Annotated in this window: 53 protein-coding genes, 2 pseudogenes and 1 riboswitch (1 of these 56 running past the window's edge); of the genes and pseudogenes, 38 read left to right on the forward strand and 17 right to left on the reverse strand. The window is 44.3% G+C overall.

The window, feature by feature from the left end; genetic code table 11:
* Nucleotides 1-154 precede the first annotated feature (154 nt).
* On the forward strand, nt 155-1675 hold the full coding sequence (locus AB4517_RS04850; protein WP_102359520.1) for an ISNCY family transposase: 1521 nt from the start codon (nt 155-157) through the stop codon (nt 1673-1675).
* 339 nt (nt 1676-2014) lie between these two features.
* Here AB4517_RS04850 and AB4517_RS04855 read toward each other — a convergent pair whose 3' ends face one another.
* Complete coding sequence (locus AB4517_RS04855; protein ID WP_017062447.1) at nt 2015-2182, reverse strand: hypothetical protein; 168 nt, start codon at nt 2180-2182, stop codon at nt 2015-2017.
* Between the two features lie 217 nt (nt 2183-2399).
* Here AB4517_RS04855 and AB4517_RS04860 point away from each other — a divergent pair, with 217 nt between their 5' ends.
* The gene (locus AB4517_RS04860) at nt 2400-3449 is read left to right on the forward strand and encodes a cysteine synthase A (protein ID WP_372147990.1); all 1050 of its coding nucleotides are present in this window, start codon (nt 2400-2402) and stop codon (nt 3447-3449) included.
* A gap of 96 nt (nt 3450-3545) precedes the next feature.
* Here AB4517_RS04860 and AB4517_RS04865 read toward each other — a convergent pair whose 3' ends face one another.
* Nucleotides 3546-4112 (reverse strand): helix-turn-helix domain-containing protein, encoded by a 567-nt coding sequence (locus tag AB4517_RS04865; RefSeq protein ID WP_050620555.1) that lies wholly within the window; start codon nt 4110-4112, stop codon nt 3546-3548.
* 98 nt (nt 4113-4210) lie between these two features.
* On the opposite strand from AB4517_RS04865, the gene AB4517_RS04870 reads away from it, so the two are divergent.
* On the forward strand, nt 4211-5404 hold the full coding sequence (locus tag AB4517_RS04870; RefSeq protein ID WP_372104430.1) for a benzoate/H(+) symporter BenE family transporter: 1194 nt from the start codon (nt 4211-4213) through the stop codon (nt 5402-5404).
* A 113-nt stretch (nt 5405-5517) separates the two neighbouring features.
* Here the strand turns inward: AB4517_RS04870 and AB4517_RS04875 are convergent, their stop codons facing one another.
* Nucleotides 5518-6501, reverse strand: a complete 984-nt coding sequence (locus AB4517_RS04875) for a hypothetical protein (protein WP_371724974.1) — start codon at nt 6499-6501, stop codon at nt 5518-5520.
* A 415-nt stretch (nt 6502-6916) separates the two neighbouring features.
* Between AB4517_RS04875 and AB4517_RS04880 the strand changes: the two genes are divergently transcribed.
* Complete coding sequence (locus AB4517_RS04880; RefSeq protein WP_017064374.1) at nt 6917-7303, forward strand: hypothetical protein; 387 nt, start codon at nt 6917-6919, stop codon at nt 7301-7303.
* Nucleotides 7304-7449: 146 nt separating this feature from the next.
* On the opposite strand, the gene AB4517_RS04885 is transcribed toward AB4517_RS04880, so the two are convergent.
* Nucleotides 7450-8382: a LysR family transcriptional regulator gene (locus AB4517_RS04885; protein ID WP_137002266.1), complete on the reverse strand. Its 933-nt coding sequence runs from the start codon at nt 8380-8382 to the stop codon at nt 7450-7452.
* Between the two features lie 268 nt (nt 8383-8650).
* Here AB4517_RS04885 and AB4517_RS04890 point away from each other — a divergent pair, with 268 nt between their 5' ends.
* Together AB4517_RS04890 and AB4517_RS04895 are read left to right on the forward strand one after the other, a co-directional pair.
* A complete protein-coding gene (locus AB4517_RS04890) occupies nt 8651-9418 on the forward strand; it encodes a glycine betaine ABC transporter substrate-binding protein (RefSeq protein WP_372147991.1) in 768 nt (255 codons plus the stop codon).
* Nucleotides 9419-9574: 156 nt separating this feature from the next.
* A complete protein-coding gene (locus tag AB4517_RS04895) occupies nt 9575-10600 on the forward strand; it encodes a zinc-binding alcohol dehydrogenase family protein (RefSeq protein WP_017068430.1) in 1026 nt (341 codons plus the stop codon).
* 122 nt (nt 10601-10722) lie between these two features.
* Here AB4517_RS04895 and AB4517_RS04900 read toward each other — a convergent pair whose 3' ends face one another.
* Together AB4517_RS04900 and AB4517_RS04905 are read right to left on the reverse strand one after the other, a co-directional pair.
* Nucleotides 10723-11334 carry a CIA30 family protein gene (locus AB4517_RS04900; RefSeq protein WP_065584785.1) on the reverse strand — a complete coding sequence of 204 codons (612 nt, stop codon included), beginning with the start codon at nt 11332-11334 and terminating at the stop codon, nt 10723-10725.
* Between the two features lie 34 nt (nt 11335-11368).
* Entirely contained in the window at nt 11369-11635 is a 267-nt protein-coding gene (locus AB4517_RS04905; RefSeq protein WP_371724978.1) for a DUF3081 domain-containing protein, read from the reverse strand.
* A gap of 345 nt (nt 11636-11980) precedes the next feature.
* Between AB4517_RS04905 and AB4517_RS04910 the strand changes: the two genes are divergently transcribed.
* The gene (locus AB4517_RS04910; protein WP_032545880.1) at nt 11981-12961 is read left to right on the forward strand and encodes a bile acid:sodium symporter family protein; all 981 of its coding nucleotides are present in this window, start codon (nt 11981-11983) and stop codon (nt 12959-12961) included.
* Nucleotides 12962-13032: 71 nt separating this feature from the next.
* Here AB4517_RS04910 and AB4517_RS04915 read toward each other — a convergent pair whose 3' ends face one another.
* On the reverse strand, nt 13033-13653 hold the full coding sequence (locus AB4517_RS04915; RefSeq protein ID WP_017062436.1) for a heme-binding beta-barrel domain-containing protein: 621 nt from the start codon (nt 13651-13653) through the stop codon (nt 13033-13035).
* Nucleotides 13654-13952: 299 nt separating this feature from the next.
* On the opposite strand from AB4517_RS04915, the gene AB4517_RS04920 reads away from it, so the two are divergent.
* Both AB4517_RS04920 and AB4517_RS04925 read left to right on the forward strand, forming a co-directional pair.
* Nucleotides 13953-14846 carry a DMT family transporter gene (locus AB4517_RS04920; protein ID WP_372147977.1) on the forward strand — a complete coding sequence of 298 codons (894 nt, stop codon included), beginning with the start codon at nt 13953-13955 and terminating at the stop codon, nt 14844-14846.
* Between the two features lie 205 nt (nt 14847-15051).
* The gene (locus AB4517_RS04925; RefSeq protein ID WP_017072063.1) at nt 15052-15471 is read left to right on the forward strand and encodes a VOC family protein; all 420 of its coding nucleotides are present in this window, start codon (nt 15052-15054) and stop codon (nt 15469-15471) included.
* Between the two features lie 158 nt (nt 15472-15629).
* On the opposite strand, the gene AB4517_RS04930 is transcribed toward AB4517_RS04925, so the two are convergent.
* Both AB4517_RS04930 and AB4517_RS04935 read right to left on the reverse strand, forming a co-directional pair.
* The gene (locus AB4517_RS04930) at nt 15630-16529 is read right to left on the reverse strand and encodes a DMT family transporter (protein ID WP_017068434.1); all 900 of its coding nucleotides are present in this window, start codon (nt 16527-16529) and stop codon (nt 15630-15632) included.
* 42 nt (nt 16530-16571) lie between these two features.
* Nucleotides 16572-17564 (reverse strand): LysR family transcriptional regulator, encoded by a 993-nt coding sequence (locus tag AB4517_RS04935; protein WP_372147978.1) that lies wholly within the window; start codon nt 17562-17564, stop codon nt 16572-16574.
* 100 nt (nt 17565-17664) lie between these two features.
* On the opposite strand from AB4517_RS04935, the gene AB4517_RS04940 reads away from it, so the two are divergent.
* The 5 genes from AB4517_RS04940 (at nt 17665) to AB4517_RS04960 (ending at nt 23051) form a co-directional block, all read left to right on the forward strand.
* On the forward strand, nt 17665-19017 hold the full coding sequence (locus AB4517_RS04940) for an MATE family efflux transporter (protein WP_017062432.1): 1353 nt from the start codon (nt 17665-17667) through the stop codon (nt 19015-19017).
* A gap of 200 nt (nt 19018-19217) precedes the next feature.
* Entirely contained in the window at nt 19218-19463 is a 246-nt protein-coding gene (locus tag AB4517_RS04945) for a hypothetical protein (RefSeq protein WP_010430578.1), read from the forward strand.
* A gap of 319 nt (nt 19464-19782) precedes the next feature.
* Complete coding sequence (locus tag AB4517_RS04950; RefSeq protein ID WP_029236531.1) at nt 19783-20787, forward strand: response regulator; 1005 nt, start codon at nt 19783-19785, stop codon at nt 20785-20787.
* Between the two features lies 1 nt (nt 20788).
* Nucleotides 20789-21229, forward strand: a complete 441-nt coding sequence (locus tag AB4517_RS04955) for a PAS domain-containing protein (RefSeq protein WP_017062430.1) — start codon at nt 20789-20791, stop codon at nt 21227-21229.
* Between the two features lie 778 nt (nt 21230-22007).
* Nucleotides 22008-23051, forward strand: coding sequence for a GMP reductase (locus tag AB4517_RS04960; protein ID WP_017062429.1), 1044 nt, complete (start codon nt 22008-22010; stop codon nt 23049-23051).
* A gap of 848 nt (nt 23052-23899) precedes the next feature.
* Here AB4517_RS04960 and AB4517_RS04965 read toward each other — a convergent pair.
* Complete coding sequence (locus AB4517_RS04965) at nt 23900-24580, reverse strand: glutathione S-transferase family protein (RefSeq protein WP_017061920.1); 681 nt, start codon at nt 24578-24580, stop codon at nt 23900-23902.
* 497 nt (nt 24581-25077) lie between these two features.
* Here AB4517_RS04965 and AB4517_RS04970 point away from each other — a divergent pair, with 497 nt between their 5' ends.
* The 11 genes from AB4517_RS04970 to thiM all read left to right on the forward strand — a co-directional run bounded on the left by AB4517_RS04970 (nt 25078) and on the right by thiM (nt 35225).
* Nucleotides 25078-26175, forward strand: a complete 1098-nt coding sequence (locus tag AB4517_RS04970; RefSeq protein WP_372147979.1) for an ElyC/SanA/YdcF family protein — start codon at nt 25078-25080, stop codon at nt 26173-26175.
* Between the two features lie 107 nt (nt 26176-26282).
* Nucleotides 26283-26534 (forward strand): DUF2999 family protein, encoded by a 252-nt coding sequence (locus AB4517_RS04975; protein WP_004731647.1) that lies wholly within the window; start codon nt 26283-26285, stop codon nt 26532-26534.
* Nucleotides 26535-26952: 418 nt separating this feature from the next.
* Nucleotides 26953-27981 (forward strand): DUF4382 domain-containing protein, encoded by a 1029-nt coding sequence (locus tag AB4517_RS04980; RefSeq protein ID WP_136974469.1) that lies wholly within the window; start codon nt 26953-26955, stop codon nt 27979-27981.
* A 174-nt stretch (nt 27982-28155) separates the two neighbouring features.
* Nucleotides 28156-28884 (forward strand): helix-turn-helix domain-containing protein, encoded by a 729-nt coding sequence (locus AB4517_RS04985; protein ID WP_372147980.1) that lies wholly within the window; start codon nt 28156-28158, stop codon nt 28882-28884.
* Between the two features lie 85 nt (nt 28885-28969).
* Nucleotides 28970-29887 (forward strand): DMT family transporter, encoded by a 918-nt coding sequence (locus AB4517_RS04990; protein WP_372056903.1) that lies wholly within the window; start codon nt 28970-28972, stop codon nt 29885-29887.
* 98 nt (nt 29888-29985) lie between these two features.
* A riboswitch (TPP riboswitch) is annotated at nt 29986-30097 on the forward strand.
* Between the two features lie 97 nt (nt 30098-30194).
* Entirely contained in the window at nt 30195-31088 is an 894-nt protein-coding gene (gene thiD, locus AB4517_RS04995) for a bifunctional hydroxymethylpyrimidine kinase/phosphomethylpyrimidine kinase (protein ID WP_372147981.1), read from the forward strand.
* Nucleotides 31078-31836 carry an ABC transporter ATP-binding protein gene (locus AB4517_RS05000; protein WP_372056899.1) on the forward strand — a complete coding sequence of 253 codons (759 nt, stop codon included), beginning with the start codon at nt 31078-31080 and terminating at the stop codon, nt 31834-31836. The genes thiD and AB4517_RS05000 overlap by 11 nt, the downstream gene beginning before the upstream one ends.
* Complete coding sequence (locus AB4517_RS05005; protein ID WP_372147982.1) at nt 31829-32644, forward strand: ABC transporter permease; 816 nt, start codon at nt 31829-31831, stop codon at nt 32642-32644. Before AB4517_RS05000 ends, AB4517_RS05005 begins: the two co-directional genes overlap by 8 nt.
* Before the next feature lie 120 nt (nt 32645-32764).
* The gene (locus AB4517_RS05010) at nt 32765-33721 is read left to right on the forward strand and encodes an ABC transporter substrate-binding protein (protein ID WP_372147983.1); all 957 of its coding nucleotides are present in this window, start codon (nt 32765-32767) and stop codon (nt 33719-33721) included.
* Nucleotides 33722-33729: 8 nt separating this feature from the next.
* Complete coding sequence (gene tenA / locus AB4517_RS05015; protein ID WP_372056895.1) at nt 33730-34410, forward strand: thiaminase II; 681 nt, start codon at nt 33730-33732, stop codon at nt 34408-34410.
* 29 nt (nt 34411-34439) lie between these two features.
* Nucleotides 34440-35225, forward strand: a complete 786-nt coding sequence (gene thiM / locus AB4517_RS05020; protein ID WP_136982617.1) for a hydroxyethylthiazole kinase — start codon at nt 34440-34442, stop codon at nt 35223-35225.
* Nucleotides 35226-35354: 129 nt separating this feature from the next.
* Here thiM and AB4517_RS05025 read toward each other — a convergent pair whose 3' ends face one another.
* Nucleotides 35355-37298 (reverse strand): methyl-accepting chemotaxis protein, encoded by a 1944-nt coding sequence (locus AB4517_RS05025; RefSeq protein ID WP_102428987.1) that lies wholly within the window; start codon nt 37296-37298, stop codon nt 35355-35357.
* A gap of 261 nt (nt 37299-37559) precedes the next feature.
* On the opposite strand from AB4517_RS05025, the gene thiE reads away from it, so the two are divergent.
* Complete coding sequence (gene thiE / locus AB4517_RS05030; RefSeq protein WP_372147984.1) at nt 37560-38177, forward strand: thiamine phosphate synthase; 618 nt, start codon at nt 37560-37562, stop codon at nt 38175-38177.
* 129 nt (nt 38178-38306) lie between these two features.
* On the opposite strand, the gene AB4517_RS05035 is transcribed toward thiE, so the two are convergent.
* The gene (locus tag AB4517_RS05035) at nt 38307-38651 is read right to left on the reverse strand and encodes a hypothetical protein (protein WP_017064409.1); all 345 of its coding nucleotides are present in this window, start codon (nt 38649-38651) and stop codon (nt 38307-38309) included.
* A gap of 419 nt (nt 38652-39070) precedes the next feature.
* Complete coding sequence (locus tag AB4517_RS05040) at nt 39071-39973, reverse strand: LysR family transcriptional regulator (protein WP_372147985.1); 903 nt, start codon at nt 39971-39973, stop codon at nt 39071-39073.
* 137 nt (nt 39974-40110) lie between these two features.
* Between AB4517_RS05040 and AB4517_RS05045 the strand changes: the two genes are divergently transcribed.
* From AB4517_RS05045 to AB4517_RS05065, 5 genes and pseudogenes are all read left to right on the forward strand, one after another.
* Entirely contained in the window at nt 40111-40539 is a 429-nt protein-coding gene (locus AB4517_RS05045) for a PACE efflux transporter (protein WP_017066716.1), read from the forward strand.
* A 274-nt stretch (nt 40540-40813) separates the two neighbouring features.
* Nucleotides 40814-41494 (forward strand): annotated as a pseudogene (locus tag AB4517_RS05050) (PAS domain S-box protein); the annotation flags it as partial.
* Nucleotides 41489-42055 (forward strand): annotated as a pseudogene (locus AB4517_RS05055) (hypothetical protein); the annotation flags it as partial. The pseudogenes AB4517_RS05050 and AB4517_RS05055, both read left to right, overlap by 6 nt.
* Nucleotides 42056-42077: 22 nt before the next feature.
* On the forward strand, nt 42078-43178 hold the full coding sequence (locus AB4517_RS05060; RefSeq protein ID WP_017061901.1) for an AI-2E family transporter: 1101 nt from the start codon (nt 42078-42080) through the stop codon (nt 43176-43178).
* Nucleotides 43179-43838, forward strand: coding sequence for a potassium channel family protein (locus AB4517_RS05065; protein ID WP_017061900.1), 660 nt, complete (start codon nt 43179-43181; stop codon nt 43836-43838).
* Nucleotides 43839-43950: 112 nt separating this feature from the next.
* Here the strand turns inward: AB4517_RS05065 and AB4517_RS05070 are convergent, their stop codons facing one another.
* Both AB4517_RS05070 and AB4517_RS05075 read right to left on the reverse strand, forming a co-directional pair.
* A complete protein-coding gene (locus tag AB4517_RS05070; protein WP_372147986.1) occupies nt 43951-44490 on the reverse strand; it encodes a DUF3332 domain-containing protein in 540 nt (179 codons plus the stop codon).
* Between the two features lie 225 nt (nt 44491-44715).
* Nucleotides 44716-44877, reverse strand: coding sequence for a hypothetical protein (locus AB4517_RS05075; protein WP_170962358.1), 162 nt, complete (start codon nt 44875-44877; stop codon nt 44716-44718).
* Nucleotides 44878-45142: 265 nt separating this feature from the next.
* On the opposite strand from AB4517_RS05075, the gene AB4517_RS05080 reads away from it, so the two are divergent.
* Nucleotides 45143-45736, forward strand: a complete 594-nt coding sequence (locus tag AB4517_RS05080) for a hypothetical protein (RefSeq protein ID WP_050648160.1) — start codon at nt 45143-45145, stop codon at nt 45734-45736.
* Between the two features lie 230 nt (nt 45737-45966).
* Here AB4517_RS05080 and AB4517_RS05085 read toward each other — a convergent pair whose 3' ends face one another.
* A complete protein-coding gene (locus AB4517_RS05085; protein ID WP_004731601.1) occupies nt 45967-46176 on the reverse strand; it encodes a hypothetical protein in 210 nt (69 codons plus the stop codon).
* 928 nt (nt 46177-47104) lie between these two features.
* Here AB4517_RS05085 and AB4517_RS05090 point away from each other — a divergent pair.
* The 6 genes from AB4517_RS05090 (at nt 47105) to AB4517_RS05115 (ending at nt 57119) form a co-directional block, all read left to right on the forward strand.
* Nucleotides 47105-48037: a siderophore ABC transporter substrate-binding protein gene (locus tag AB4517_RS05090; protein ID WP_017061897.1), complete on the forward strand. Its 933-nt coding sequence runs from the start codon at nt 47105-47107 to the stop codon at nt 48035-48037.
* A gap of 100 nt (nt 48038-48137) precedes the next feature.
* Nucleotides 48138-49091: an ABC transporter permease gene (locus AB4517_RS05095; RefSeq protein WP_017061896.1), complete on the forward strand. Its 954-nt coding sequence runs from the start codon at nt 48138-48140 to the stop codon at nt 49089-49091.
* Entirely contained in the window at nt 49084-50034 is a 951-nt protein-coding gene (locus tag AB4517_RS05100; RefSeq protein WP_017068462.1) for an iron chelate uptake ABC transporter family permease subunit, read from the forward strand. The genes AB4517_RS05095 and AB4517_RS05100 overlap by 8 nt, the downstream gene beginning before the upstream one ends.
* 12 nt (nt 50035-50046) lie before the next feature.
* Nucleotides 50047-50811 (forward strand): ABC transporter ATP-binding protein, encoded by a 765-nt coding sequence (locus AB4517_RS05105; RefSeq protein WP_017066723.1) that lies wholly within the window; start codon nt 50047-50049, stop codon nt 50809-50811.
* A 310-nt stretch (nt 50812-51121) separates the two neighbouring features.
* Nucleotides 51122-52147 (forward strand): HD-GYP domain-containing protein, encoded by a 1026-nt coding sequence (locus tag AB4517_RS05110; RefSeq protein WP_372147987.1) that lies wholly within the window; start codon nt 51122-51124, stop codon nt 52145-52147.
* On the forward strand, nt 52140-57119 hold the full coding sequence (locus AB4517_RS05115) for an ATP-binding protein (protein ID WP_372147988.1): 4980 nt from the start codon (nt 52140-52142) through the stop codon (nt 57117-57119). Before AB4517_RS05110 ends, AB4517_RS05115 begins: the two co-directional genes overlap by 8 nt.
* A gap of 94 nt (nt 57120-57213) precedes the next feature.
* Here AB4517_RS05115 and AB4517_RS05120 read toward each other — a convergent pair whose 3' ends face one another.
* Nucleotides 57214-57671, reverse strand: partial view of a LysR family transcriptional regulator gene (locus AB4517_RS05120; RefSeq protein WP_017061891.1) — the 3' portion only. The gene runs 433 nt beyond the window's last position; only the last 458 of its 891 coding nucleotides appear in the window; its start codon lies beyond the right edge, outside the window; it ends in the stop codon at nt 57214-57216.

The following is a 57671-nucleotide window of genomic DNA, read 5'->3' on the forward strand; positions in this document are numbered from 1 at the left end:
GATTGAATTTTTACCCGTGTGTGATCACCAAGCGATTCTGTCGTACCTTAATTACCAAGCGACTTTGTCATTACAATAACTACCGAGGGATTTTGACGGGACTAAATTGGCTTACCTTTTAAAGTAATTAGTTAAACTTTAAAAGGGGCTAAGGATGTTCTATATGGATTCTAAATCCCAGTTTACTGTCGATATCATTTGCAAAATTATCGAGGGTAAAATCAGTATCAATAGTGCCACTACCTTGCTCAACAAGTCTCGGCGAACTGTTGAACGTTATCTAAGCCGATATCGGAAAGAAGGTATTCGCTTCATCATTCACGGTAACCAGGGGCGTTCTCCAGTCAATAAGATCCCTGATTCGCTCAAGAAAGAAGTCCAAAACCTCATTCAAACCAAGTACTTCGATTTCAATTTACAGCATCTCTCTGAAGTCCTCAAAAAGAACGAAGGGATCGCTATCAAGCGTGAAACATTACGCTCTTGGGCACACGATATCCATCATGTTAAACGAGCTAAGCGACGCAGAACTCGCGTCAGGAAGTATCGGGAGCGTATGGAATTACCTGGATTAATGCTTCAAATGGATGGGAGTCCTCATCGCTGGTTTGGTGATGAGAAATCTTGCTTGATCGCTATGATTGATGACGCTACCAGTGATATTCATGCTCAATTTTTCCCCTCTGAGACCACCGAAGGCTGTATGAGGGTGATGAGAGCTTATATTGAGAAGCGAGGGATATTTAAAACGCTCTACGTCGATAGAGCAGGTATCTTCGGTGGTCCCAAGCGAAGCAACTTCTCCCAAATGCAACGAGCTTGTGAGGAGCTTGGAATTGAAATTATCTTTGCTAACTCACCACAAGGAAAGGGACGCATTGAACGCTCATTTGATACCTTCCAAGATAGACTGGTACCCGAATTACGATTACACAACATTACCGATATGGAAGGCGCGAATCGCTATTTACAAGAAGAGTTTATTCCCAATTATTGGGATAAACATGTTCGAGTTCGGCCTAAAAGTACACGGTCTGCCTTTAAGCGCTTACCGCCCGGTTTAGATCTCAACAGCATCTGCGTACAGAAAGAATATCGAACGATACGGCGTGATCATACGTTTGGCTTTGGTAACAAAAGGTATGTTATCGATTCACCCATCCGCTATTCCATTGAAAACCAGAAAGTAGAGATTAGATGCCAGTTCGATGGCACATTCTCCGCCTATTTTGGCCACCGTCGGCTAGATATTACCGAGCTGGTAGAGCCTCGTAAATGCAGCGAATATGGCAAAGAGGTTCAGCGGAAAATAGAAGCCTTAGAGCTAGTAGAGCAGTTGGGTAGTATATCTAAAGCAGCCCGTATCCTTGGTTGCTCCCGCCAATCTCTTTACACCTATCAGAAAATCATGGCTGAGGAAGGGCCTATGGGGCTGAAGCGGATCAATAAGCCCCTAAACCGCAGTAAGAATCGCATACCAGAGTATGCAGAAGACAAGATTATTGAGCTGACGTTACAGAACCCACACCTGACTTTGATGCAACTCACGATGGAGCTAAAACAACACGATATCACTGTGAGTATTGGTACGATTAAAAACATCTGGAAGGAAGAAAACCTCAGCACTAGAGAGCTTAGGATTAAAAAATCACAATCACTGAATATCGACGTGTAAGGCGAGAAGTCTCAATCGAGACTAAAATGTAAGAGCATGACAGAATCGGTTGGTACTTATCCCGTCAAGATCCCTCAGTAATGACAAGGTGCGATTATAATAGCTTGCCAACCAACGAAGAATTCGTGATTGCTCAACAGTCGGTAGAACTTCTGTAATCTGAACTGAAGTCTAAGCAAGAAAAAGACAATCAAAAGCGAGCCCAAGTGGCTCGCTTTTTGTGTCTAGTAAAGATGCGTCTGAATGTTTTAACAGGGGGATAGCCTACAAGGCGATCGTGAAACAGTTTTAGAACAGAGCTTAAATTGCGACTCATCGGGTGATCTGGAAGCGCTAAGGTTATTTAGTCCCTGAGCGGTAGTTTGGATCTGTCCAGCATCGAGGTAACTCTTCCCCTGACATAAACATCAGTTCGGACTTTTTAAACATCTCAGGGTCTTGCTGTTCTTCGCCTGCTTGAAACCGACCTTCGATACTGTCTTGAAATAAGTTGGTTAATTTGGTCATTTCAGTTACATCAACGAGGTCACCGGTTTTTTCTCTTTTAGAAACATTTTTTTGCCCTCAATCTAATCGGTCACCCCTAATTATAATTGCTATTTGGAAAATGAGAGTCTTTTCAATTCCGGCACTTCTTGACTAAGCAGACCCCAGAGCTACGCTTATGATCATCGACAACCCAATCGATGAACAAACTTATCCTCAACAAATAAATGGAGTCGCGATGTCATCTGCCCATATTGCAAACAATCTCAGTGAACTGATTGGCGATACCGATCTTGTTAGAATCAACAGTCTTTCAGAGATATCAGGTTGTGAGATTCTTATTAAGTGCGAACACCAGAACCCGGGTGGTTCGATTAAAGATAGAGCGGCACTTCAGTTGGTTATGGATGCAATGGAAGCCGGTAAGCTTAAGCCGGGAATGACAATCGTCGAAGGTACTGCTGGTAATACGGGAATAGGCCTTGCTCTAGTAGCTAAATCCCTCGGTTACAAAATGTTGGTGGTGATGCCAAAAGGGCAGGCACAAGAGAAAGAGCGTATGATCTCGCTTTATAACGCTGAACTGTTATTGGTCGACCCTTGTCCTTTTGCAAACCCTGAACATTTTTACCACACGGCTAAGCGGATTGGTGTCGAAAATGAGAGTTATTGGTGGGCAGATCAGTTTGAAAATCTCAGTAATTATCGAGCGCACTATTTAAATACTGGACCTGAGATCTGGCAGCAAACACAGGGGAATATTGATGCTCTAGTTTCAGTGGTGGGGACGGGTGGAACCATTGCCGGAAACTCACACTATCTATCTGAGCAGCAACCCAATCTCGAAACTTGGTTAGTTGACCCAAATGGGTCCGGCATTTATTCGTTTCTACGTAATGGACACTATCAATCAACGGGAAGTTCGTTCACGGAAGGCATAGGGATCATGCGAACGGTTGAAAATTTCAGGCAGGCAAAAATCAATCGTGCCATCACGCTTCCCGATCAGGATTTGGTGACGATATCCCGCCTTGTTGCGGAACATGACGGTATTCTTCTAGGAAGCAGTTCGTCGTTGAACGTAGCAGGTGCGCTATACGCTGCGGCTAGAATGGGGAAAGGGAAAACCATCGTTACATTTAGCTGTGACCTTGCTGAGCGCTCGTATTCGAAGCTGCACAACGAAACGTTTCTGAAAGAAAAAGAGATACAGCTTAATAAAGAAAACCTCTCTCAACTATGGGCTCGTTATCAAGCCGAAGATGGCAGTATGGTCGTCAACGTATAGTCGCTTTAAGTTAGTAACAGCCAGTGGTCTGCCAGCTCTTTCGTTAGCGCTGAACATCCGGTTAGAGCTAAACATCCGTTAGCACCAAATCCGGCACTATTGCTTGTTATTAGGGTAGTGAATCACATTATGAAATACGGCGTTTCCTTCACCGATATTTTTGTAGGCATGGGTCTGGTTGGCATTGAAGCGAACGGCTTGTCCTGCGCGTAACGTATGCCACTCATCATCAAACATCACGGCCATCTCTCCTGAAATGCATAAGATGTGCTCAGTGACGCCTGCGTTATGTGGGGCGGATTCATGCTGGTAATCGGGTGCTAGGGTGAGTTCGAATATTTCAAATCCTAGTGCTTCCTCAAAAGGAAACAACAAACTGACGAAAAAGCCAATGTTGTATTCTTCATGCCTTAGTTCGTTTGCATCTCTGAATAAACTCGTCAGTTCACTGTTTGGGCTAGCCGCGATAAAGCTCGAAAGTGACACCTCGAATCCAGAAGCTATCTGCCAGAGCTTAGCGACTGTCGGGCTGGATTCTCCACGTTCAATTTGTCCTAGCATTGCTTTGCTCACGCCAGTTTCTTTCGCTGTTTTGTCTAAGCTCCAGCCTTTTTCTTGGCGAAGGCGTTTCAAGTTAACGCCAACTTTAATTTCTGTTTGCATATTTTCTCTACAAGTTTTTTACAAATAAGTTGTGCGTTATAGCGCACGATGCTAGGTTTGGTTTATGGACGTTATAACGCACGCAGGAAAAAATTAACATGACTAAGCTAAAATTTTCTCACGTCAGTACTGGCTTTATCGCTGTTTTCATTGGTTATGCGAGCGCCGCGGCGATTATTTTCCAAGCGGCAATGAGTGCTGGAGCAACTGAAGAACAAGTGGCGTCATGGTTTTGGGCGTTGGGAATTGGCATGGGCGTAACCACAATACTGCTTTCGTTTCATTACAAGAAGCCTGTGGTTACAGCGTGGTCGACGCCTGGAGCGGCGTTGTTAATCACATCTCTTGAAGGGCTGACAATGAATCAGGCTGTGGCCGTGTTTTTGTTCAGTTCGATGTTGATCACGTTAGTTGGATTAGCGGGGATATTTGAGAAAGTCCTAAAACAGATCCCAACATCGATTGCCTCTGCGATGCTCGCGGGGATCCTATTGCAATTCGGTTTGGGTTTGTTCACGTCGTTAATGGAAGAGGCACAAGTCGTAGCGGTCATGCTCGCTGTATTTATTCTGGCGAAAGCGCGGTTAGGTAATTTACTGATCCCAAGTATTTTCATTATCGCACTGGTTATGTGTGTGGGGTTTGGCAAACTCGATGTCAGTCAGGTAACTATGGGATTAACGACCCCGATGTTCATTACGCCCGATTTTGAGTTCTTTTCGTTGTTCAGTGTAGGTATCCCATTGTTTATAGTGACGATGGCTTCACAGAACTTACCGGGATTTGCGGTTCTAAAAGCGAACGGATACCAGGTCGATTCATCGAAGATCATTACCACCACTGGGGTGACGGGTTTGATCTTCGCGCCGTTTGGTGGCTTTGCGTATAACCTTGCTGCGATTACGGGCGCTATTTGCATGGGCCCGAATGCGGATGGCAATCCAAAGACACGTTACATGGCGGGGATCTGTATGGGCGGGTTTTACTTGTTAGCTGGCGTGATGGGGATGTCATTTGTGTCGCTGTTTAGCGCCGTGCCCTCCGAGATTGTCATTGCGGTTGCTGGCTTAGCGGTGATGCCGACCTTGATGAATTGCCTTGCGGTATCAATGGCAGACAGTCATTACCGAGAACCCGCATTGCTTACTTTCTTATTCACTGCTTCTGGTACTAATTTACTGGGAATCGGCAGTGCATTTTGGGGTTTGTGTATCGGGTTGTTTTGTTGCTGGTTACACAATTACAAAGCTAAGTCACGTGGAGCAAGCAAGACTTCGCAAACTTCGTCGTAATGAAACGACTCAAGATTATGATCAGGTTCGCTGTGAATTAGAAACACCAGCAAGTTGTTTGAGTAGTAAGCCCAGTCATACTTGTGACTGGGCTTGCTTACAAAGGAATAAAGCTACTTAACTTCGTATCTCAGTAGCACTTCATTATCGAGAACGACATTTGTCGACCAGATAAAGCTTGCGCCAGCACCACTGAATTTTTCGATAAAGTTCATGTACGCTTTTTTATTGTTCACGCCAATATCGTCTTCTGAATATACTGATGCTTGAGGCCAAGATGTTGAATCGAACTCTTGGTTCATCCAGTTGGTTGGTGTTTCCCAATGAGCGGCGTAGGCATCTTGACCGTGGTCAGTTCCTTCCGTGGTGCAGCTTTCAGAAAGACGCTTCCCGTCCACTTCACTCAAACAAGTCAGGTCATAAATCGGTGAGGTATAAAAGGTTTGTGCTTGCCATTCTGGTCCTGTCACGGTTCCGTCACTAAAGCTCGCGATAAAGCCACCATCGCCAGCGTGGTATGCCTTTCCGCGGTTATCTTCGCTGCCAAGACCTAGGTTTTCTTCCCAATCAATCACTTTCACGGCAATCGTGTAAGGCTTCTTCACCTTAAATTTGACGATGTTTGAGTTAAACGGTGTGAAAGGAACGGTGTCTACCGCGATTAACTTGCCGTTGATATAAAGTTCGAAATAGTTATCGGCAAAAATATAGCCTGTTATTTCCTCACCGTCTTGATCCACTATCGCTACAGGTACAGAGCTTTGATCGACTTCGGCTAGGCTGCTTGGTGTGGTGTTTGAGCACTCTTCATAAAGATCAAAGGCTTTTGGCCCTGTCGCAAAGTTGTTCTTGGCTGGAACCGTCCAAACCTTTCCTTCTGAGTCCGTAATTTCCCCAACGCCCGCCACTCGGCTACGTCCGTTTGCACACTCAAAGAGATTCGATTCAACGGTGGTCGCCACACCCTGAGTAATACTCGCTGAGCCTTGGTAATCACTGATGTTGCTGACCGAAGGCGTATCTGATGATGGTGAGCAGCCTGTAGCGAGCAAAGCAACCGATGAAAGGGCAAGGGCTTGATATTTTTTGATGATCATTGATTGGGTATCCTAAATGTGTGATTTAAATAAGCGTGGTTCAAAATAAGCCAAGTGCAAGTAAGTTAATTGAAAACAAAGCTATTTCAAACAAATCCGAGCTAAGTAGCTAAGTAGTTAAGTAAGCCGTGAACTCATAGCTGATAGCTGGAACGACGAAACTAAGCAAGAGCCAAAGCAATTGTGAGGTACCACGCTTATTATTTGATGAGGCATATATTACCCGTACAAATGTAAACAAGCGTAAAGCTGAGTAAGCATGCGCAAAACAGCGCTTTTATAGGATGATCACATCAGCTTGCGCGGAGCTTGAAAAAATACTTAGAACGAAGCGGTTTCAGGTTGTGATTGAGATAGTATTTTGCTACAAAACGCGCATAATCTCGCTATACAACATTTAAAGAAGAATTTACCTATGACTACCTTTCAATACTACTTTCACCAACTGCCTTGCTTCGACTGTAAAAAAACGACAGTAAGTACTGATCTTGGTTGGTTAACGCCTGCGATGAAAGACGATGCTATCGCACAAGTGACAGCGACACTTGCACAAGGCGAGGTTACTCCTGATCTTTCAGCAGACGTGGTTTGTACTAAAGATGAAGCGCGTGAGTATTTACTGCTTAACTTCTTTGGTTATTCAGAAGAAGAATTAGAAAGCGGAATCGAAGCGGATGATGAAAAAGAAGTGGCAGACGAAATCGCAGAGCTACTTGAAGAAGGTAAAGACACCATCACCTTCGAACATGAGATTGCTCTTCAGTGCTGCGCAGACTGCGATGTTGAAGACGAGTCAAACTAAGCTTTTGTATTAAGAGTATTAAACTAAGTACTCTTATTAAGGTTCATCATGCAGCTATGATGTTCTAATGATGAAAGGCGTTAGCGAATTGAAGTTCGCTAACGCCTTTTTTGTCTCTCTGCTTCTTATATAAGCGACATTAAACCTTAAGATGTTGTGCCTTCTGTAATGCCTTGTTTGCTCAGTTGCGAAAGGATCTCAGCGGTTTTCTCTCTGAATAAATCTCTCAGTAGACGCACAGTAGGGGTGATGGATTGACGACTTGGACACACTAACCACAGCTCGGTAGGTGTCGGCTTAAATTCAGGCATAACTTTAACCACTTCGCCTGAAAGCAGGTGAGGAGACATGTCTAGACAAGATTTTATTGCCACCCCTTTACCTGCGATACACCAACGTCTTACAAGGTCTGCGTCGTTCGAAGCGCGATTTCCTTTTAGTTTCACTTTATGATCTTGAGTACCATCGTTAAACACCCACTCGTCTTGCAACATGTCATGGAGTTGGTAAAGCAAACCATTGTGCTGAGCTAAGTCACTCGGGTGTTTTGGTGTGCCCATTTCAGCCAAGTATTCAGGAGCCGCACACAATATCCTCGGCACATCGCATATCTTGAAACCATACATGTTCGCATCGGTCGGAGAGCCGTAACGCAGCGCCATATCGACGGAATCTCGGTAGAAGTCGATATTGCTATCGCTGATGCTAGTGCGAAGCGTCGCCTTTGGGTATTCAAGCAAGAACTCATCTAACCAAGGTGTGATTAGGTTGCGTCCTAGATCTGATGAAAGCGCAATACGAATTTCACCGTCAAGAATCCCGAGCTCTTCGCGCATGTTGAGCTTCGCTTGCTCCAACATCTTTAAGGCTTGTTCGCATTCCGGTAAATAACGCTCGCCTGCTGAAGAGAGTCTTAGGTGGCGCGTGGTTCTTACAAATAACTCCGCACCGAGTGCCGCTTCAACACGTTTTACTGCTGCACTTGCTGTGGCAGTGCGCATATCAAGGTTGGTGGCTGCAGCGGTGATACTGCGAAACTCCGCCACTTTCAAAATGACCTGTAAATCTTCAAGAAGCATGTTATCTACCTGTATTGAATTATGTTCTAAACATGGCGTTGGGATATTTCCCCATCACAATCTGCAAATGGGTTATCTCTACTTATCGCTTCTAAGCTAGCTTCAAATACTTAATTGTCAAAACTAATTTGATAATAATTCAAATATGAGGCTGTTTTTCATTAGTAATTTTCTCACTATCATTTCCCCATATCGACAACGTAGCGCAGTACACATCGTATGGACGAAACCTACGATCTAGGGGGATAAGATGACTAAGAAAATCACAATGGGTGTAACGGATTTGTCGTTCCACCGTACGACCGCATCATTGGTTGCCAATGTATTGCAAGCCATGGGCTTTGAGGTAGAGCGCATTTTCTCTCCACATCAGGAGAACTTTGAAAAGCTGAAAACAGGCCAAGTGGATATGCTTTCTTCTGCGTGGTTGCCATCAAGTCACGGTATCTACAAAGCTGGCGTTGAAGAAGTTGAGCCGCTTATCGAGCTTGGGCTTCATTATGAACCTTATGCCTTGTGGGGCGTACCAGACTATGTGCCTGAAGAAGCGGTTTCTGAAGTCTCTGATTTATTAAAAGCCGAAGTGATCGAGAAAATGAACTCGACCATTCAAGGTATCAACCCTGGCGCTGGCATCACACGTTTCTCTATCCAGATGATGAAAGATTATGGCCTGAGCGATGCCAGCTACCAGTTCTTTCCTGGCAGTGAAGACGATTGTTTCAATGCATTTGAAAGTGCGGTCGCAAACAAAGAGTGGGTGGTAGTGCCACTGTGGAAACCTCAGTTTTTGCACTATCGTTACGATATTCGTGAGCTCAAAGAGCCAAAAGGCCTACTCGGAATTGTTGATAGAGCAGTGCTTCTTTTAAGAGACGACAAGAAGCATCTGTTCAGCGAACAACAGATTCAGAAGTTGGATTCCCTGCGCTTCTCGAACGACATCATCGCAGAGCTGGATTACAAAGTTTGCCGTGAAGGTAAACCACAAGATCAAGTCACACATGATTGGTTGATTGAGAAAGGCCTGATTTAGCCTTTAAGCCGTTGGCAATGCAGTGAGACGTCTGCGTTACTCAGATAACGGCAATACCACTATCAAAAATTATTTGAGAATTATTCAAATATTAGGCGGTTTATCTAGAGTGAGAATTGACTAAGATTAACTCGTCTAATTCAAGGAGAAAGCACAATGTCAGTACCATCAAAAATGAAAGCTATCGGATTTACTCAATCACTTGCGATTACAGAGCAAGACAGTTTATTTGAGTTTGAAACGAGTCTGCCAGAACTAAAAAATAATGACTTGCTGGTAAAAGTGAGCGCGACTTCTATCAATCCTGCTGACGCTAAAATTCGTATTCGTAATGCCAAAGACAAAACTCTTGAGCAGCCAAAAGTGCTGGGCTATGACGCAGTCGGTGAAGTTGTTGGTAAAGGTGCTGACGTTGAAGGCTTCGAAGTCGGTGACCGTGTGTACTATGCGGGTGACGTAACACGCATGGGGGCTAACGCAGAATACCAAGCTGTGGACTACCGTATTACCGCTAAAGCGCCTAAGAGCCTTTCTGATGAAGCTGCAGCCGTTATGCCACTAGCGACGCTTACAGCATGGGAAGCGTTGTTTGACCGCTTGCGTGTTCGTCCTGAAGAGAAAAAGTCTATCCTGATCATTGGTGGAGCGGGCGGCGTTGGTTCAATTACGATTCAACTGGCTAAGCAACTGACCAACCTAAATGTTATCGCAACAGCTTCAAGACCTGAAACGGAGCAGTGGGTAAGAGATATGGGAGCGGACTATGTGGTGAACCACCGTAACCTTGTTGAGTCAGTGCGAGAGCAAGGCATTCAACATGTTGACTACATTTTCAATGTTGCTGATACAAAAGGGCACTGGGATGCGATGGTTGAGTTGATCGCACCGCAAGGCATGATCAGTTCGATTGTTGAATTTGATGGTGGCATTGACTTATCAGCGCTGCAAGGAAAATCAGCAGGCTTTGTTTGGGAGCTGATGTTCACGCGTTCATTGTTTAACACCGAAGATATCCAGAAGCAGCAAGACATCCTATTCCAAGCCGCGAATCTGATTGATTCGGGCCGTATTAAAACGACTCTAACCACGACCCTAAATGGCTTTAGTGTGGATACAATCAAAGATGCACACCAACGCATTGAGAGCAGTGCCTCGATTGGTAAAACTGCCATCAAATACTAATTGCTGATGTTTTAATCCGTCGTTGTTTTGAGTCGTTGACGGTTTAAATAGAAGAAGCCCCTGATATCTGATTGCTAGTCAAAAGGTTTCAGGGGCTTTTGTTTGTTTTCAGTTTAGTCAGTTTAGTCAGCTTCTGGTGATGTGATAGGTTTCGATGTTCTGAAGTGAAGCTGTATTAGGTCTAGCTCAAAAGGCGAGGGCTCTTTGTCCGCAATCAAAAAACCGATTTGTTTGATGTCTCGTGCCTTAAGTTCCGGCGCATCGCTCAGTAGCCGACCTCTGAACACAGCTTGAAAATCATTGAAGTGGAACACCTTGTTAAGCCGCACTCCCTTTATCGTAACGAAATCGTGTTTGTATTGAACTCGATTACCATCTTTCGATGTTGTGAGCCTCAGTTGGTAGGTGCGACCATCACCAACGAAAACTAGCTCTGCGCTATCTATTTCATGGGCTGGTGATTCAATGGAGCGCTTTACAGAACTGAAACCACCATTGTTTTCTAACGATAGCTCGCCCCTAAATCGACTCATATCATCAAGATAAATGAGCCCGCCCGTTGAGATGCCACCCATTACATCGTCGTTGGTCGCTGTCCAATTCTTGTGTTCGTTCGGTTGTATAAAATCAATCATACCTATGCCTGCTACAGATACTTGAGACCATAAAAAGGAGAGGCTGAGTACTAGCCAAAAAGGGTGTCTTCGCTTAAGCAATGAAGCCGTTTCGTTCATGATTGTCTCCGTTAGCCGTTAGTCTGTTCGCGTTTTATGGAGAAGGTTCAGTGGCAAGCATACCCAGACAACGCTCAATAAATTCAGAATAATTTGAAGCATTGTCGTACTCGATTTTCAATGAACCATGAAACATCAGCGTCACTGTTACGTCTTTATAGCTTAGCCAACAGGTATAACCATCATAATCATGCCAAGCCGCCATTTCGCCCACTTGATATTTATTGTCCAGTTGCTCGCCAGAGGTGCGAATGCACTCAAACACTCTGAGAAACTCAATAATGGTGATTCTGTTGTCCATGTTTTGCTCCCGCTGAGTAGTTATTGGTAATAGGCTGAATATTGGTATCTAAATTTGTTACTGTTTGATTGCTGTCCCTACGGCTTGCCTTTGTGTTCCGATCACTGAAAGTGCTCTTATCTTCTCGATAAACCTCTGTTTTCTAATATTCTCATCGTCATTCCATACATCCGATTAATCCTGAGCAAAACGGGTGTAACAAACTTAATAACGATGTTAACCCTCAAGATAAAGACAAGCTTAATTTACGTTTATGGTGGTTAATTAAAATTAGAGTCGATAGGATAAATAGCGTCGGAGCCTTGTTATTGGCTGAAATGGAATCTACAGAAAGTGCGTGTCAACATGATAGAAAAACTGAAAAAGGAATGGTTTCTTGTAGGGATGGTGGTGGCTATGGTCGTTGCTGTTTTTACGCCGGATTGGGGCAAATCGGGTGGGGTACTTCATCTCGATACGGTGACTGTTCTCGGCATCGCTTTGGTGTTTTTCTTACACGGTTTGGGTTTGTCTCCCAAAGCCATTCTTGAGGGGCTTTCGAATTGGAAGCTGCATGTTTTTGTACAAAGCGCGACATTCTTAGTTTACCCACTGCTTTGGGTGATATTCGGGCAAGGCTTTGTCGCTTATATGCCAGCAGCTCTGGCCTTTGGTTTCTGTTACCTCTTCGTATTACCGAGTACGATTTCGTCTTCGGTCGCGATGACGGTGATTGGAAAAGGAAACCTACCGGGTGCGATATTCAATGCATCACTTTCTAGTATTTTAGGCGTGTTCATTACGCCTCTACTGATCCAGCTCTTTATGGGGTTGGAAGGTGCAGAGCTAAACCTGATGGAATCGGTGATCTCTATATCTAAAATGCTGCTATTGCCAATGATTGTCGGCCAGTTGATGCGCCCGTTACTTTTTGAATGGACTCAGAAACACAAGTCAGTGGTCAATAAGTTAGATAAATACGTGATACTTCTGATCGTCTACAGTGCTTTCTGTGACTCTATTGAACACGGTATTTGGAGCGACTTTTCACCAATGCTGCTGTTGCTGTCAGCGGTGATTTGTTTAGTGGTATTGATGGTGATGGTACACGGCATTCAATGGAGTGCCCGAAAGGTTGGATTCAATCATCAAGATGAAGTCGCGGCAGTATTCTGTGGTACTAAGAAGACCTTAGCGGCAGGTATTCCTATGGCTAAGGTGATCTTTGCTCACAACCCTAATCTAGGGATGATATTACTACCAATCATGCTTTATCACCCGATTCAGATCTTTTACTGTGCAGTGCTAGCCAACCGTTACGCCAAGGTTGATACACAATCTAGTTAAACTTGTTTGTTGTTACAAGTACAACAGAAAAACGCCTTTCACTTCGCTGTGAAAGGCGTTTGTATTTGAATCTACTTCACTTTAATTAGAGTGCTTGAATCTGTATGAGCAAATGCGTTGTCGTAGATCTCTAAGCCTGTTGTTTGAGAGTACGTCAGCGTATCGTCTGAAATGCTAATGTTCATCGTGAAGCCCGTGGTGGTTGCGTTGTCCGTCATGTATTCGGACTCAGCGATGCCACGCTTAGACGCAACTAACGTCATTGTATCGCCAGCAGGGCCTTCTGCGGTGACACATGTGGTGCGTGGTACGCAGTAAGAGTTGTAGACGACCTGATTTTTTTGGTCGTAGATGAAGTAGCCACGTTGATCGTGGAACTTAGAGTCGTCGGCCTTTCTGAATACTTCTTGTTTGTAGTACAGAGCAACCAGATATTGATCGCTGGCATTGGTTGCATCTGCCGCAACCTCAAACGTCATTACTTCATAGAATGGTGTAACCGCGGGACCACCTGCACCCACTTCTGTGCCTTCTTGGCCTGGAGAAATATCAACGCCGCCAGTTTCGACTGATTTCCATGTGCCGACTAACTTTGCGAGTGGACCAAAATCCATACCATTGATTGTGTTGTGGTCGGCTACTGCTGGAGCCGAGATTACCGCTGCGATACCAAGTGCTAATAATTTTTTCACTTTAACTTCCTTTTTATTAATTATCTGACCCCAATAAAAATAAGGTTATTGTGAAACTAGTTTATTAACCCAGATCAGTGTTGTTGGCTAATATGAAATCGAATTGTAACTTGATGTATCAGTCAGTAAGGGGATATTAATGCGGCTAAATATTGAACGAATAGCTGTGATTTGTTCATCGAGGTTTAATTCAAAATTGCATTAGTCTGAGCCTTATTAATTTTGCTATTACACATTTCAAATTCTCATGTATGATGTGCGCCCATAATTGTATGACAAATGTGTAATCTTACTTCTGTATGAATAAAGCTGTTAACCACGCCATTTTGCTTTTGGTGCTCGCAAACCTACTTGCGTCTTTTTCAGACGTATCATTGAAGATACTGAATGGCGAAGTCCCTACGTTCCAGTACGTGTTTATCCGTCAGCTATTGAGCGTGATCTTGTTGCTTCCATTTTGGTTAAAGTTACCGAGAGAGACGCGTATGAAAGGCGGTTGCCGAATCAACTTCTTAAGGGCTCAATCTATCTTAGTGGGGAGTGGCTGCGCGATGATCGCCATTACACACCTTACTTTGGCGACAGCAAACGCGATGTTCTACGTTGGACCAATCCTTATGCTGCCTTTGTCGATCGTGCTGTTGAAAGAAAGGCCGACATCTTCAAAAGTGATCGCGACCCTGATTGGTTTTGTGGGCGTATTAATCGTGTTACGCCCTGAACAATTTCATTGGGCGGCGATTGCTGGGCTAGGCAGTGCGCTTGCGATGGGCGTGGGTAATATCTTGATTAAACGCTTGAATGCAGAGCAACACATCATCTCAACTCTGTTCTGGACCAGCATTATGACTCTGCCACTTGCACTGGCATTAGCGCTGCCAACTTGGTCTGCGCTCGAATGGCGTCATGTTGGTTGGATCATGGCAATCAACTTGTTCGTACTTGGATACCATGCGCTTGTGGTGGTGGCTTACAAAAAAGCACCGGCCAACCAGATTGCGCTCGCCGAATATTCTGGGTTGGTGTTCGTAACATTGTTTGGTGTTATGTGGTTCGATGAGATTCCAGACATCCTGACGCTGGTGGGCATTAGTCTCATCGTTATTCCAATGATGCCGATTAAATGGAAGAAGGTTTTCAAGTGGAGAGACCGAGCCGCTTTAGAAGTTGAGGTTACTCCGCCTAAACCATAGCGGCTTGTCTCTCAGTCATTCTGGATTCCAAATAAACCACATCAGGGAAGGTCGTCTAAACTTAGGGTTTGTATCGCTTCAAAATACGACAATTTGGGCTCTAAAGACGTTCTCGAAATAAATGCAAATTAGTGCTTTACCTCAACTTAACTTGAGGTATTAGGATATGCAACGTTGCTTACGAGAATACTTTAAGGAGAGAAGAATGATCCAACTTGAACATGTGAATTTAGTGGTAAAAGATATCCCAGAAATGCTGGCTTTCTATAAAGCGGCGTTCCCTCATTGGTATGTCCGTGATGAGGGAAAAGGGGAGTGGTCAGGTAAGCCACGTAACTGGCTGCATTTTGGCGACGAGTACCAATACATAGCAATAAGTGATCACGGTGAAGGTGAAAATAGAGATTTGGCTGGGCATTCTGTTGGTCTCGCACACTTCGCTTATGTGACCAATAATATCGAAAGTGTCACTCAACGCCTTGTTGATGCGGGCTTTCCAATTGCCAAACCCGGTGCCGAAGAACCTTATCGAAAAAATGTCTACTTTGTGGATCCTGCAGGCTTTGAGATCGAGTTTGTTGAGTATTTGAGTGATGATCCTAAGTTACGAAATGCCACGAGTTAGTTACGTAATACGCCGCTTTGTTAAAGTTGGTTAGCTGAATGAAAGCGCGCTAGAGAGCATTTATAGAAAAGGGCATTGTGGAATAATCCGCAATGCCCTTTTTAGGTCTATGCAATAGCTGATTATTTAGCTGATGTTTAGCTCAGTTGTTGGGTTGTTTATTTAGCCTTAAAAGGCACCAACAGTTGTTTGCCAAACACATTAATCAGCGCGCCAGTCACAATCAGGCCACCGCCTAGATAAGTCCAAACCGATGGAATTTCATTAAAGATCCACACGCCTAACAGTGCCGAGAAGACAATCTGGACGTATGAGTAAGCTGAAGCTTTACCCGCCGCTTGAGTCTGCATCGCTTTGGTCAAACCGTATTGGCCTATCTGAGTGAAAATACCGACTAACACGAGCATCACGGTTAAGAATAGACTTGGCCATACAAAGTCGTTCCAAATAAGGACTGTCGATATTGGCAGAGCAACCAGTGGGAAGTAGAAGATGATGACAGAGCTGTCTTCCGTCTGGCTCAGCTTTCTCACAATCACATAAGCAATTGAGCTACCAAACGCACCACATAACGCCACCATAATGCTGAATAGCGGTAACTCGCTGCTCGCGCCGCTGTTCATGCTTGGTTGAACCATCACTAATAGCCCAGCTAGGCAGAACGCAATGCAGATCATGGTCGATTTTTGGACGCGTTCTTTCAGAAATAACACGCCAAGTAGGGCGGTAAATACAGGATGAACGTATTGTAGAATGGTCGCTTCGGCTAATGGCAAAGTGGTCACAGCGTAGTAAACACACATCAGTGCTGCAGTACCTACTGCGCCACGAACAAACAACAAAGGTTTGTTATTTCCCCAGATCGAAATGCCTTTTCGCTTAACGTCGATATAACTGATGATCAAAGACACCAAAGCCCTTGCTGCAACAATTTCGAATACAGGAATGCCATAATTGCTGATGTATTTCACACAAGCTGACATCAGTGCGAATCCAAAAGCGGAGAGGATCATGAATCGAACCCCAACAGGGATTTGTGAAAAAGAGAAAGAAGACATAAAAATATCAATCGGTTGAGGGAACAGGAATCATAACTTAGTTTAGAAGAGCCGACCAAAGTCTTTGTCCTGTTCTATTACACCAAACCATTGATATTGCTGTGCGAGTACTTTCAGCAACTCGATCTCTTTTGTTGTCTCTTCTCTAAGCCATTCAATAAGGTCGTTGATGATAGGCGTGTGACTACGCTGGTGCATGAAGTAAGTCCAAGCACTGTGTTGGATTTTTGCATTTCTAGGGCAGTACAAGAAGCCTCGTTGGAGATCTTGTTGAACTAACAACAGATCCGTGACCGTAACCCCTTCACCGGATAGACAGGCACTGAGCGCCATATCTAAAGACAAGAAGCTGGTATTTCTGACGGGTTTCTTTGGTGGGAATTCAACATCGGCCAACCACACTTTCCAGTCGTGATGATCTAAGGTTGGGTGGAGTCTTGGTAAAGTTAAGATCGAATCGAGGTCGGTGTCTTTATTCGTTAAGTTGGTCGAATTAGTTAAGCTAGTCGAGCAGACCGGTGCCATAAACTCTTCACGCAAGAAGGTGATGTCAGGTGCCTTGTCATAGCGTTTTTTGAAACGCGTGTGGAAGATCAGTAGATCATACTCACTACTATTAATCGATTCGTCTTCCTCAATCACAGGAACTATGACGATCTCATGATCTTGATAACGTTCGTTTAATTCCCGCACTTTAGAGATCAATACTCGCGTCGCGAAACTCAAGGTCGCTTTGATCACAATACGCTTCTGCTTCGGCTCACTCCAAGAGGCAATGACAGCTTCGATATTGCCGTAGCTTTCTCGCAAAGCTACATACAAATCATGACCTTGTACCGTTAATTCTATGGCTCGATGCTTACGAATAACCAGTGATGCGTTTAACTCATCTTCAAGCTGTTTGATCTGTCGGCTGATTGCACTTTGTGTCACATGCAGCTCTTCGGCAGCCAGAGTAAAGCTCATCAGCCTTGCAGTAGCTTCAAACGCTTTTAAGCCATTATGTGAGGATGGCAAGCTAGGATATGGGGTCATAATTCGTTCGCATGAGTTTATGGAATGTTAGAGTCGCAAATTTATCAATTGAACGCCAGCCTCATCGATCGTATTTTGGGCGAAATTAACTGAGGCGCTCATGAAAAAAATACTCACTCTTGCATTCCCTTTGATCATTTCACAGCTGATCTCTATGGCTTTAGTCCTTACTGATGTTTGGATGATGTCGCGTATCAGTGTGTCAGCCCTTGCGGCTGGTGGCTTAGGTGCCTCAATCTACTTTTTCATCTTCATTATTGCGAGCAGCACCGTGGGTTGTGTCGCGAATTTGATTGCGATCGCTTATGGTCAGCGAGTAGCTCGCCCTGAGTTTGGTAATACTCAAATTAGATTGGCGGTGAAAGGCGCAACCATGTTGGCATTCGTGCTCAGCGTGACCTTAATGGCCAGCTTCTGGTTTGCTCCGTTGGTATTAGAAGCAGCCAAACAGCCACCAGAAGTGATCACTTTAGCCATGGAATATGTCCATGCTTTGAAGTGGGTAATGTTGCCTTCGCTTATCTTGTTGGTACTTCGTGGCTTAACCAGTGCGTTTGGCAACGTGCGCTCCATTCTTGTGATGTCGATTATCACCGTAATTCTGAATGTGCCAGTGAGCTACTTTCTCACCTTCCAATTAGACATGGGCTTAACAGGTTTAGGGCTTGGTACGGCTATCGCGGCATTTATCGTGATGGTTGGATATACGGTTTGGGTATTTAAGCGTGACGAGTTTAAGCAGTTCGCCCCTTGGCTAAATACAGAAGAGTATTCAATCAAGTTGATGAGCCCATTGTTGTTGATGGGTCTACCTATCGGCTTGGCTGCTTTACTTGAGCATGGCTTGATTTACGGTGGCACCTTGATGGCGGGCACGATCAGTATTGCTTCGTTAGCCTTGCACCAAATCTTGCTGCAATGTTTAAGCTTTACTTGGAACTTCAATTTTGGTTTCTCACAAGCTGCGGCGATTTTGGTTGGCCGTGATTTTGGCGCGGGTAACTACGAAGGAATAAAAAGAACCTCGATTCAAAGCTTCATATTGGTGTCGGTGTTGAGTGTGGCGTTGTCGGCCGTGTTCATTATATGGCCTGAGATGATCGCTTCTATCTTCAAGTTAGACGATGGCACGGGTGCAATGACTTCACTACTGGCTTCTGTGATTTGGGTCGTTGCTTTGTGCTTTATTGTTGATGCTTGGCAGCTACTGGCGATTAACCTGCTAAGAGGCATGAAGATTGTCTCTATGCCAACCGTGATGACTGCCATCGGTTACTGGGTATTTGGCTTGCCTGCGGCTTGGTATTTGATGCCTAAGTTCGAATTGGCAGGGATTTGGGGCGGAATCGGTGTTGGCTTAGGCGTGACAGGTATTCTGCTGCTTATCCAATTGATGCGTGTCATTCAAAAGAACAACCAATCTCCAGATTTGTCGAATCATGCTTATACGTGATTTGCTTGTGATGCTCGCCTTTACCATGGAACCTTGAACGATAAACGTTGTATTGCTGACCGAGAACTATCAATTACCAACAATGACCTATAAGCCCTAAATTGCGTACTTCGTAATTTAGACCTTGGTCTTACAGAAACCGAGCTAAAAGGTGACTAGAATGATTTGAGTTGCTCACCGTTTTATCAAGGAATACACAAATGGAAGTTGGATTGTTCTGGGCTGAAAAAGGAATGTTAGTGCTTGGCGCACTGTTTGTTTTGACGAGCATGATGCAGTACGGAAGACGCAGTAGCGATTGGAAAGGCGTGATTACGATGTTCTACAAGCGTATCCCAATGAACATCGCCGAATACAAATGGTATCGCCTGGGGATCGCGTTGTTGGTATTTGCTGTGATCATACGTTTCGCATTACTGATTTTATGGCCTTCATATCAGTTCTAGTTCTCTTGCATTAGCTTTGTTGGATAGCTCTCTATCATGGCTACATAAAGCCGTTCAATGAATGAGTCAGTCGAGCCTTAATAAACCCGCTTGTTAAGGCTGCTGTTAAATATAATAGTGCTATTACTCAACAGCAAGGATTGGCTATTACCTTTGTAGCATATTGTTTTTCATGAAGAATAATGCGAAATAATAGCTTACCCACCTGTTTCATCATTCTTACTAATAATCTGCACATAAATCCATTCACCCCGTACCTGATACCATAATGTTCTGTTACACTCGGTCGAATTAGCTTTAATTTGTCAGTGGTGCATTTATGTCGTTCCCAGTTCTTATATGTGATGATTCTGCGTTAGCAAGGAAGCAGATGGCTCGGTCACTGCCTAGTTCTCTAAATGCAGATATAACTTTTGCTGTTCATGGGCTTAATGCACTTGAAGAGCTCGCTAAAAACCAATTCAAATTGATGTTCCTCGACCTAACCATGCCGGAATTAGACGGCTATGGCACATTGGAAGAGATGCAACGTTTAGGCGATACCACGCCAGTTGTCGTTGTTTCTGGTGACATACAACCAAAAGCACAACAGAAGGTGCTGGATCTTGGCGCCAAAGCATTTTTGCAAAAGCCGATCGATAAAGAAGCGCTAAAAGCCATTTTACGTGAGCATGTCGAGCCGCCAAAACAACCTCAAATCATTACCCCAACCGCTTTAGAACTGCCAATACTTCGCAGACGCGATATCTATATGGAAGTCGCGAACGTAGCGATAGGCCGTGCCGCTGATGCACTGGCTCGTCACTTTAATGTGTTTGTTCACCTACCGCTGCCGAACGTTAACATCTTCGAAGTGAGTGAATTGCACATGGCACTTCGTGACCTAGCGGATAACGACCAAGTGTCGGGTGTTTGCCAAGGCTTTAGTGGAGAAGGCATTGCAGGTGAAGCGCTAGTTTTGTTGAGTGATTCCAGTGTGAGCGATCTTAAGAAGCTCATGAAGGTGCCAACAGAAAGCGAGCAGCTAGAAGAATTAGAGTTGTTGATGGATGTATCGAACATCTTAGTCGGCTCTTTCTTGAATGGGTTAGGGGAGCAATCAGAAGTTCGTTTCTTCCAGAGCTCTCCTGTGCTGCTAGGTCAACACATCTCGATTGATTCGGTGATTGAAAATACCAGCGGCTCATTTAAAAAGACCATGACGTTCGAAGTCAGCTACAACATCGACGGCACGTCCATCCGTTGTGACCTTCTATTTATGTTTGTTGATGAGTCTCTGCCTCTTCTAGATAACAAATTGGCCTACCTAATGGAGGAGTTTTAATATGTTGAATCTTCCTGCTGAATTTGAACAGTTCCACTGGATGGTAGACATGGTTCAAAACGTCGATATGGGGCTGGTGGTCATTAACCGTGACTTTCAGGTACAAGTTTGGAATGGCTTCATGACGCACCATAGCGGTAAGCAATCGCATGATGCGATCGGTAAGTCGATCTTTGAGTTATTCCCTGAAATTCCTGAAGAGTGGTTTAGGCTTAAAACAAAACCGGTTTATGACCTAGGCTGCCGTAGCTTCATAACGTGGCAACAAAGGCCTTATCTGTTTAAGTGCCGCAACGTGAGGCCAGTAACTCAGCAAGCCGACTTTATGTATCAGAACGTCACGCTTAACCCGATGCGTTCTCCAACTGGGCAAGTGACATCCTTGTTCTTGTCGATTCAAGATGCGACTGCTGAAGCTCTGATGTCTCAGAAAAAGGCTTGACGTACCTTAAGGTGAAAATTGAATCGCCTTATAAGAGCACTCTGAAAACCAAATAAAAATGGCCAAGGTTAATCCCCTTGGCCATTTTTGTATCTGATCCTGTAGTAATGAGTTCGAACTAAAGAAAGGCGTTCCGTGTTCGTTAACTTTAGTCGAGTTGTTGTTAGGCTCTATCAACAGCGGCTTGTATCCGCTGGGTTCTCATAAATAAGCGCATCTAACCTGCCATATTTTGTGGACTTTACCCCGCTCATCCAAGTTTCGAACGTGCTAATCGATCTTGCCTTTGTACTTTATAAATTTCAGGGCTAATGAAAGAGGGCTGAGATCGGCACTCGAAGCGAAAAAAGTCAGAAAAAAATGAAATTATTTAAGAAAAAACGCATTTTTTGATTCAAGAAAAGTGTGATTTTTATGTGATTAAAGGGCACTTTTTTCACAAATTTGCCTTATCGAAGATTTTTTCGCCGAATTTGCAAGGGAAACGTTTGCGCAATAAACCGACAGCGTTTGCGTGAATATGTTGTTAAGTTATTAATTACTATGAATTTAGTAGGAAATGACGGGCGGGAAGCTTTTACCAGATATGGAATCTTTGAGAGGATAGCACAAAAAAAAATGAAATATCAGACTTGCTGTTAGTAAATCACAGCCTATAATGCTGAAAACCGGAGCGTCTGCCAACGCTCCGGTTTTTTTGTGTCCGAAACTCAGTAAAGCGTCTGCCAACGCTTACCGAAAACGCACGACACGTAATATGATTACAGGACAAATTATCATGCGTATCGAACAAGAACTTAAGTTAGGTTTCAAAGATGTACTCTTCCGTCCGAAGCGTTCTACCCTTAAAAGCCGTTCTCAAGTTGAATTAACCCGCGATTTTACATTCAAGCATAGCGGTCGTCAATGGTCTGGTACTCCAGTAATTGCAGCGAACATGGATTCGGTAGCAAGCTTTGAAATGGCAGCTGCTCTAGCAGAGCACGGTGTTATGACTGCAGTACACAAGCACTACACAGTAGAGCAGTGGGCTGAGTTCGCAAAAACAGCAGACAAGAAAACGCTGAACAACGTATTTGTTTCAACAGGTACTTCTGAAGCTGAGTTTGAGAAAACTAAGCAAATCATGGCGCTTAGCGACGAATTCGTATTTATCTGTATTGATATCGCTAACGGCTACTCAGAGCACCTAGTTGAGTATGTACAAAAAGTACGTGCTGAATTCCCGACTAAAGTTATCTCTGCTGGTAACGTTGTAACGGGTGACATGGTTGAAGAGCTAATCCTAGCTGGCGCAGACATCGTTAAGGTTGGTATCGGCCCTGGTTCTGTTTGTACTACACGTGTTAAAACAGGCGTAGGTTACCCTCAACTTTCTGCAATCATCGAGTGTGGCGACGCAGCACACGGCCTTGGCGGCATGATCATCGGTGACGGTGGCTGTTCATGTGCGGGTGACGTATCTAAAGCGTTCGGCGGCGGTGCTGACTTCGTAATGCTAGGCGGCATGCTAGCAGGTCACTCTGAGTCAGGCGGCGAAGTTGTAGAGCAAGACGGTAAGCAATTCATGAAGTTCTATGGAATGTCGTCACAGTCGGCTATGGACAAGCACTCAGGTGGTGTTGCTAAGTACCGTGCTGCGGAAGGTAAAACTGTTTTACTTCCGTTCCGTGGTTCAGTTCACAACACAATTTCGGACATCCTTGGTGGTGTACGTTCAACTTGTACATACGTAGGCGCAGCAAAGCTTAAAGAGCTAACTAAGCGTACGACTTTCATCCGTGTACAAGAGCAAGAGAACAACGTATTCGGTAAAGAGTAATCTGAACGGATTCGAATAGTTTGAAAATCAAGAGCCGCTTTTTAGCGGCTCTTTTTTTACGTGAAATTGATAAAATCAATGTCATTAAACCTGCGCGCTAATAATCTGTCTAATTTTCAGAAGACGCTGGATTTAGAATGTGACTAACAGATTTAATGATCGCAGGAACTATGATGGTTATTAGTACTAACGTGAATAATGATGCCTCAAACCAGTGCCAACCTAATATACTTGTAGTATAAAAGTAAGCGCCTAAAGAGAGTGGTAGCGTCAAATTAAACACGATTAAGACGATTAACGCAACTCCTGCCCATACCATACCAAACTGATTCTCAAGTCCTGAAAAACCTATAGATAGCACGTACCAGATATTGTAACAAGTAAAGCACTAAGGCAGCCTGATCTCATTTTGTTGCCTAGAATATCAACGAAAAAAGCAAAACTATCAGAACGCCTAATTATTTGAATTAGCATTCAAAAATTAATATTACTTTCAAATGCTATTAGTCTTTGTAAAACTCATTTATCGTCTCTTTAGTTGATTGTCACATGATTGTTTTTTCATTTGGTATCTTGAAAATAAGTTTATGCTTTGTAGTCGAAGTTTAATTCATGCCTAACATATGCTTTACAAATTCGCTGCGATCCAGAGTAACTGATTCAGGACTTTTCCCCGGCACGACCGACAGAGACACCATCGGATGTCGGTAAGGGTTCTTACAATAGCTATATCAATAGTATTGATATTTTAACTAGTGTGGTATCAGTTAATAGAAACAATACTATTGATTTTTAGATAGCTCGCCCAGTAATGAGCTTTCGCTCCACATCGTTTACTTCATGCTGAATTATTCGTTGATTGGGAAATTCGAAGGAAACAGTGCTCGTTTTGCTTCTTCATCACGTTCGGTTTTAAACTCAATGCCTTTGCCGATTTCGCGAGCACGCAGTGCAGCAGGGCGAGTGTTGATTGCGTTAAACCAACGCTTCAAGTTCGGGTAAGGTTCTAGGCCTTCTTCACCAAGCACGACTGGTGCTTTGTCAATCCAACCCCATGCAGCGACATCGACAATGGTGTACTCATTTCCTACGATAAATTCACGACCTTCCATATGCTTCTCTAACACTTCGTAGTGACGTTGTGCTTCACGTAGGTATCGGTTCACAGCGTAGTCTAAGCCTGCTGGTGCAGCATGGCGGAAGTGTACCGATTGGCCTGAATATGGACCAAGGCCACTCGCGATAAACATCATCCAAGAGAGTAGTTCAGCTCTGTCTTCTGGCTGACCGCCAAGCTTGCCTGTTTTCTCTGAGAGATACAGAAGGATAGCGTTAGAGTCGAATACACGTTGTCCTTCATCTTCAATCGCAGGCGTTTTGCCATTTGGATTGATTAAACGATATTCCGGTGAATGCTGCTCACCCTTTAAGGTATCGACAGGAACAAGTTCAAAATCTAGGCCTGTCTCTTCCAAAAACAGAGCGATCTTCATTGGGTTTGGTGTTTGGTGAAAATAGAACTTAAGCATGGGGTAACTCCTTGTATTGGTCATTTATTAAAGCACCACTTGAACGATCGTTCAATGGTTGATTTTGAATTATTTGAAGATCTTCTGACTCGCATTCCAACTCTATGTGTTGAAGACCTCGTTATTTGAGCGAGGGGTAAAATCGCGCGATTCAGTGTGTTGGATTTTAAGTTGTTGAAAAAATGAGCTTAAAGTGGTTTTTTTGATTCGTTGCTTTATGCGGAGTTCGGATTTGTGATGGGTGGTTTTTGGCGGGATAGGGCGTATGAAATCCGCAGTCAGATATTCCAACAAAAACGTTGAGCACTGGTTCAAACCAGAATTATCTGGATGCACAGGCTTATTGGTAAGTTCAAAATCGTGATCTGCTGCCACACCTTATGCAACAAATGAATATAAACGTTAGAGATTAAGGTGTGCTTCACGGTTTTTTAATCTTGGCGGCTTACATTGGTGAGCAAATCTGATGTGAACACTTAACGACACAGGATCTTTTCATGAAAAAGAACATTATCGCCCTCGCTCTTGGTGGCATGCTGGCTTTTGGCGCAACACCTTATTCTTTTGCTGCTAACGACGGCGCAGTACAGGCTTCTGCGGATTACGCGCAGTTGGTGACTAAGCGACAAGTTGTCGACCAATTACTTCTTGATGCGTTGCAGGCGTTTAAGTCTCCGGCAAGAATTTCTCACGCGGGCTTTACGGCTAAAATGCCAAGCAACATGGAAATTGTGACTAACCGATTGTTAGAAGCTTACCAACTAGAACCTTACCGTACTGATTTGCTTATCTCGGCAGCGAACGCTCAGATCTACAACAAGAATGCAGAGCGCGCTCTTGAGCTGTTTGAGCAAGCGCTGACGGTTGCACCAGACGATGTTGATCTTCATGCTTACCTTGCGGTTTGGCAGCGATTTGAAGGCAATGAAAGTGAATCCAATAAGCACATGGAGAAACTGGAAAGCCTGAACAAAGGTAAAGCAGAAGACATCAAACGCATTTTTGCTACGGTCGACCGCGTGTTAGAAACACCGTTGAAAGAGTCTGCGGATAAAGGCTTGCTTGATCATCATGGCGCGATTGTCACTTTGGGCTATGCGCTTAATCCAGACGGCTCTATGCATCAAATTTTGATTGAGCGTCTTGAGACAACATTGGCGATGGCTAAGGCGAACTCAGATGCGATGATCGTGTTAACGGGTGGCGTGCCCAAGAACCACAAGACTGAAGGTAAGTTAATGGCGGATTGGCTTATCGAGAAAGGGGTAAGCAAAGATCGCATCATCGAAGAGAATTACGCGACCAGCACGGTAGGCAATGCCTTATTCAGTAGCTACGCACTTGCTCGCCATGATATTAAGCACGCGACCATTATTAGCTCGGCAAGCCATGTTCGTCGTGGTCAAACTCTGTTTGAAATCGCTAGCTGGCAAACCGGCCCTCAGGGCATTACTTTTGATACGGTTTCTTACCCAGACAAGCCACTCGCAGATCTTAAGAAGGCGAGTGATGGTGAGCTACTAGGTATCTACCGAGATGCGCTTAGAACCTATGGTATGTGGAGCTACCGCTCTTACCCATTAGAGTCTCGCTAGGCTTAGGGTTACTTCACAGTAGGCAAAGTATAAGTTGCTAGTACAATCGAGCACAGCTAGATGGTATGCTGTGCTCCTACTTAATTTAGTGTTTCAAAGGCAAAAAAATGAACCCGATTTTAGCAATGTTGAAAGAGAACAATATTAGCGACGAGCAGATCAGCGAGCTATTCAAGACGTTGACCGAGAACCCTCTTGCAGCAATGGCGACGATCAGCCAACTTGGCTTACCACAAGATAAACTTCAAATGCTGATGGGCCAGGTAATGCAAAACCCTGCGCTAATCAAAGAAGCAGTTGAAGAGCTTGGCCTAGATTTTTCTAAGGTTGAAGCCGCTAAAGAGCAACTTCAAAAATAAGCGAATTTGAATGAGCTAAGATCGAATTAGCTTAATCAAAATTCAATGAAAAGGTCGTTTAAGTTCAGCAACAGGCTGTCTTAACGGCCTTTTTTGATCTTGGTGGCGATTATTCACTTTGATCAAGTTGCTTTCAATCCCTGCTTCCCATTTTCTACTCAACGACTATTTCAACACAATTGACAGCACTTTTGCCAAACATGCGTTGCTACTGACAATTTACTTACTAGACTTAATTAACCTATGTGCGACTTGATATGTGCACCTTGATGAACAGTGTTTTTTGGATGAGGAATGCCCTGAATAGTAGGGATCATCAAACAATAGCGCTGTTTATTTATGGGTCACAACAAGAAAAAGAATAAGAGGGCACTCAAATAAGCCCTTTATTGAGCAGTGATTTTATAGGAAATGAGTTATGAAATATTTAAAGGAAACGGCTTTAGCTAGCCTTGTGTTGGCCGGGCTTGTTGGTTGTGGCGGAGACTCAGGATCATCAAGCAGTACGACACCCATTACCTTGAGTGTGAGTGATGCGCCCGTCGATGATGTTAAAGATGTGACGGTGACATTCAGCAAGGTAGCTTTACTTCCGATTCAGGGAGGTACAACGCTAGTGTATGACGTGTATAAAACGGACGAAAACGGTGATTACGTTGATGAAAATGGCGACCCGTTGCCAGATGGTGAGGATCCGATTCCATTAAGTGTCAATTTATTGGATTACCAAGGAAGCGATGCACTTCCTTTGATTGAAAACGAGGTAGTTCCAGTAGGTAGCTATAAACTATGTGTGTTTGCGAATGATGGCGATCACCCGACACATCCATCTTATGTTGTAGAAAACGATGACTCGATTCGTGAGTTAACGGTGAAAGGTAATGGCGCGTGCCCGCAAGGTGTTGGTAAAGAAGATAACGCTGGCGTGCTTTACTTTAATGATTCATTTAATGTGAACCAACAGAGTAACGATTTTGTTGTCGAGTTCGATCTTCGACGTGGCCTAAAGAACAGTTCGACTTTCCCTGATTACACTATTCAAAGAACGTCTGTAAGCCTTATCAATACGGTTGAGACAGGAAACATTGAAGGTACTGTTTCGAGTACCACTTTTGAAGCTTGTAACCCTACAAATGATAATACTTATGTTCAGTCGGTGTACTTGTATGAAGGTAATGTCGACAAAGCTGACATGGCGCCTATTGGCGGTTCCGATGAGGTGAAGCCGATTACTTCAGCATCAGTGGCAATGAATGAAGCACAGACTAACTATGAGTTCTCTCTGGGATTTATTGATCCAGGTACTTACTCATTGGGTTATACCTGTACCGCGCAACACGACAGTGATGAAGACAATGCTGATCCGGTTGCTGATGGTTTTGACATTTATGAAGTTCAAAATAGTGTTCAGGTAGTGGTTGGTCAGGATAACCAAGTATCGTTTTAAATCTTTGACGTGATTAAGCATTCGAATAAAAACGGCCTCTCATTTAGAGGCCGTTTTTGATCATGTCACCTAGTTAGCATGAATTTGATGATCATTGAGTGTGACTCTAGGGAAGTGATAATGTAACTTTGTATCTCTTACTTTAACCTAGCGAAATGTACTCCGGCGTTGCTCATGAAATCTAGCTTAAGCATTCGATCTTACACCAAGCAATTTAATACCCATGCTCATGATGACCATCATCAACTGGTATTGCCGATCCAAGGCAGTATTAATATCGAAATGGTGGGGTATGTCGGTAAAGTGGCGGTGGGCGAATGTGTGGTGATTCCGGTAACCACAGCACATGCGTTTAAAGCGGACGAAGCAGCGCGGTTTATTGTCGCGGATATGGCTGTGTTGCCTCAGCATTTGTTAGAGCACGAGCTCTCGGTTTTCACGATAACGCCACCTTTGATGAGCTTCTTGTTGTTTGTTGAGAAGCAGCTGGAATATCAGGTCGATAGCGGTATTGAGTCATCCATCTTGGATGTGTTTTCACTGCTGTTAGAGCAACAACAAGTGAGCAAGAGCATCGACCCAAGAATCCGCGCTGTACAAAGGCTGATAGCGGATAATTACACACAACCATTATCCATTTCGCAACTTGCAGAAACGGCTTGTTTGAGCCCCACTCAATTCAAAAAACGCTTCAAAGAATGTCTGGGTATCAGTGCGCTTAAATACATCACTCGATATCGTATGGAGAAAGCTCAAGCCTTGTTAACCCACACCGATTTACCGGTTCAATTGATTGCTGAAAATGTGGGCTATAGTGATGTATCTGCTTTCAGTCGTCGTTTCTCTCAGCACTTTGGCATGTCCCCAAGGGCGTTTCTAGGCTCAATGAAAGAGAGTCTTTAGAAACAACAATAGCGTCCTTTCGGCAAACTAATTTTCATCAATCTTCACTATTATCTATTTCAGAACTGAAAATTGGGTAATAGAAATGAATCTTGCCATCAATCGCGTTAACGAATTCCAAACGGGCACTTTAGCCATCTTGTTTGCTTCCATTTTATGGGGCACGACAGGCACCGTCGCAAGTTTTGCTCCTGATCTAAGCCCATTAGCAATTGGTGCTTTTTCTATGGGCGTCGGTGGCTTAATGCAAGCGGGCTTGGCGTATCGAAAAATCCTATTCGCTTTCGACAAGCTTTTGCAGAACAAGAAGCTGTTGGCAGTGAGTGCTTTGGCTTTGGCGGTCTATCCTTTAGCTTTCTATTCTTCAATGAAATTATCAGGTGTGGCGATTGGAACCGTGGTTTCGATTGCGACCGCACCTTTCTTTTCGGCACTGTTAGAGTGTCTGATTAGCAAAAAGAATAATATCAACAAACGTTGGCTCACTAGCTTTGCGATTGGTGTGGTGGGTATTGGGTTGTTGGTGTTTTCAGAATCTTCATCGACGAATGAATCCGGTGATGATCTCAAGCTGTTAGGTATTGCTTTAGGTTTGGTCGCGGGGTTGTGTTACGCCATTTATTCTTGGGCGACAAAAGCACTGATCGATAAAGGGATTAAGTCACAAGCGGCGATGGGCAGTATTTTTGGCCTCGGCGCGATGTTGTTGCTGCCAACGCTCTGGTTTACGGGTGAGAACCTGTTTTCCTCGCAGACTAACGTATTAGTCATCAGTTATCTGACGTTAATCCCACAATGCTTGGGCTATGTCGCGTTCAGTTTTGGTTTACGCCACGTGACTGCGAGCAGTGCCAATCTGCTGACCTTGTTCGAACCAGTAGTCGCAGCGGTGCTTGCCGTCTGTGTTGTCGGTGAGCTGATTCCTTTTATAGGTTGGCTAGGTATGTTTCTGATTGTGCTGTGCTTGTTGATACAGTCGAAGCCATCTAAAGGAACGTTATAAGTATTTGTTTTGTTGAGCCTAATTGAAGTTTATTCATGCGTAATTCTTATAATTGAATAAAATCAGTATCTCAGTTGTGAGAGTGCTGTTACTATCGCTATCAATAGTCGGGGGGCATATACCTTATTTGGTGTTTGCTGAGATCGTTAATCGAGACCCGTTGAACCTGATTCAGTTAACACTGGCGTAGGGAACTATAAGCACTCGATCTATGTCTGCACTCATGAAGACTTTTCATGAACCCAATGCGACTTCTCCTTCGATCGGTGTTCGTTCTCCTACGTCTTGTAAGATAGTAGGAGCGACAATGACACACAGTTTTATTTCAAAAGATTTAACGCCAAAAACCTCAGTTTCACAGTACTCTGCTGATGGTTCGATTCGCACGAACACTCCGATTGTATTGACGATCGCTGGCTCAGACAGCGGCGGAGGTGCCGGTATTCAAGCTGATATTAAAGCCATGTCTGCTACAGGTAGTTTTGCTTGTTCGGTAATTACCGCGATCACTTCCCAGAACACGCAAGGCGTTTCCGCCATTTTTCCTATTCCACTCGACCATGTCGCTAGCCAGTTAGATGCGGTTTTCACTGATCTGAATATCGTGGCTGTGAAAGTCGGCATGTTGGCCGATTCGCAAATCATCAAAGTCGTCGCGGACAAAATCAAACAATACCAACCTAAACACTTAGTGATTGACCCTGTAATGGTCGCGACAAGTGGTGACCTTCTCTTAGAAAACTCTGCTATTACGACGCTAAAGCAAGAACTGATTCCGTTGGCAGACATCATTACGCCTAACTTGCCGGAAGGCGCAGCACTAACGGGCAAAGCTGTACCTGAAAGCGAAGCCGAAATGCAGGATATGATTGAAGACCTGCGTGCACTAGGTGCTAAAGCCGTTCTTCTCAAAGGCGGTCATTTAGAGAAGGATGAGAACAGTAACGACTTACTGATTCTGCCAACCACGTCTGCTTTGATTAGTGCGAAGCGTTTTCCTACCAAAAACACCCACGGTACGGGTTGTACGCTTTCATCTGCTATTGCTTCTTTCTTAGCGCAAGGCAACACGCTGTCAGAGGCTGTTGAGCTAGGCAAACAATACATTTCGCGCGCGATTGGTCATGCTGATGAGTTGCAAGTCGGCCAAGGTCATGGGCCCGTAAATCACTTCTTCGCTGGGCACGGGAATGTCCGTTAATACGGTGGGTGTTCAGCTCAGCAATGCCTCTTTACGTTATAACGACAGTGAGCACGCAACCTTATCGGGATTGTCGCTTAGCTTAAACGCAGGTAAGTGGACGGTATTGCTAGGTCGAAGTGGCTGCGGAAAAACTACGGTATTGCGTTATCTGGCAGGCTTGCTGGACGACAAGGTGGAGTGGCAGGGCACATTGGTAACCTCTGATGAATTGCCATTAACGGATCGCATCGCTTACATGGCGCAGCAGGATTTGTTATTGCCATGGCTATCGGTCATCGACAATGTTTGCCTGAGTCATCGCTTTCAAAATCCAGCTTCTGATAAAGCAGTGCAAACCAATCAAGCACTCGAGTTGTTAGCTGCGGTTGGTTTGGCTGATTATGCGAATGCGATGCCGGATCAATTGTCTGGTGGTATGCGCCAGCGTGTTGCTTTGGCTCGAACCTTAATGCAAGACAAGCCAGTGGTGCTGATGGATGAACCGTTCTCTGCGCTGGATGCGGTAACAAGACACAAACTACAGAGCTTAGCGTGTGAACTGCTAAAAGGTAAAACCGTTGTGTTGATCACCCATGATCCACAAGAAGCAGTGCGCTTGGCGGATAATTTGTATGTGTTGCAAGGCACACCTGCGAACGCTCAGTCTTTATCTGTGCCCAACACGGCCACACCAAGAGTGTTAGATGGTGAATGTGCTGAGTTACAACAAGCGATCTTAGATCAGTTGGAGCGTGATTATGAATGATCTAACGCGAAGCGAAGCTGTGGCTCATTCAACCGACATACAGGCGAGCACTGAACGTCCTCGTCAGATGAATCCCGTTATGCGTTTGCTTATCAGCAGCGCCGTGATTCTCGGTTTATGGCAAATGGTGGTCGTTATCTTCGAGATGCCGAGCTTCATTCTGCCCACGCCAGCAGAAGTCTTTTTAAAGCTGATTGAACGTTACGATGTGTTACTCAAACACACATGGGTGACTGCGCAAGAGATCCTACTTGGCTTGTTACTCGGTTTGTCGATGGGGCTGTTTTTCGCCTTGCAGATGTTGATGTTCGAACCACTAAAACGCTGGCTGTTACCTATCTTAATTGCCAGCCAAGCGATTCCTGTGTTTGCGATTGCTCCAGTATTGATGTTGTGGCTTGGCTATGGCATCGCCTCAAAAGTGGTGATGGCGGCGATCATTATCTTCTTCCCTGTGACGACTTGTTGTTATGACGGCTTACGTAATACACCGACAGGCTATCTCGATCTTGCCAAGACGATGGGCGCATCGAAATGGCAATTGCTGCGTTATATCCAACTGCCTGCTGCGCTGCCAACACTGGCGTCTGGCATTCGCGTTGCGGTGGTAATTGCCCCAATTGGCGCGGTCGTTGGGGAGTGGGTGGGTTCGAGTGAAGGGCTGGGTTACCTAATGCTACAGGCCAACGCGCGAATGATCATTGATGAGATGTTTGCGGCCTTGTTTATCTTGGCGGTGCTGTCTATCTCGCTCTACTTCATCACAGACAAGTTACTCAAAAAAGCTATCCCTTGGGAGAACCAGTAATGGCTTGCTTAATAACACTTTGTTTAATAAGGCTTCGCTCAACACTATTTATCTCAACAAAACTTCGTTAAAAATTAGCTCGATACACACAATAATAATATTCAAAAGGAAAGGTTAACTATGAAAAATACCAAATTGGTAGGTGCAGTGGCACTGCTTGCTTCGTTAGTTTCAGGTCATGCTCTAGCGGACTCTGAACAAAAGAAACTGACATTGATGTTGGATTGGTTTGTGAACCCGAACCATGGTCCGATTGTGATCGCTCAAGAGCGTGGCTACTTCGCTGACCAAGGCTTAGAGGTTGAAATCCAAGAACCAGCAGACCCAAGCACGCCAGCGAAACTTGTCGCAGCAGGTAAGGTCGATTTAGCGGTAACTTACCAACCAAGTTTAACCATGGATGTGGCAGCGGGTCTTCCTTTAGTTCGTGCATCAACCCTTATCGCGACGCCACTAAACACACTAATGGTTCTGGATAACGGCAAGAACGATTCACTAGCGGATCTGAAAGGCAAGAAGATCGGTATTGCGATCGCAGGAAACGAAGAAGCGACTATTGGCACCATGCTAGCGCAAGAAAATGTTGCGTTTACAGACGTGCAAACCATCAATGTTGGTTGGGCACTTTCATCTTCATTGGCATCGGGCAAGGTAGATGCAATCTGGGGTGGCTTACGTAACTTCGAAACCAACCAGTTAGCCCTTGAAGGCTTTAAAGCAAAAGCGTTCTTCCCAGAAGAGCACGGTGTGCCAGCTTACGATGAGCTTATCTTTGTTGCGAACGCAAAGCAGCACGATGATGAAGCGATCAAAGCGTTCAACAAAGCATTGGAGCAAGCAACAACTTACATCGTGAACCACCCACAAGAGTCATGGAGCGAGTTTGTTGCGTATTCACCAGATACGTTGAATAACGAGCTTTACCAACGCGCATGGAATGACACACTGACTCGTTTTGCACTTCGCCCTTCAGCGGTTGATCTAAAACGTTACGACGATTACGCACAGTTCATGTTCGACAAAGGCATTATCAAATCACTACCCAAAGCCGCTGACTACGTACCGACTTTTGACTAAGGAATCTCATGAAATACCAAGACTTAATCCAAGCCTGTCAGCAAGATTGGCAAGACTACACCGAGCATGATTTTGTTAAAACGCTGGCGAATAGCACTCTTGCTCAGCCGTGTTTTCTGCACTATTTGAAGCAGGACTTTCTATTCTTGAAACAGTATGCCCGTGCTTATGCGTTGGCGATTTACAAGGCAAAAACACTGGCTGATATGCGTCGTGCACTGCCAAGTGTTCATGCTCTGCTAGATTCTGAAATCTCTCACCACGTGACTTACTGTGGTCAGTGGGGTTTAACCGAATCTGACCTAGAAAATGAGCCGGAAGATTTCGGTACAGTTGCTTACACGCGCTACGTTCTGGATGCAGGCATGACGGGTGATCTTGTCGACTTATATGCGGCACTGGCTCCGTGTTCCATTGGTTACGCTGTGATCGGTAAAGCGTTATTAGAAAGCAGCGATACTGTTTTAGAAGGCAACCCATACGCGAGCTGGCTTCAGCTTTACGGCGGAGAAGAGTTCCAATCTGGCGTGGCAACGGGCGCAGAATACTTCAATCAGCTGCTTGCTGAAATTGATATCAACAGCGAGCGCGGTCAGAACATCGTTCATATCTTCAAAACGGCAACGCGTATGGAAGTGGCTTTTTGGCAGCAAGGGCTGAATGCTCTTGATGATTCAACAGCGGCTTAAAAGCGACTTTCACGAATAAGGATTTACCCATGCTTACTGAACAAATTATTCAATCGCTACGCGCAGTACGAGAGCAAAAACCACTGGTTGTGAACATCACTAACTATGTAGTGATGAACAACACGGCCAACGCGTTATTGGCGATTGGCGCTTCGCCTATTATGGCGCACTCGCAACAAGAACTGGCAGAGATGATGTCTTTCTCTGGTGCTTTGGTGATTAACATCGGCACGCTCGACAGTGTTTGGACGCCAAGAATGTGTTTTGCTGTTGAGCAAGCGAACGCGAACAACAAGGTTGTGGTTCTTGACCCTGTGGGTTGTGGGGCAAGTACGTTGCGTACCGAGACTTCTCGTGAAATTGCACGCTTAGCCGATAAGTTGATCATTCGTGGTAACGCGTCTGAGATTATCGCGTTAGCGGGCGAACAAGCGCAGAGCAAAGGCGTTGATGCGTTGGATAGCAGTGATGCTGCATTAGGCGCTGCGCAATGCTTAGTGGCTGAATACGGCGCGAATGTAGTTATTTCTGGTGAGACGGATTACGTTGTCACGAAAGACAGTGTTGTGACGTTAAACAATGGCCACCCAATGATGCCGTATGTGACAGGCATGGGCTGTACTTTAACAGCATTGACGGGCGCATTTGCTGCTATTGGTGATGACAGTGGTTTGGCGGCAGCAGCGGTATTAGGTGTGGTTGGTGAAATCGCAGCTGAAAACTCACGCGGCCCGGGTAGCCTGCAAATGAACTTGCTTGATGAGTTGTACCAGTTAGATGAAGAGACTCTGATTCAACGATTGAAGATTCAGTAGGGTTAACCGAACTCTAAGCCACAAGCCTAACTTAAATCTCTTTAGATAAAGAAAAGCCCCCGACACTTATGTGCTGGGGGCTTTTTATTATTGCTTTGGAACTGTGTCAGCTGTGTATAGACTGGCTGGCTAGGTTCTAAATCGGTTAACTTGGCTCTCTAGGTGATGAGCAACCTCGGTTAAGTCGCTCGCTGCACCTGAAATGCTGCTTACCGACTCTTGGTTGCTTTGAGCAATAGTGTTTGCACCTTGCGCGTTTTCACCCAGTGATTTGGTAAGACGATCCTGCTCATCAACGGATACTGCAATTTGGCTGTTGGCTTGGTTCAGATCTTGGATGTGTTGATTAATCACATGTAAGTTCTGAGAAGCTTGCTGCGCCTGCGTTGAAGCGTCTGAAACCGTGCTGTGACTCTCTTTGATCGACTCTAACGCATCTTTAGCGCCACGTTGTAGCGAGGTAATGAGTTCATCAATTTGGCTTGCTGAGTCTTGAGTTCGTTTAGCGAGCGTTCTCACTTCATCGGCTACCACGGCAAATCCACGACCTTGTTCACCCGCACGAGCGGCTTCAATGGCAGCGTTCAATGCCAATAGGTTAGTTTGCTCAGAAACGCCTTTGATTACTTCAAGAATGGCACCAATGTTCATCGACTCTTTGTGTAGGTCAGTCACTTTCTGGCTGCTGACCTGCATGCTTTCATCGGCGCTGCCAATTTCATGCAGTGTTTTGTCTACTTCTTTGAGTCCCATCGCCACATTCTCGGTTGCTTGGTTAGCAACTTGAGACGCGTGGTTAGCACTTGCAGCAATTTCTGATGTGCTGGAAGCCAATTGATCAACGGCAGAAGAGATATTTATCATCTCGCTATTCAATTGTGTTGCGTTGGTCGAGCTGTTATTGGTCACTTGATTGAGTGACTCCGACATCTCACCAATACGCACGCTAGAACGGTTCACTTGGCCAACAATATCGCGCAGAGATTCAATGGTGATCTCCATATTAGTCAGCAGTTCGCCAATCTCATTTTTGCTCTCAATGTTCACTTCCACATTCAGGTTGCCCTGAGAAAGCTCGTTGGTGATCTGTTTAACTTGTGCGATGCCTTTAGTAATAGAGCGAGTCACCAACACGGCGCTCGTCATGCCAATAACTAAAGCCACACCCGTCAGCAATATGATGATTTGAATCGAGCGCTTTTCGCTGGCTTGCAGTTCTGGTGTTAATGCTTGTTTCTGTTGTTCTAGAATGCTCTGAGCATCAGCTACCGAAATCGCTAAGCTGTCACCAATAGAGGCGAGGGTAGCGGTTCTTTGCGTGTTCTCAATCATCTGTTGATGAACTTGCTCAAAGCCCTTCGCGTACGCTTCCCGTTGGTTAGAGAAATCTTCAATCAATTCACTTTGATAAGGAGATGATTTAAGAGACTCAATATCGCCCTCGATACCTGGCAGAGCATATTCAAAGATGTCTTTACCGGCTTCGTAGGTTTTGAGGTCGTTGTTGTTCGAGTAACTCAGTACAGTGATCTTGGCGGCGAGGAAGTTCTCCATCAACATGCCCGCATATAAGCTCGCGTTTGGATCGTTGTTGTTGTAAGACTCATACAACAAGCTCTGCGCGGCTTTTAGTGCGTTAGTTTCTCGTGTGACCATCTCCACGTTCACTAACTGGTCAATGAGCAGTTGGCTCTGTTTCATTGATCCATAAGCCGCATCAAAAGCTGCAACGCTGTCTTGCACTAATTGCAGGCTCGACAAGCTATCAGTATTGGTGGTGGTTTGGATTAAGTTGTTCAGCAGTTCATCAATCGCAAGTTTGCTCGATTGATAATTCGCTTCGTATTGATCATCCAATGACTCTAAGTAACGTTCAGAAGCTAAACGCATCTGAAGAAAGTGCACTTGAATGTTGCCTGACAATGTCGCCTTGTGGCTGAGTTCACTGTACTGGCTAAAGCCGTTCGACAAGGTTTGAATACCTTTGTAACTCACAAGGCCTGAAATGACGAAAAAGAGCAAGCAGATGGCATAACCCAGCTTGATCTTGAGCGCTATAGAAAGGTGGCGCATAACTATCCCTATATTTACCTGATTCCTTCATAGGGGAGTATTTCATAAAACAGCATTCTGGGCATGCTAAAGCGAATAGTTTGTGTAATAAGTAACGCTTTTGTTAGAAAAATCGGGTTTTTCGACATGCTTTCAACGAGTTGCGTATTTGATGGCGCGTATGTCATTGAGCTAATTTAGTATTAACTTCCATGCACATGATGCGATTTGTCGGTAAAATGGTGCAACGCCAATTTTAGACATCGACTCCAAAGGTACGAAATGAACCCTTATAAGCTCTATTTAGTAACGGATGACCAACAAGATTTAGAAACGCTTAAGTTCGTGGTTGAACAAGCGGTTGCGGGTGGCGTTACTATGGTCCAAGTAAGAGAAAAACATGGGGACGTAAGAGCCTTCATTGAACGAGCACAAGCGGTTAAGTCGATTTTAGCTGGCTCAGGTGTTCCGCTGATCATCAATGACCGAGTGGACGTTGCATTGACTGTCGACGCCGATGGTTTGCATCTGGGGCAATCGGATATGCCTGCAGAGTTAGCACGCAAGCTGATTGGCGCGGATAAAATTCTTGGGTTATCGATTGAGACGGAGCAGCAGCTGCAAGAAGCCGATAGCTTGCCGATTGATTACATTGGGCTCAGTGCGCTTTTTGACACACCGACCAAGACGAATCTAAAGAAACACTGGGGTTATGAAGGCATTCAAATGGCTTTGGAAACAACGAAGTTGCCAATTGTGGGTATCGGTGGAATCAACGAATCGAACATTCCGCAGTTGGTTCAGACAGGTATTCATGGATTGGCCTTGGTGTCAGCGATATGTCACGCTGAAAGCCCAAAACAAGCGACGCAGGATTTGCTATCTCTAATGGGAGAGTGAAGAGGGAGTAGATACTAGAAAACAAATGAGGTTGGTCATCTGTTCTCTAGTTAAAGCACAAACAGGGAGTCGTGCTAGGTGTGCTTATCGATAGAGCATTTAAGGTGCTCTATCTAACACATCGTTTGGCTATTGAATGCAAAGAGCAACCGTACCGATGACCATAAGAACGATCGCAGCGTACCAACCGTATTGTGCGGTTTTATCAGCAACAAACACCTTAATGTAGTTGATCTCTTCATGCGCCATCGCAATAAAGTCTGTGTAGTTAATCGACAACTCACGGCTAGCTTCTTTCAGGTCTTGTTGAAGCTTGTTGAAAGACTCATCGATGAAGCCTTTTGTTTCCGACGCAGACGGAGTAGCAGTTAACGCTAGGCTGTTCCAAACCGCCATACGCGATTCATATTCACTTTCACTGACACAATTAAGTACGCGTAAATCATACTCTCGTTTGTTACGCTCTTTACCCATTTTCTCAGGGCAAATGTTTCTTAAAACGTTCACGACAAATTTTCCAAAAGGTTCATTTAGATATAAAAAAGCACTCGAAGAGCACTCATAAACTGGGGCGAATTAAATTCAAAAAGTGATCTATTTGAAACCGACATAAGCAACAGCAAGGCTGAGCGCTTATCTGGGAGATTTGAAGTTGGGTCAGTGGTGTTAAAGAGCGATTTGGGCCTGTCTATATTCGTTTGAAAAGACAAACCCGTTGGGATCGCATAGTAGTTATGTCACTTTGGGACATCAACTAGGGTGTTTTATCCACACGACAAAGATATTTATCGGCAAGATAAGCAGAAATGAGGTAGCGGTGGTGTGTTCCATGCCGATATTGAATCTCAATTGACGATGTTTTGAAAATGGAGATGTTTTGTAAACAGGGGAGGCTAGTTGGCTTGCCATTGATTGTACTGCAGTGAGTGCCCCTTAAGCTGCTCAATAAGGCTGGTGAGAACTGGGCCGTTGATGTGGCTGCGAGACACCAAACATCCCACTGGAGTAATCCAACCACCATGCTCGTGCGAAACAGGCAACGACACAAGGTCGCCTTTTTGAATGCCTTCCATCACCATCATCTCGGGCACATTAGCCCAACCCACGTTCTGTTCAACGAGATCAACAATGGTCTTGTGGTTGTTGGCGTACCAAAGCATCGAGCTAATACCGTAGGTGAACCACAGTTCGCGTTGTTTTGAGCTGCGATGCACACATTGGCGATAGCGCTTTAGGTCTGAGTCTTGTACAACGGACATGCGACTCAGTTCGTGAGTGGCAGAGCTAACAGTTAGGAAACGCGCTTGGCCCAGCAAAAAGAAATCCATATCGACCTTCAGTTCGCCATCCGCGTAGATGATGCCAATCTGTGCATTTCCTCGTCTTACTAGGTCTTCAACATCAAAGGTTGAGGTGGTAATGATATCGAAGTGTGTGATTGGAAATTGATCGGCGAGTGAGCTGATTATCTTAATGAAGTTCTTATCTATGATGCTTTCATCAACCGCAATGATCAGTTCGTGCTCATCTTCTTGGGTCAGCGATTCTACTTTTTGATCGAAGTACTTTTGCTGGTCAAGAACGGACTTAGCCACAGGCAATAACGCTTTACCTTTGCTGGTTAAAACGGGGATGTTTTTCTCTCGGTTAAACAGCTCTTGGTCAATGGCAATTTCGAGGTTGGCTATCGATTGGCTTACCCCAGACTGAGCTCGTTTCAGTTTGCGAGCGGCGGCAGAGAAAGAGCCACTTTCACACACCGTGACGAAGACTTTTAGTTGCTCAAAACTGTACATGTTATCTCTCGCTCAATACAAAATGGGGTACTTATACTTAAGCTATCACTAAACGTGATGGCTGTTAACTTTCTCTTATTGTTTTCGGTGACATAATTTCGGTAAGTCCACCATGTTATAAATTGCTATAGGAATGTATGAGTACGTTAGAGAGAGTTTTCCACTCGGTGTTGTTTGAAGTATTGGCCGTCACACTGTCAATTATAGGTTTAGCGATATTTACTGATCACGATGTGAATGCCTTATCAGGAACCATGATAGTTGTTGCGACTATCGCGATGATTTGGAACTACTGTTTTAACCGTATTTTTGATCGTTATTTCACGGGTGAAAAATCAAAGCGTTCGCTCAAATTACGTGTTTTTCATGTCGTGCTATTTGAGGCTGGCTTGTTGATCGCGACAATCCCTGTGATGGCATACTTACTTAACGTGGGGTTATGGCAAGCATTTTTGATGGACATCGGCGTGACCATTTTTATTACCATTTACGCGTTTGTGTTTAATCTGATTTATGACCATGTTCGAGCATTCTGGGTACGCAGAGGGGAGCTAGCCGTTCAGTAATCTACCAAGTCAGTAAACACGAGCTTGGCCATTAACCGTTTGTTTATTCGTTATTTTGACGGAGATATTCGGTTAGTAGGCCTAGGTAACCCGGCACTGGTTGGCATTCAAAGTGGCGGTCTCGAATCTTTTCAATCTCTTCCGCTTAATAGTTAGTGTAACCCTATGCACTTATTGTTCGATATGTAATTTGAATTTGTATGTGTCGTAAAAAGGTAAATATCTTAGTGGAAACTTAGCCATCATAGTCATTCGCCCATCACTAGAGCAGACTATGAATAAGTTAAGTTTTGACCGAAAAATGCCGCTATACGTGGTGTCTACACTTGCCCTTAATATGGCAGTTAGCTTGTGGTTATTGAGTATGGCTTCTTCGGCAGTCATGGATTTTTCTGTGTGCGCGTTGTTTTTGCTCAGCACCCTCATTACTGCACGCCTATATCGACATGAAATGGCTCAAAGCAAGAATAACTTGTCGGAAGCGATCATTGATGGTGTCGCAGGTTTTATTGTCCTCGATAGTCAATTGAGGGTCATACAAGTGAATCAACAATTCTCTCGGGTTTCAGGTTATGCCTTTGACCAAGTCGAATCTCGTCCGATTTCTGATCTCTGTTTTATGAATAACAGCAGCCTAATCACGACCATTACTCGCTCACTGAAGGAAAACCAGAGATGGAAAGGTGAGTTGAGTGGCGTCAGTCGACTTGGTGAGCAGTTTACCGTAAACGTTGTGGTGGAAAAGCTAACTGAAATTCTGCCGCACAATAACAAGTACGTGGTGACCTTTACGGATATTAGCCGACGCAAGATATTGGAGCGTCGATTAAGAATGCTGGTGGAAACGGATTCACTGACAGGGTGCTGGAATCGACGCCGCTTTGATAACGACTTAAAACATTATTCTAACCTGGCAGAGCGTTATGGTTACACACATTCCTGTTTGGCGTTAGTGCATGTGTTTTTCCCTGAGCCTAAATCGGCGTTCTCTGGCTTCGCTGCTGCGCCACTCGAAAAGAAACAGCGTTGGTATGCGGCCTTTAGAGCGATGATTATCTCCTATCCAGTGGTGTGTTTTTTCTTTATTTTTCAAATACCTGAAGCTTTGCTGACAATGATGTTCATTGCGTTGTTATCGTTGATGATTACGTCAGAGAAGTCGATAAAGTTGAGCGCTTTTCTGGTGATAAGTAACGGTATCGGGGGATTGCTGGCGATTGCTGCTTTTTCAATTCTTTCTATAGTACCCAACATTGTATTCTATTCTTTGTTTATAGGACTTATTGCCATTCTTATGGCTACCAAGATCTACACGGTTCCCGAAAAAGCACCTATTTTCGCCACTGCATTTAGTACGTTGCTCGTACTGGTTGGTAGCACGTTGATGAGCTCCGGTGACATCGATAGCAACACTCTTATACGCATATTCCAATTAGTGTTAATTGGCATATATATGATTTTGGCTTCTCTATTCCTAGAAACACGGAATTGGAAGTTTCTACAAAATCAGCCTTAATTTTGTCTAACAAGGACGTCTCATGAAGTTAACCGATGATTTTTCAAAACAGGCGATAGACGCTGCCATCAAGATCGCAGCGATTGCCATGCTCGTGTATTGGTGTTTTTCGATTTTGCGCCCATTCATTCTTCTGGTGATATGGGGTGCGATCATTGCGACTGCGTTGTATCCAGTGGCGGTCGCAATTTCAAATAAAACCGGGATGTCGAAAGGTAAAGCCAGTGCATTGCTGAGCTTTATTGGTGTGATTCTTCTATTTATTCCTTTGGCGGCGCTTTCTTCTGGTATCTACACCAGCGCGACTGACCTGATGACAGGGCTTCAAGATGGCACATTGTCATTGCCTAAACCGAAGGAGTCTTTGCAAGATATTCCATTAATAGGGGAAAAGGTTTATTCAACCTTGGTTGCAGCCTCCAACAATATTGAAGGCACTTTCATAAAGTATGCAGATGAAGTTAAACAGTTCGCGACGAAAGCCGCTTCTGTTCTTGGCTCTCTAGGTGGCGGCTTTATTCAGTTCATTATCTCTACCATCATTGCGGGTGCATTCATGAGTAATGCCGATAAATGCAAAACCGGCGTGACTCACTTAGTGGCGCGTTTAACGGGTGGTAAAGGTGAAGAGTTGGTAGAGCTCTCTAAATCGACCGTGCGAAGCGTTGTGCAAGGTGTGATTGGTGTGGCTGTGATTCAATCCATGATGTCGGCAATCGGTTTGGTGATTGCAGGCGTTCCAGCAGCTGCGTTTTGGGCGCTAGCTGTGCTGCTCATTGCGATAATCCAACTTCCACCGATTCTCGCTCTATTGCCGGCGATCATCTACATGTTCAGCGTTGAATCGACACTGGCGGCGAGCTTGTTCTTAGTGTGGTGTATTTTGGTGAGCGGCAGTGACGCTATCTTAAAGCCAGTATTGCTGAGCCGTGGCTCTCACATTCCAATGTTGGTAATTCTATTGGGTGCACTGGGCGGAATGGCGATGTCAGGCATCGTCGGTCTGTTTGTCGGTGCTGTGATACTGAGTTTAAGCTATGAGCTGATGATGGCGTGGCTTGGACTTGAAGAGAAAAACCAACAAGAAACTGAGAAAAAACCTGCAGAGGTCGAGGGAAAATAGATGAAGCCAGTCTCTAAAGACGACAACTTCTACTTCTTATTCTATGCACTGTTGGTGTTGTTTCTTGGTTGCGCGGTGATGCAGCAGTTTTATCCGCAAGGCCAGAAAACAATCCTATTTCTTATCATTATTACGTTGGCGAGTTCAATTGCCGGTATTCATAAAGAGCGAGCCTTGTATCGCTCTTGGTATGGGCTGTTATTGATTACGGCGCTCGTGTCTGGCGTGTTTTCATTTTTGGAAGGCTATAACCTGTCGATAGTGACGCTATCGGCGTTGGCTGTGTTCTTGTTTTCACACATTTACTCGGCGTTGAAGCAGGTGATGAAAGCCAAAACGGTGACACCCAATCACATCATCGGCTCCATCTGTATTTACTTGTTGCTAGGGTTTGCTTGGTCGACCATCTACTTGTTAATTTTAGAGATCTTTCCTAATGCCTTTAACGGGTTAGAAGAGCAAGTCTGGCTGACGAACTTGTTTAATGCGATGTACTTTAGCTTTATCACCTTGACTACGGTTGGTTACGGCGACATATCACCAGCTCTGCCTATTGCTCAATTCTTTGTGTTTATGGAATCCATTATCGGCAGCTTTTACTTAGCTATCATGGTGGCGAGTTTGGTGAGCATTCGACTTGCACAGTCTCAGTCCCAATAGAGCATTTACAAATAATAGAGCACATACAAACAAGCCCGGCAATCGCCGGGCTTGTTCTATTTTATGAGCTCAAAAGTCTCTTTAAGTTTGAACTCTGTGTGGGCGATGAACCTTAAGCTTCAGTGCCTTGAATCTTCTCTAATTCAGCGATAGTTGTTTGCGATACAAGCTGACCATCCATGTAATAGGTAACGTTTTGACCGTCTTTGATGCCCGTTAGAGTCGCTGTTTCACCAGATGTATAGACGATGTCCATTTGAATCGTGTTTTCGTCGATCTTAATCATCTCACCCGTTTCAATGGTGCGATTGTTAGAAATTGGGCCGACAGGGGCTTCTTTCAGGCTTGGGTCCAGCTCATCGTTCACTTTGAAGTGCGTGTCTGTTTTTGTATCAAATACGTGTGGTGAACCGCTGATAGGGTTTTTACCTGTCCAGAATTCAAGTGAGTTGAATACCACATAGTCTGCTGCGGTAGTAATACCGTATACAGGCGCTAATAAGAAGTTTACACCTGCACGGGCATAGCGGTTATCGACAACTTCAACGTTAAATTTCATCACTTTCCCTGTTATGGCGTTGCTGCCGATACAACCAGTTAGCGCAGAAGTCAAAACCGTTAGTCCTACAATTTTAAGTGCAATCTTTTTCATTTTAGTACCTGTATAAGTTAGAAGTCTGTTTCGTTGGAACAGGTGTAGTATGGTTTTTATTCGATGGTCAGTTTTACCATTTAGCGCCACTGACGATATAAAATGCACTCGGACTTTTGGCATCAAGCTAGGTATAAAACTGGGCACAAAAAAAGCGCGACCTAATAGGGCGCGCTTTGGGGTATTTAGATAAGTCGTAATGAAAACAACGACTCCCATATAGAATTACTTCATCACGTAGGTATAAGCCGATACGACAAGCCAGCGGAAAAATCGAAATAAAAGGGTAGTGGCTTTAAAGGCAAACTTGGCAATGGATACCATTGCTTCTGAACCAATGCTCACGCACTTATGCAAATCGGATTCTTTGTATTCTGAATAGGTCATCTGTTTTCTCATTTCTCGCGCTTGTCTTTCATATGTAAGTAACGACTCCTGTCTGGCGATATCCCCTGAGCGCGTAATGTACGAACTTTCACCGGTAGGGATTTACCATTTCATGCCATATGGATTAATAACTAGGCAAAAGGTAAAGAGTTGGGTGAATTTAACGGCATAGCGAGGTGTAACTGTTCAAGTTACCGAAAAAACGAGGGTAATAGTGGTATGATCGCGGGCTCAGCACCATAAGTGATAAAGAATAGGAAACAGAATGACTCACCTTACCGAACAGCAAGAAGCTGCAATGGCGACGTTTAAGGAAAACTTACACCTTCCAAACGGTGGTTTTCATAAACTGATTATCGAGCTAAGTAAGGAGTATCAGTTGCCTTTCCAAAAGGTGCGTGCGGTTTTAAAGAAAGCTCAAAAAGACGTTGAACGACAAATACGAGAAGACTTTACCAGCGTTGATGACACAGTACTGAGCCAAGCGAATTGGGTAAATATCATTAAGTCGAAGCTTGTTGAGTTAGCGGAAGAAAACCAAACGGTTATGGATAAGCTGCAACAAAACCTGAAGTATCAAAAAGTGTTGTCGGCAACCGAGGGTTCAATCGCAAGCGAAGACGAACGTGACGAGTTGATTGAAGAGTTGATTCAAGCTTATGAGAAAGAGGTGTTCAAACCGTTACTGGCGATGTTGCATACAACGAAGCTGTATTGGAAGTTAATGCTGGTGGATGAGACATGTAAGATGAATGAGGAGAATCGTGAGAAGTTCAGTGATTACCCTCAACACATGCAAGCTGCAGAACACTTATATACTCTTGATCAGAAGTTAAGGTCGATGCCGTTAACTTATTAGTCCATGAATGCACTGATAATGACGCATTGGTGATTTAGAGTTTGATATAAGTTGGTTTCAATAGAAGTACGATAACCTAGCTAGCGTTAGCCGCGTGTGAAATGCAAAAAGGGCTAGGTTTCAGATCTGTTTTACTTCTACTCTATTTTGTTCTGCTAGAGCGAATTGAGGGTGACATCTTTTACATCTTTGGGACTAGATGGTGTTTCTTTTGTAGCCTTTGGGAAATGCTATAGGAGTGTGAAATGTCCTAGGGTGTTTCCGTTGCCTGAAACGATAGTTCCGATGCTTTCTCGTTCATTAAATTCAAAGTCGATGAGATAGCTGTGATGTTGTAGCTTGGGCAATATGTGGCGGTGGAGTATATCGCTATTGAGCTGTCGAATCTCGGTGACCCATGAAATCTCTTCTTTGTGTAAATCTATTTTAATCTTGAGCATTTATTACCTTTTAGTTTATTGACTGTTTTTTCGCGTGATAGTTGGTACCAATGGGTTTGTCGTGTTGTTCTGCGTGACATAACTGTGCCTTGTGTTTATTACATTTGTATTTAAGTGCTCGATCTATTCTGACTTCGCTGACAAAAGAGCAAATGACGATAGATCGGTAGTAGGATCGAATTTAAAAGCTATTGAATGACTATCTGGGTGAAAGCTGACGCAGAGATGGTGTAACGAGGGAATCGAGAACTGTCTATGTGGAACTTGGACTTACTTTAGCATTAACAGCTCTATAGATTAGAGCCAGGTGGCGAACTATACGCCTAGTTTTCAAAATTACAACCCTATTTTCAATTAAATTCAAAAATATTTTTGGGTGATTTACCATCGGTTACTGAAGGTTAAATGAGCGAAGGTCAGGGATTTGACCATGATATCTGACTGAGTCTTGGCTTTTCAGCTGTTCGTATTCGTTGTCATTAGTGGGTTTAATTGATCAGCTAATTTGGTGATGATTAAGTCTCTGTTGTATATGATCTTTACATTGTAAATTACAATCCATGATTTTGGGGTTCAGCGTTGTAATTACAGGGTTTTTGGGTGCTTTCCCCATCTGTTTTTTTCTTCAGGTTGATGAGTATTTTCCTCTTCGCGTCTTTTTGATATTTCTGATTCCTAATACCTCTCCTGACTACGCAAAATATGAATACTCACTTTTACATTTCTGAATAATAAAGTTGTTGTATCGCCAATTTAGTGCAAATATAATTGATAATAGTTCTCACTTGCGTTACAAGTTTGTTGTCAATCCAATGACAGACTTTAAATTATCGTTATTTAGCAGTTGTGTACGCCCCATGCTCGTCTATGAGTAATGTGACTTTCATTGTCATGAGTGGTGGTTTGTATCAATGGCAAAGGAAGAAACATGAAGAAAACAATCAATTCAGTTCGCCAGTTATTGAGCGGGCTTGCCATCGTTCTAGCATCATCATTCATGATGACCGCGCATGCGGAAACCGTCACCATTGAGCATGTGAAAGGCACAGCGCAGTTTACTGAAGTACCACAGCGAGTGGTGGTTCTAGGCCACGGTAGCTTAGACGTGCTCGATAAAATTGGTGTACAGCCAGTTGGCGCGCCTCATAGCTTGCTGCCTGATTACCTAGCTTCGTACAAAGATACGACGGCAAATACAGGCTCTTTAAGCGAACCTGATTTTGAAGCTATCTACATGTTGAAGCCTGACATCATCATCGCGGAAAACCGCATGCTTAAGGTTTACGACAAACTGGCACAAATTGCTCCTACTGTCATGTTTTCTATTGAAGGCGACAAGTACTGGGCTGATGCTCAGCAAAACTGGCGTGTGCTAGGCGACATCTTTGGTAAGCAAGCTGAAGTCGAAGCGATCATTAAAGAGACTCAAGCTTCTATCACAGCGGTAAACGACAAAGTAGCGTCTGACGAAACTTCAGCAATGATGCTAATGAACAACGGTAACAACATTGCGATGTTCAACAAAGGCAGCCGTTTCTCAATCATCTTTGATGACTTTGGTTTCGTGGAATCAAAGAGTGCAACCGTGGCTCCGATTAAAGGAACACACGGCAACCTAATCTCTTTTGAATACATAGCTGATGCAAAACCTGAAGTGCTTTACGTGCTTGACCGCGAAAAAGCGATTGGTAAATCAGAAGGACGCGCACAACAACTGTTTGATAACCCACTGGTTGCGGCAACACCTGCAGCGCAGCACGGCAATATCGTTTACCTTGATTCAAGTGCTTGGTATTTGGCTGGTGGCGGTGTGACAGCGATTCATAGAATGCTTAGTGACATTGAACGTACGATTCAATAGTTACTAACCATCAGATTTTCGGGCTTATAAGAGTGTTCTTATAAGCCCTTTTTCACTTTTTTATACGGGCTACCCGAGACCTATCTTTAGTATTATTCCTATGTTGAAACCCATTGCAGCTGCTGTATTTCTTGTTGTGTTATGCGTTGCGTCATTGATGATTGGAGTCGCTGAAATCAGTTTTAGTGACTTCTTCAATGGCAACCAACACGCCAATTCTATTTATATTGTTAGTCGGATTCCTCGACTACTCGCGATCGTGCTTGCCGGAGCGGGATTGAGTGTTTCTGGCTTGATCATGCAGCAAATCGTACAGAACAAGTTTGCCGCGCCTTCGACGATGGGCACCATTGACTGTGCGATGTTGGGTTACATTGTCGGCATTCTAGTGCTAGGCAATGCTGCGCAATGGAGCTACTTAGGCTTTATCTTCGCGTTTGCAGTGTTTGGCACCATGCTATTGGTTCGCTTCCTACAACACCTCAAGTTTAAGAACGCGGTATTGGTGCCTTTGATTGGCATTATGTATGGCAACGTTGTTTCGTCTCTAACAACCTTTATTGCTTATAAGTACGACTTAGTACAAACCATGTCGGCATGGACTATGGCGAACTTTGCGAGCGTGTTGCAGGGCAGCTATGAAATCCTTTATCTCGCGGTGCCTGCTTGTGTATTGGCTTACTATTTCGCGAGCCAGTTCAGTGCGGCGAGCATCGGTGAGAGCTTCGCGAAAAACATCGGTTTGAATTATCAGAAGATCGTCTTCATTGGTGTTGCGTTAGTGGCTATCAGTGCCTCCTCTGTGGTGATGATCGTTGGTGTTATCCCATTCCTTGGCCTTATCGTGCCGAATATCGTGTCGCTGATGATGGGCGATAACATGAAGAAGATTCTGCCTTGGACTGCCTACTGGGGGGTGATCTTGGTGTTGGCTTGTGACCTGCTAGCTCGAATCGTCATCTTCCCTTATGAGATTCCAATCTCGATGGTAATCAGCATCTTTGGTGGCATGATTTTTATTTACCTAATCATGAGAGACAAGTCGAATGCGTGATTCAGTAAAAATTGCGATTCTGGCTATCGCGTCTTTGGGTATGACAGCGCTATTCATCGGGCAGGGGCTGACGTGGGATAACTACGAGTTCTTCTTGTCTCTGCGCCTACCAAAATTGCTGTCGATTGTGTTGGCGGCGGTAGCGATCTCGGCGTCGTCATTGGTTTTCCAAACCATTACTAATAACCGAATTCTAACCCCCTCCATCTTGGGCTTTGACAGCTTGTATATGCTGGTACAAACGGTACTTCTGTTTGTGTTTGGCAGTGCTAGCTTCTGGGTGATTGACTCGATCGCAAACTTTTCGATGTCTGTGACTGTGATGATCTTGTTCTCGTTTGCTCTGTTCCATTTCTACTTTAAGAGCAAGCGAAACAACGTATTCACACTGCTGTTGATAGGCATCGTATGTGGCAGCGTATTCTCGAGTTTGTCTAACTTCTTGGCGATGTTGATTGACCCGAACGAGTTCGCGGTGCTGCAGAATGTGATGTTCGCAAGTTTCAATAACGTGAAAGGCGAGTTGGTTTACCTCAGCCTTATTCCTTTGGGTTTGAGCTTGCTTGGCCTTTGGTTGTTAGCGCCTAAGCTTGATGTACTTTGGCTTGGTGTTGATAACGCAACAAGCTTGGGTGTGAACACCAAACGACTGACTCAGATTACCTTGGTGATTGTGTCAGTGATGGTCGCGGTATCGACTGCTTTGGTTGGCCCAGTGCTGTTCTTTGGTTTAATCACCGTGAGCTTAGCTCGTCAGATATTCAAATCTTATCAACATCGTGTGCTTATCATCGCAAGCAGTTTGTTAGCGGTCGTTCTATTGGTTTCAGGCCAATGGTTTATCGAAAAAGTAATGGCGTTTGAAACCACAGTGAGTGTGATCATTAACTTGGTCGGTGGTTTGTATTTTATGTTCTTGTTGTTACGCACCAGAATTCAGTAAAGGTAGTAAGTAGTGATTAAATTAACAGGTTTAACTAAGAAGTATGGCAAGTCACTCGTGGTTGATGATGCCAGTGCTATGTTCCCGAAAGGCGAAGTGACTTCTATCATTGGCCCAAATGGTGCGGGTAAAAGTACACTGCTTTCAATGGCGAGCCGCTTAACCGACAGTGACGCAGGTGAAGTGGTCATTGGCGATAAGTTACTGGCTGAGTGGGATACCAAAGAGCTAGCCAAGCACCTTGCCGTGTTAAGACAATCAAATAACATCAACATGCGATTTACGATTCGTGAATTGGTCTGTTTTGGTCGTTTCCCACACTCTCAAGGTCGCTTGAAAGACGAAGATCATAAGATCGTCGATACAGCACTAGAACACCTTGGCATTACTGACATCCAAAACAAATACCTTGATGAGTTGAGTGGCGGTCAGCGTCAAATGGCGTTTATCGCGATGGTTGTGGCGCAAGATACGGATTATGTGTTCTTAGATGAGCCTCTGAACAATCTTGATATTAAACACTCGGTCGAAATTATGCAGACGTTGCGTCGTTTAGCGCATGAGTTCAATAAAGCGGTCGTTATCGTGATTCATGACATCAACTTCGCTTCTTGTTACTCAGATAACATTGTTGCGATGAAGAAAGGCAAAGTGGTTAAGTCGGGTAAGGTTTCGGAAGTGGTTGAAAAATCAGTGATGGAGTCTATCTACGAGATCCCATTTGAGATTCGTGAGTTCGATGGTGTTCGAATCTGTATGTATTATTCTGGTCGTTAGATTACTGAATAACTCGGTTGTTTTGCTTTCTAGCCGTTGAACGAAAAGAGCTCCTATATGAGGAGCTCTTTTTGTTTTCGGATAGTATCTGTGTTGTTAGTGAAATGTTGCAATGCAAAGGTAATTCCCCTTGTATAATAATAACTTAACTGACGTAATATTGACTGGTCGTACTTCTAATAACGCCAGTTTGAAGTCACTCACAGATCTACTCTTCATTTTTGAAAATCAATTGTTTTTTTTTCTACTTAACCTCTGGAAACCGTTCTACACTAGGGTTATAACTGTTTGATTTGTATACGAGGTATCAATGAGTCGGAAACCTATAGTGTTAGTCGTGGATGACACCCCAAGTAACTTGGATGTGTTAACGGCAATACTCAAAGATACTTATCAAGTGAAAGTAGCGATTAACGGCACAATTGGTATCAAGATCGCGAAGATGGTGCCGCAGCCAGACCTTATCCTCCTTGATATCATGATGCCTGACATCGATGGTTACGAGGTGTGCCGCCAACTTAAAGCTCAGCCGAATACGGCTCACATTCCTATCATTTTCGTGACCGCCACAATTGGTCCAGAAGCCGAAGTAAAAGGACTCTCCTTGGGGGCTGTCGATTACCTAACCAAGCCGATAACCCCTGCAATTGCACTCCAGCGTGTGAAAACGCATATCGCACTTTATGACCAACAACGCGCGTTGTTTAGTCAGGTAAAAGAGAAAACTCAAGAGATCAATCTCGGTAAGCTAGAAACACTGAACATACTGGGTAGAGCTGCTGAATTTAAAGACAATGAAACAGGCATGCACGTTAAGCGTATGAGTCACTACTGTGAAGTGCTAGCTAAAGCCTTAGGAATGACTGACGAAGATGCCGAGACGTTGCGTGATGCAGCACCAATGCATGATATTGGCAAGATCGGTATTCCTGATAGCGTATTACTCAAGCCGGGTAAATTGGACGCCGACGAGTGGACAATTATGCAAAAGCATGTCGAATATGGTGTTGATATACTTGGTAGGCAGAGTGATTCCAAACTGATGCGTATGGCTATTCAGGTGGCGCAATATCATCACGAAAAATGGGATGGCAGTGGTTATCCAAACCAGATAGCTGGTGAAGGTATCCCATTGGTTGGAAGAATTGCGGCTGTTGCTGATGTGTTTGATGCCCTGACCGCAGAGCGCCCTTATAAAAAAGCTTGGAGTATTGATGAGGCGCTGAACTTGTTTGAAGAACAGAAAGGCAAACATTTTGATCCAACTATCGTTGATGTGTTTTTTCTGAAGTTACCTGAGATTCTAGAGATTAAAGAGAAGTTCAAAGATGAGTGACCTCTGGCAGATGTGGGATAAGTGGGGTAAGCGTTATGTCATCGCCATAATTTTGTTTGTTGTATTCGTTGTTCGTGCCGCTAGCGTTAACGCTGAGGCTGTTCCGGACCAACAACCAAACCTATGGCAAGATCCTGATCGTGAAATCACGTTTGTTGCACTATCCAGTCATTATCCTTACTCATTTATTGGTGATGATGGAAAAGTCGACGGGATTATTCGAGATTGGGCTTACGATCTTGAAGAGCGTTTCAACGTAAAAACCAATTTCATCAGCGTAGATTCTCATGCTGAAGCAAAGCAAGCTTTGTTAGACGGGAAAGGTGATGTGTTTCCGTTTCAACAGTTTGATCCCAGCGAGGGAGGTCGTTTTCTTCAAACCGATCCTTATATCTCCTATCAAATTGCCGTCATTCTTCCTACCGATGACCACCTCAACAATAAAATTGAGCAAGAGGCCAAGAGACGAATTGCCATGGTTCGTGAAAGCATCGACCTTGAGCGATCTGGCGTGCAGCTTAGTTCGATCGAGAGAGTTGAGTTCGATACAGTCATTGATGCTATTCGCGCATTAGAAGACGGCTCGGTTGATGGTTTGCTGGCTGAGCCTGTAACCACCATGGATCTTGCTCATAAAAGTGGAGTAGAGAATTTAGCGGTCAATCATGTACTTGATCGCTGGAAGAGCATCAAAGCAGCCATGGTTATTCGTTCAAACGACAATGAGTTGCTTAACTTGTTGAATCAACAGATTGCAACGTTTGATATCGGTAAAAAGAACCGTATTTTATCTAAATGGTTAGATGACTCGCCTTATCGCTCTCCCGTTAAAGGCGTATTTGGTTTCGGCAACCCGCCTTACATGTACCCAGACAGTACTTCTGTCGGCTTAGAGCATGACATTATGCAAAGGGCTTTGAACGATATGGGGTATAGATTGGGTGACGTTGTCACTTTGCCTCGTAGTGCGGCTCGTCAAGCTATCGATAGTAATAGCTCAATATCGTTTGTTTCTGGCGTTCAACTTGATGACTCTTCATTGCACTTTGTCAGTGACAAGGTGATGGATGTTGATTTTGTGCCAGTGTCATTAAAGAGGCGTAAGCTGGATTTAAAGTCGGCAAAAAAATTGTCATTGGGAGCTTTGCTGTTCGATGAAACATCGCCGATTAAAAACTCTGTAGAAGTGTTGGAAAGCCAATTGAGCATTGATCGGATAGATGATCTCGACAGCTTAGAGTCAGCGTTTTCCCAGCTGAGAGCTCAAAATGTTGATCTCCTGATGGTAGAAAGGCGCGTATTAACCTGGTTTGTCACCAATACCCGGTTTATTGAAATGCGCGAGATACAGCTCCATGAGGATTATAAAGTCAGCTATCCCATCTACGTGGATTTCAGGGGGGCTGAACTAAGAGACCGCTTTAATGCCGCATTGGCAAACCTCAAGAAGGAAGGCGGCGATTTTGAACCGATTCTTAGAAGACAAGTTAAGAACGATCTGACTCCGGTTCTGAAGAAGGCCGATATTATTGCTCAAATCTCAGCGTACTTTATCGTCAATGATCGCTTTGACGAATTGCCTAAGATTTTTGACATATTTGACGCAGATAATACCTTTACGGTGATTTCTGCACTGGCTGATAATAATAAGCGACCGCTTGAATCTTGGTTTCTAGGAGATGTATCAACGTCATCATTGGACAAAAAAAACACCTCTAAATTGTCATCCGTGACGAAAGGCGCTGGTTATAAAACTCAGACGGGCAGCACCAATGCTGGGTTTATGACCTTCTATTTCGATGTGGATTCCGTGGAAGGAAGCTATGTTTATTTCCCAGCCATTGAGCAGTTTAATTCATTCGGAGATGGCGCAAGGCGTTATATTTCAGATATTTATCAATCAAACAGTTTAGCCGGTGAACTTCTTAATCTTAGCCAAAATGAACGTCAGTGGATAAAATCTCATCCAGTATTGAAAATCGGTATTGATCCTAACTCTTTGCCTTATGAGGCCGTATCGAGCAAAGGGGAATACATCGGCATGATCGATGATTACCTAAAGCTGATCGAACAGAAAACAGGTTTACGCTTGGAACATGTTGACGTCGGCAGTTGGCAGGAGACTCGACGACTTGTTGATCATAGAAAAGTGCACCTTGTCTCGGCCGCTGTCGAGAATCGTTCACTTAGCGAGAGCGTGAAGGCGGGTAAACCGTTATTTTCTAGTCGCTTGGCCATTGCCTCAAGACGAGATGTGAATAGCCTTGTCTTAGAAGAAGCTGCTGGATGGAAAATAGGTATTTTAGAGGGCGGAGCCAACACAGGAGCTATCATGGATAGTTACCCTGAGATCAACTGGGCGATGGTGTCCTCGACTAATGACGGCTTAGAGCTCGTCGAGTCGGGTGAGTTTGATGCGATGATTGATACCGTTGACGTACTAACTTACTTAATCGACTCATTTGGCTATCGAGGGATTGGCATTATCGGCCGATTAGATTTCTTCCTGTCGCCAACTCTGCATGTCATCAAGTCTGAACCTTTGTTGTTGTCTATTGTGAACAAAGCGATAGGCAGCATCTCGGCTGAAGAACACCAGAAGATCTCAGCAAAGTGGGCGGCACCCAAAGCGATAGAAAGAGTTGATTATCAATTGGTTTACACCATTTCGGTTTTTTCTCTGGTGATCCTCCTTCTTATTATTTTCTGGAATCGTAAATTAGCGAAGCAGATCAGTATTGCTAAGGAAGCGACCGAAGCTCTGGAAAAGGCGCAGAACCAACTCTACAACATGCTAAATAGCTCTCCAATTGCAGCCAGCGTGGTATTTGAAGAAGAGGTTCGTTACGCGAACGATACGGCAAAACGTTTGTTTGGCGTGGAAAATCAGGCGTTGTCTTCTATCGACGTCGCTGCTATCCATGACTCGCTGAGCGTTCGTGATGGCGTGCATAAAGAGCTCGACCTTAACGGTAAAGTTGAAAATAGGGAGTTGGTACTCAGAAAATCTGATGGAACCCGATTTGTTGCTTTGGTCAGTTACTATCTTTTTGAGATTGATGGGGAAGTCGCCACACTATTTTGGGCATTCGATATTTCAGAAATGAAGCGCCTTAACGAACAATTGGAAGAAGAAAAACAGAGAGCCGATTTGGCGAGCCAAGCTAAATCGGAATTCTTAGCCAATATGAGCCATGAGATAAGAACCCCAATGAATGCCATTATTGGCTTGTCTTATCTGGCGATCGGCGAAATATCTAATCCTGTCGCTCGAAATTACATTGAGAAAGTGCACCGTTCTGGCCATTCGTTACTCGGTATCATCAATGACATCCTTGATTTTTCAAAGATAGAAGCAGGGCAACTTGTTATTGATAACGTCCCGTTTGATCCCGTAACGACCTTTAAAGATGTGATTGAACTAATGGAGTCGAAAGCAGCTGAGAAACAACTCAATTTGTCGATGGTCATCGATCCAGAGTTAGACACGCCACTTCAAGGCGATCCCTTGAGGTTGTTCCAAGTCATACTCAACCTTGTGGGCAACGCGATTAAGTTTACGGAAAAAGGCAGCGTAGCGTTAACGTTGGAGCATGTTGACTCGAACGATAGCAGCTTAACCATGAAGGTGAGTGTGATGGATACCGGGATAGGCATCTCGGATGAGAACCGTCACAAGCTGTTTGAAGCCTTTAGCCAAGCGGATACCACAACGACACGTCGGTTTGGCGGTACAGGGCTTGGGCTCAACATTAGCCAGAAATTAGTGCATGCGATGGGTGGCCAAATTAGCGTTGAGAGCGTTTACGGGCAAGGCAGTGAGTTCTCCTTTGTGCTGACATTGCCACGATCAAGCTCGGATGCCTTAGCCGACTTCAAAGCCCAAGAGCTGCAACTGGATTATCAGATAGAGTTCAAAGGCCAAAGAGTTCTACTGGTTGAAGACAATGAGCTGAACCAAGATCTAGCCTTAGCATTTTTCAGTCGCTCTAAATTAAATGCCGATCTTGCTGAAAACGGAAAGGAAGCGCTGGAGCTAGCTAAAAACAACGACTACGAAATAATCTTCATGGATCTTCAAATGCCGATTATGGACGGCTTTGAAGCTACCCGTTTGATTCGTGAATTCAATACAGATGTACCGATTATTGCAATGTCGGCCAATGTTTTTGCTGATGCGAAACAACGAGCGAGGGCGTCGGGCATCACGGACTTCTTGGATAAGCCTATTGTTATTGATAAAGCGATGTCTTTGATTACTCGATACATTGTTCCTGAGGTCTTAGTTGAAGGTCGAGCGCCATCAGACACCTCTTCAGATGCGATCCAGACAGGTGATTCTGGTGAGAGTGCGGAATTGCATTCCGATCCCCAAATTGAGCCGCCTGTTTTCTCTCAGTCGAGGTTTGAGCAACTGACTTATCATGATGTGAAGCTGCAAGCCAAAATGCTTGATAGGTTCTGCCAAGGATCGCCAGACATTATGTCGGATGCTTTTGATAACTTAGTACAAGGCGACTGGGAGACGTTAGAGCGTAATCTACATACCTTAAAAAGCATGGCAGCTTCGATTGGTGGATTGCGATTGGCAGAGTTACTCAGTGATTTAGAAAGCAAAGCGCATAACAAGGCGTGTGATGAAGCAGATCTTAAGCAAGGCGAACTTGGGTTAATCGAACTGATTAAAGCAGTTGAGATCAGCTTTGATGTGTCTGGTGTTGGGGGATTCAATACGACAAGTACTGAAGAAGCCGATGCGAGTCTTGCTGATACCTCTGATTCACCGAGCATCACGTCAGAACAGCATGCTCAGTTGCTATCACTGCTGGATGCTTATGATAACGATGCAACTCAATATGTGACTGAGTTACTGGCACAGTATCCACATTCTGTTGTTCTCAAAGATGTTCGAAGTGCGTTAGATAATTATGACTTTGAACGAGCAAAAGAGGGGTTTGGCGCTTCTGAGTAGTTGTCTTTTATAAATATCACTTCAACATTAAAGCCTTTAGCTCTTATAGCGAAATAACTAGCTAGCTAAAGGCTTTAAATCTATCTATACCGAACTAACGACTCACGTTCTGTTTGATTAGCTCAACAACCGTATCGTATCGGTGCGGCAGTTTTCGGTTTCGTTTTTGAACCAGATACAGCGTTTCCTCTACTTCTACCTTTGGCGGCACAACGTGTAGCTTGTCTCTATCTGGGAAGTGTTCAACCGCGCCAGCCGGTAACACGGTAAAACCTAATCCTTTTGATACGGGTAGCAAGATCTGGTGAAGCTGATTGATGTAGCCAGATCTTGGTATCTCATTAACGTTGATGTTCGCTAAGTCTTTATCTCCGCAAAGGTCGAAATACAAAGACAGATAATGTGCAGAATCTGGGTGGGCAATCAGGCCAATGTCATTCAATACTTGCGGCGTTATCTCTAAATCAGCAAGGCTGTGGTGAACAATAAGACACAGTGCTTCTTTGCCGATGACTTGGCTTTGGTAGTAGCTGTCGTTCGGGGAATGCCTAA

This window comes from Vibrio sp. 10N.222.52.C3 (assembly GCF_041474195.1).
GTDB classification, from domain to species: Bacteria; Pseudomonadota; Gammaproteobacteria; order Enterobacterales; family Vibrionaceae; genus Vibrio; species Vibrio crassostreae_C.

Bases quoted from the DNA above. Each gene is read 5' to 3' on its own strand.
- AB4517_RS04850 (WP_102359520.1), top strand. From the start codon at position 155: ATGTTCTATATGGATTCTAAATCCCAGTTTACTGTCGATATCATTTGC.
- AB4517_RS04855 (WP_017062447.1), bottom strand. From the start codon at position 2,182: ATGACCAAATTAACCAACTTATTTCAAGACAGTATCGAAGGTCGGTTT.
- AB4517_RS04860 (WP_372147990.1), top strand. From the start codon at position 2,400: ATGTCATCTGCCCATATTGCAAACAATCTCAGTGAACTGATTGGCGAT.
- AB4517_RS04865 (WP_050620555.1), bottom strand. From the start codon at position 4,112: ATGCAAACAGAAATTAAAGTTGGCGTTAACTTGAAACGCCTTCGCCAA.
- AB4517_RS04870 (WP_372104430.1), top strand. From the start codon at position 4,211: ATGACTAAGCTAAAATTTTCTCACGTCAGTACTGGCTTTATCGCTGTT.
- AB4517_RS04875 (WP_371724974.1), bottom strand. From the start codon at position 6,501: ATGATCATCAAAAAATATCAAGCCCTTGCCCTTTCATCGGTTGCTTTG.
- AB4517_RS04880 (WP_017064374.1), top strand. From the start codon at position 6,917: ATGACTACCTTTCAATACTACTTTCACCAACTGCCTTGCTTCGACTGT.
- AB4517_RS04885 (WP_137002266.1), bottom strand. From the start codon at position 8,382: ATGCTTCTTGAAGATTTACAGGTCATTTTGAAAGTGGCGGAGTTTCGC.
- AB4517_RS04890 (WP_372147991.1), top strand. From the start codon at position 8,651: ATGGGTGTAACGGATTTGTCGTTCCACCGTACGACCGCATCATTGGTT.
- AB4517_RS04895 (WP_017068430.1), top strand. From the start codon at position 9,575: ATGTCAGTACCATCAAAAATGAAAGCTATCGGATTTACTCAATCACTT.
- AB4517_RS04900 (WP_065584785.1), bottom strand. From the start codon at position 11,334: ATGAACGAAACGGCTTCATTGCTTAAGCGAAGACACCCTTTTTGGCTA.
- AB4517_RS04905 (WP_371724978.1), bottom strand. From the start codon at position 11,635: ATGGACAACAGAATCACCATTATTGAGTTTCTCAGAGTGTTTGAGTGC.
- AB4517_RS04910 (WP_032545880.1), top strand. From the start codon at position 11,981: ATGATAGAAAAACTGAAAAAGGAATGGTTTCTTGTAGGGATGGTGGTG.
- AB4517_RS04920 (WP_372147977.1), top strand. From the start codon at position 13,953: ATGAATAAAGCTGTTAACCACGCCATTTTGCTTTTGGTGCTCGCAAAC.
- AB4517_RS04925 (WP_017072063.1), top strand. From the start codon at position 15,052: ATGATCCAACTTGAACATGTGAATTTAGTGGTAAAAGATATCCCAGAA.
- AB4517_RS04930 (WP_017068434.1), bottom strand. From the start codon at position 16,529: ATGTCTTCTTTCTCTTTTTCACAAATCCCTGTTGGGGTTCGATTCATG.
- AB4517_RS04935 (WP_372147978.1), bottom strand. From the start codon at position 17,564: ATGACCCCATATCCTAGCTTGCCATCCTCACATAATGGCTTAAAAGCG.
- AB4517_RS04940 (WP_017062432.1), top strand. From the start codon at position 17,665: ATGAAAAAAATACTCACTCTTGCATTCCCTTTGATCATTTCACAGCTG.
- AB4517_RS04945 (WP_010430578.1), top strand. From the start codon at position 19,218: ATGGAAGTTGGATTGTTCTGGGCTGAAAAAGGAATGTTAGTGCTTGGC.
- AB4517_RS04950 (WP_029236531.1), top strand. From the start codon at position 19,783: ATGTCGTTCCCAGTTCTTATATGTGATGATTCTGCGTTAGCAAGGAAG.
- AB4517_RS04955 (WP_017062430.1), top strand. From the start codon at position 20,789: ATGTTGAATCTTCCTGCTGAATTTGAACAGTTCCACTGGATGGTAGAC.
- AB4517_RS04960 (WP_017062429.1), top strand. From the start codon at position 22,008: ATGCGTATCGAACAAGAACTTAAGTTAGGTTTCAAAGATGTACTCTTC.
- AB4517_RS04965 (WP_017061920.1), bottom strand. From the start codon at position 24,580: ATGCTTAAGTTCTATTTTCACCAAACACCAAACCCAATGAAGATCGCT.
- AB4517_RS04970 (WP_372147979.1), top strand. From the start codon at position 25,078: ATGAAAAAGAACATTATCGCCCTCGCTCTTGGTGGCATGCTGGCTTTT.
- AB4517_RS04975 (WP_004731647.1), top strand. From the start codon at position 26,283: ATGAACCCGATTTTAGCAATGTTGAAAGAGAACAATATTAGCGACGAG.
- AB4517_RS04980 (WP_136974469.1), top strand. From the start codon at position 26,953: ATGAAATATTTAAAGGAAACGGCTTTAGCTAGCCTTGTGTTGGCCGGG.
- AB4517_RS04985 (WP_372147980.1), top strand. From the start codon at position 28,156: ATGAAATCTAGCTTAAGCATTCGATCTTACACCAAGCAATTTAATACC.
- AB4517_RS04990 (WP_372056903.1), top strand. From the start codon at position 28,970: ATGAATCTTGCCATCAATCGCGTTAACGAATTCCAAACGGGCACTTTA.
- thiD (WP_372147981.1), top strand. From the start codon at position 30,195: ATGACACACAGTTTTATTTCAAAAGATTTAACGCCAAAAACCTCAGTT.
- AB4517_RS05000 (WP_372056899.1), top strand. From the start codon at position 31,078: ATGTCCGTTAATACGGTGGGTGTTCAGCTCAGCAATGCCTCTTTACGT.
- AB4517_RS05005 (WP_372147982.1), top strand. From the start codon at position 31,829: ATGAATGATCTAACGCGAAGCGAAGCTGTGGCTCATTCAACCGACATA.
- AB4517_RS05010 (WP_372147983.1), top strand. From the start codon at position 32,765: ATGAAAAATACCAAATTGGTAGGTGCAGTGGCACTGCTTGCTTCGTTA.
- tenA (WP_372056895.1), top strand. From the start codon at position 33,730: ATGAAATACCAAGACTTAATCCAAGCCTGTCAGCAAGATTGGCAAGAC.
- thiM (WP_136982617.1), top strand. From the start codon at position 34,440: ATGCTTACTGAACAAATTATTCAATCGCTACGCGCAGTACGAGAGCAA.
- AB4517_RS05025 (WP_102428987.1), bottom strand. From the start codon at position 37,298: ATGCGCCACCTTTCTATAGCGCTCAAGATCAAGCTGGGTTATGCCATC.
- thiE (WP_372147984.1), top strand. From the start codon at position 37,560: ATGAACCCTTATAAGCTCTATTTAGTAACGGATGACCAACAAGATTTA.
- AB4517_RS05035 (WP_017064409.1), bottom strand. From the start codon at position 38,651: ATGGGTAAAGAGCGTAACAAACGAGAGTATGATTTACGCGTACTTAAT.
- AB4517_RS05040 (WP_372147985.1), bottom strand. From the start codon at position 39,973: ATGTACAGTTTTGAGCAACTAAAAGTCTTCGTCACGGTGTGTGAAAGT.
- AB4517_RS05045 (WP_017066716.1), top strand. From the start codon at position 40,111: ATGAGTACGTTAGAGAGAGTTTTCCACTCGGTGTTGTTTGAAGTATTG.
- AB4517_RS05060 (WP_017061901.1), top strand. From the start codon at position 42,078: ATGAAGTTAACCGATGATTTTTCAAAACAGGCGATAGACGCTGCCATC.
- AB4517_RS05065 (WP_017061900.1), top strand. From the start codon at position 43,179: ATGAAGCCAGTCTCTAAAGACGACAACTTCTACTTCTTATTCTATGCA.
- AB4517_RS05070 (WP_372147986.1), bottom strand. From the start codon at position 44,490: ATGAAAAAGATTGCACTTAAAATTGTAGGACTAACGGTTTTGACTTCT.
- AB4517_RS05075 (WP_170962358.1), bottom strand. From the start codon at position 44,877: ATGACCTATTCAGAATACAAAGAATCCGATTTGCATAAGTGCGTGAGC.
- AB4517_RS05080 (WP_050648160.1), top strand. From the start codon at position 45,143: ATGACTCACCTTACCGAACAGCAAGAAGCTGCAATGGCGACGTTTAAG.
- AB4517_RS05085 (WP_004731601.1), bottom strand. From the start codon at position 46,176: ATGCTCAAGATTAAAATAGATTTACACAAAGAAGAGATTTCATGGGTC.
- AB4517_RS05090 (WP_017061897.1), top strand. From the start codon at position 47,105: ATGAAGAAAACAATCAATTCAGTTCGCCAGTTATTGAGCGGGCTTGCC.
- AB4517_RS05095 (WP_017061896.1), top strand. From the start codon at position 48,138: ATGTTGAAACCCATTGCAGCTGCTGTATTTCTTGTTGTGTTATGCGTT.
- AB4517_RS05100 (WP_017068462.1), top strand. From the start codon at position 49,084: ATGCGTGATTCAGTAAAAATTGCGATTCTGGCTATCGCGTCTTTGGGT.
- AB4517_RS05110 (WP_372147987.1), top strand. From the start codon at position 51,122: ATGAGTCGGAAACCTATAGTGTTAGTCGTGGATGACACCCCAAGTAAC.
- AB4517_RS05115 (WP_372147988.1), top strand. From the start codon at position 52,140: ATGAGTGACCTCTGGCAGATGTGGGATAAGTGGGGTAAGCGTTATGTC.